This window comes from Escherichia sp. TC-EC600-tetX4 (assembly GCF_019356055.1).
Classification (GTDB): Bacteria; Pseudomonadota; Gammaproteobacteria; order Enterobacterales; family Enterobacteriaceae.
The window spans coordinates 1,610,740-1,668,410 of sequence record NZ_CP079924.1; the positions used below are offsets into that span (position 1 = coordinate 1,610,740).

53 protein-coding genes and 1 pseudogene (2 of these 54 only partly in view) are annotated in these 57,671 nt (G+C 51.5%); 31 read left to right on the plus strand and 23 right to left on the minus strand.

The genetic code is table 11. The features are described 5' to 3' along the window. The 4 genes from lpxT to yeiP all read right to left on the minus strand — a co-directional run. A protein-coding gene (gene lpxT / locus KXD89_RS07685) for a Kdo(2)-lipid A phosphotransferase (protein ID WP_000594599.1) crosses the window boundary here: on the minus strand, positions 1-329 show its beginning. The gene continues 385 nt to the left of window position 1, outside the view; 329 of the gene's 714 nt are visible here — the first part of the coding sequence; it begins with the start codon at positions 327-329; its stop codon lies beyond the left edge, outside the window. A 38-nt stretch (positions 330-367) separates the two neighbouring features. Continuing rightward, entirely contained in the window at positions 368-1,354 is a 987-nt protein-coding gene (gene yeiR, locus KXD89_RS07690) for a zinc-binding GTPase YeiR (protein ID WP_000198828.1), read from the minus strand. A gap of 117 nt (positions 1,355-1,471) precedes the next feature. Further along, a complete protein-coding gene (locus KXD89_RS07695) occupies positions 1,472-2,938 on the minus strand; it encodes a mannitol dehydrogenase family protein (RefSeq protein WP_001091940.1) in 1,467 nt (488 codons plus the stop codon). Positions 2,939-3,160: 222 nt separating this feature from the next. Continuing rightward, positions 3,161-3,733: an elongation factor P-like protein YeiP gene (gene yeiP / locus KXD89_RS07700; protein ID WP_001136827.1), complete on the minus strand. Its 573-nt coding sequence runs from the start codon at positions 3,731-3,733 to the stop codon at positions 3,161-3,163. Positions 3,734-3,887: 154 nt separating this feature from the next. Between yeiP and KXD89_RS07705 the strand changes: the two genes are divergently transcribed. Continuing rightward, a complete protein-coding gene (locus tag KXD89_RS07705; protein WP_000389030.1) occupies positions 3,888-4,142 on the plus strand; it encodes a YkgJ family cysteine cluster protein in 255 nt (84 codons plus the stop codon). Here the strand turns inward: KXD89_RS07705 and setB are convergent. Continuing rightward, on the minus strand, positions 4,139-5,320 hold the full coding sequence (gene setB / locus KXD89_RS07710) for a sugar efflux transporter SetB (RefSeq protein WP_000551980.1): 1,182 nt from the start codon (positions 5,318-5,320) through the stop codon (positions 4,139-4,141). The two genes, KXD89_RS07705 and setB, sit on opposite strands and share 4 nt — an antisense overlap. 367 nt (positions 5,321-5,687) lie before the next feature. Here setB and fruB point away from each other — a divergent pair, with 367 nt between their 5' ends. The 6 genes from fruB (at position 5,688) to KXD89_RS07740 (ending at position 13,098) form a co-directional block, all read left to right on the plus strand. Beyond that, the gene (fruB, locus tag KXD89_RS07715) at positions 5,688-6,818 is read left to right on the plus strand and encodes a fused PTS fructose transporter subunit IIA/HPr protein (RefSeq protein WP_000487246.1); all 1,131 of its coding nucleotides are present in this window, start codon (positions 5,688-5,690) and stop codon (positions 6,816-6,818) included. Further along, on the plus strand, positions 6,818-7,756 hold the full coding sequence (gene fruK / locus KXD89_RS07720) for a 1-phosphofructokinase (RefSeq protein WP_000091263.1): 939 nt from the start codon (positions 6,818-6,820) through the stop codon (positions 7,754-7,756). The genes fruB and fruK overlap by 1 nt, the downstream gene beginning before the upstream one ends. Positions 7,757-7,772: 16 nt before the next feature. Beyond that, positions 7,773-9,464, plus strand: a complete 1,692-nt coding sequence (gene fruA / locus KXD89_RS07725; protein ID WP_000854447.1) for a PTS fructose transporter subunit IIBC — start codon at positions 7,773-7,775, stop codon at positions 9,462-9,464. 422 nt (positions 9,465-9,886) lie between these two features. After that, a complete protein-coding gene (locus KXD89_RS07730) occupies positions 9,887-10,828 on the plus strand; it encodes a pseudouridine kinase (RefSeq protein WP_001208118.1) in 942 nt (313 codons plus the stop codon). After that, the gene (gene psuG, locus KXD89_RS07735; protein ID WP_001292460.1) at positions 10,816-11,754 is read left to right on the plus strand and encodes a pseudouridine-5'-phosphate glycosidase; all 939 of its coding nucleotides are present in this window, start codon (positions 10,816-10,818) and stop codon (positions 11,752-11,754) included. The genes KXD89_RS07730 and psuG overlap by 13 nt, the downstream gene beginning before the upstream one ends. A 93-nt stretch (positions 11,755-11,847) precedes the next feature. Next, positions 11,848-13,098 (plus strand): NupC/NupG family nucleoside CNT transporter, encoded by a 1,251-nt coding sequence (locus KXD89_RS07740; protein WP_000353878.1) that lies wholly within the window; start codon positions 11,848-11,850, stop codon positions 13,096-13,098. Between the two features lie 70 nt (positions 13,099-13,168). Here the strand turns inward: KXD89_RS07740 and KXD89_RS07745 are convergent, their stop codons facing one another. After that, a complete protein-coding gene (locus KXD89_RS07745) occupies positions 13,169-13,867 on the minus strand; it encodes a transcriptional regulator YeiL (RefSeq protein ID WP_000658575.1) in 699 nt (232 codons plus the stop codon). A gap of 129 nt (positions 13,868-13,996) precedes the next feature. Here KXD89_RS07745 and rihB point away from each other — a divergent pair, with 129 nt between their 5' ends. Then, positions 13,997-14,938, plus strand: coding sequence for a ribosylpyrimidine nucleosidase (gene rihB, locus KXD89_RS07750; RefSeq protein WP_000415429.1), 942 nt, complete (start codon positions 13,997-13,999; stop codon positions 14,936-14,938). A gap of 99 nt (positions 14,939-15,037) precedes the next feature. Beyond that, positions 15,038-16,288, plus strand: a complete 1,251-nt coding sequence (locus KXD89_RS07755; protein ID WP_000382966.1) for a NupC/NupG family nucleoside CNT transporter — start codon at positions 15,038-15,040, stop codon at positions 16,286-16,288. Between the two features lie 106 nt (positions 16,289-16,394). On the opposite strand, the gene KXD89_RS07760 is transcribed toward KXD89_RS07755, so the two are convergent. From KXD89_RS07760 to KXD89_RS07770, 3 genes are all read right to left on the minus strand, one after another. Then, entirely contained in the window at positions 16,395-17,483 is a 1,089-nt protein-coding gene (locus KXD89_RS07760) for a sugar kinase (RefSeq protein WP_001065016.1), read from the minus strand. A 2-nt stretch (positions 17,484-17,485) separates the two neighbouring features. Next, positions 17,486-18,343: a deoxyribonuclease IV gene (nfo, locus tag KXD89_RS07765; RefSeq protein WP_000873894.1), complete on the minus strand. Its 858-nt coding sequence runs from the start codon at positions 18,341-18,343 to the stop codon at positions 17,486-17,488. A gap of 73 nt (positions 18,344-18,416) precedes the next feature. Beyond that, entirely contained in the window at positions 18,417-19,466 is a 1,050-nt protein-coding gene (locus tag KXD89_RS07770; protein ID WP_000182053.1) for a YeiH family protein, read from the minus strand. A 98-nt stretch (positions 19,467-19,564) separates the two neighbouring features. Here KXD89_RS07770 and yieE point away from each other — a divergent pair, with 98 nt between their 5' ends. The 3 genes from yieE (at position 19,565) to cirA (ending at position 24,405) form a co-directional block, all read left to right on the plus strand. Continuing rightward, positions 19,565-20,446 carry a DNA-binding transcriptional regulator YeiE gene (gene yieE / locus KXD89_RS07775; RefSeq protein ID WP_000548294.1) on the plus strand — a complete coding sequence of 294 codons (882 nt, stop codon included), beginning with the start codon at positions 19,565-19,567 and terminating at the stop codon, positions 20,444-20,446. Between the two features lie 204 nt (positions 20,447-20,650). Then, positions 20,651-22,120, plus strand: a complete 1,470-nt coding sequence (gene lysP, locus KXD89_RS07780; protein ID WP_000253273.1) for a lysine-specific permease — start codon at positions 20,651-20,653, stop codon at positions 22,118-22,120. A gap of 293 nt (positions 22,121-22,413) precedes the next feature. Further along, the gene (cirA, locus tag KXD89_RS07785) at positions 22,414-24,405 is read left to right on the plus strand and encodes a catecholate siderophore receptor CirA (RefSeq protein WP_000489247.1); all 1,992 of its coding nucleotides are present in this window, start codon (positions 22,414-22,416) and stop codon (positions 24,403-24,405) included. 31 nt (positions 24,406-24,436) lie between these two features. Here the strand turns inward: cirA and yeiG are convergent, their stop codons facing one another. Further along, positions 24,437-25,273: an S-formylglutathione hydrolase gene (yeiG, locus tag KXD89_RS07790; protein ID WP_000425438.1), complete on the minus strand. Its 837-nt coding sequence runs from the start codon at positions 25,271-25,273 to the stop codon at positions 24,437-24,439. A gap of 257 nt (positions 25,274-25,530) precedes the next feature. On the opposite strand from yeiG, the gene folE reads away from it, so the two are divergent. From folE to mglC, 6 genes are all read left to right on the plus strand, one after another. Beyond that, on the plus strand, positions 25,531-26,199 hold the full coding sequence (folE, locus tag KXD89_RS07795; protein ID WP_001139613.1) for a GTP cyclohydrolase I FolE: 669 nt from the start codon (positions 25,531-25,533) through the stop codon (positions 26,197-26,199). A gap of 16 nt (positions 26,200-26,215) precedes the next feature. Further along, positions 26,216-27,373, plus strand: a complete 1,158-nt coding sequence (yeiB, locus tag KXD89_RS07800) for a DUF418 domain-containing protein YeiB (RefSeq protein ID WP_000440926.1) — start codon at positions 26,216-26,218, stop codon at positions 27,371-27,373. A gap of 141 nt (positions 27,374-27,514) precedes the next feature. Then, positions 27,515-28,555 (plus strand): HTH-type transcriptional regulator GalS, encoded by a 1,041-nt coding sequence (gene galS, locus KXD89_RS07805; RefSeq protein ID WP_000628648.1) that lies wholly within the window; start codon positions 27,515-27,517, stop codon positions 28,553-28,555. Positions 28,556-28,834: 279 nt separating this feature from the next. Then, complete coding sequence (gene mglB / locus KXD89_RS07810) at positions 28,835-29,833, plus strand: galactose/glucose ABC transporter substrate-binding protein MglB (protein WP_001036964.1); 999 nt, start codon at positions 28,835-28,837, stop codon at positions 29,831-29,833. A gap of 60 nt (positions 29,834-29,893) precedes the next feature. Continuing rightward, a complete protein-coding gene (gene mglA, locus KXD89_RS07815) occupies positions 29,894-31,414 on the plus strand; it encodes a galactose/methyl galactoside ABC transporter ATP-binding protein MglA (protein ID WP_000255039.1) in 1,521 nt (506 codons plus the stop codon). A 15-nt stretch (positions 31,415-31,429) separates the two neighbouring features. Continuing rightward, positions 31,430-32,440 carry a galactose/methyl galactoside ABC transporter permease MglC gene (mglC, locus tag KXD89_RS07820; protein ID WP_001275118.1) on the plus strand — a complete coding sequence of 337 codons (1,011 nt, stop codon included), beginning with the start codon at positions 31,430-31,432 and terminating at the stop codon, positions 32,438-32,440. 242 nt (positions 32,441-32,682) lie between these two features. Here the strand turns inward: mglC and preA are convergent, their stop codons facing one another. From preA to KXD89_RS07855, 7 genes are all read right to left on the minus strand, one after another. Next, complete coding sequence (gene preA / locus KXD89_RS07825) at positions 32,683-33,918, minus strand: NAD-dependent dihydropyrimidine dehydrogenase subunit PreA (protein WP_000956071.1); 1,236 nt, start codon at positions 33,916-33,918, stop codon at positions 32,683-32,685. Beyond that, positions 33,912-35,150: an NAD-dependent dihydropyrimidine dehydrogenase subunit PreT gene (preT, locus tag KXD89_RS07830; protein WP_001136389.1), complete on the minus strand. Its 1,239-nt coding sequence runs from the start codon at positions 35,148-35,150 to the stop codon at positions 33,912-33,914. Before preT ends, preA begins: the two co-directional genes overlap by 7 nt. Before the next feature lie 193 nt (positions 35,151-35,343). Continuing rightward, on the minus strand, positions 35,344-35,583 hold the full coding sequence (locus KXD89_RS07835; RefSeq protein WP_000383096.1) for a DUF2542 family protein: 240 nt from the start codon (positions 35,581-35,583) through the stop codon (positions 35,344-35,346). 2 nt (positions 35,584-35,585) lie between these two features. Next, positions 35,586-36,305, minus strand: a complete 720-nt coding sequence (gene sanA, locus KXD89_RS07840) for an outer membrane permeability protein SanA (RefSeq protein WP_000920064.1) — start codon at positions 36,303-36,305, stop codon at positions 35,586-35,588. Between the two features lie 149 nt (positions 36,306-36,454). After that, on the minus strand, positions 36,455-37,339 hold the full coding sequence (cdd, locus tag KXD89_RS07845) for a cytidine deaminase (protein WP_000553555.1): 885 nt from the start codon (positions 37,337-37,339) through the stop codon (positions 36,455-36,457). A 129-nt stretch (positions 37,340-37,468) separates the two neighbouring features. Further along, entirely contained in the window at positions 37,469-38,164 is a 696-nt protein-coding gene (locus KXD89_RS07850; protein ID WP_000968208.1) for a CidB/LrgB family autolysis modulator, read from the minus strand. After that, a complete protein-coding gene (locus KXD89_RS07855; protein ID WP_001295452.1) occupies positions 38,161-38,559 on the minus strand; it encodes a CidA/LrgA family protein in 399 nt (132 codons plus the stop codon). The genes KXD89_RS07850 and KXD89_RS07855 overlap by 4 nt, the downstream gene beginning before the upstream one ends. Positions 38,560-38,797: 238 nt before the next feature. On the opposite strand from KXD89_RS07855, the gene dusC reads away from it, so the two are divergent. Further along, positions 38,798-39,745 carry a tRNA dihydrouridine(16) synthase DusC gene (dusC, locus tag KXD89_RS07860; RefSeq protein ID WP_001264861.1) on the plus strand — a complete coding sequence of 316 codons (948 nt, stop codon included), beginning with the start codon at positions 38,798-38,800 and terminating at the stop codon, positions 39,743-39,745. 372 nt (positions 39,746-40,117) lie between these two features. Here dusC and yohP read toward each other — a convergent pair whose 3' ends face one another. Then, positions 40,118-40,201 carry a small membrane protein YohP gene (gene yohP, locus KXD89_RS22555; RefSeq protein ID WP_000691708.1) on the minus strand — a complete coding sequence of 28 codons (84 nt, stop codon included), beginning with the start codon at positions 40,199-40,201 and terminating at the stop codon, positions 40,118-40,120. A 223-nt stretch (positions 40,202-40,424) separates the two neighbouring features. Between yohP and mdtQ the strand changes: the two are divergent. Both mdtQ and KXD89_RS07875 read left to right on the plus strand, forming a co-directional pair. Then, positions 40,425-41,860 (plus strand): annotated as a pseudogene (mdtQ, locus tag KXD89_RS07870) (multidrug resistance outer membrane protein MdtQ). A gap of 52 nt (positions 41,861-41,912) precedes the next feature. Continuing rightward, entirely contained in the window at positions 41,913-42,674 is a 762-nt protein-coding gene (locus KXD89_RS07875) for an SDR family oxidoreductase (RefSeq protein WP_000079538.1), read from the plus strand. A 129-nt stretch (positions 42,675-42,803) separates the two neighbouring features. Here the strand turns inward: KXD89_RS07875 and KXD89_RS07880 are convergent, their stop codons facing one another. Beyond that, positions 42,804-43,382, minus strand: coding sequence for a DedA family protein (locus tag KXD89_RS07880; RefSeq protein WP_001296821.1), 579 nt, complete (start codon positions 43,380-43,382; stop codon positions 42,804-42,806). Between the two features lie 169 nt (positions 43,383-43,551). On the opposite strand from KXD89_RS07880, the gene KXD89_RS07885 reads away from it, so the two are divergent. Both KXD89_RS07885 and pbpG read left to right on the plus strand, forming a co-directional pair. Then, on the plus strand, positions 43,552-44,139 hold the full coding sequence (locus tag KXD89_RS07885) for a Yip1 family protein (protein WP_001295454.1): 588 nt from the start codon (positions 43,552-43,554) through the stop codon (positions 44,137-44,139). A 173-nt stretch (positions 44,140-44,312) separates the two neighbouring features. After that, positions 44,313-45,245 carry a D-alanyl-D-alanine endopeptidase gene (gene pbpG / locus KXD89_RS07890; RefSeq protein ID WP_001319943.1) on the plus strand — a complete coding sequence of 311 codons (933 nt, stop codon included), beginning with the start codon at positions 44,313-44,315 and terminating at the stop codon, positions 45,243-45,245. 37 nt (positions 45,246-45,282) lie between these two features. Here the strand turns inward: pbpG and dld are convergent, their stop codons facing one another. Next, complete coding sequence (gene dld / locus KXD89_RS07895; RefSeq protein ID WP_000097403.1) at positions 45,283-46,998, minus strand: D-lactate dehydrogenase; 1,716 nt, start codon at positions 46,996-46,998, stop codon at positions 45,283-45,285. Positions 46,999-47,193: 195 nt separating this feature from the next. Between dld and bglX the strand changes: the two genes are divergently transcribed. From bglX to yehW, 5 genes are all read left to right on the plus strand, one after another. Continuing rightward, positions 47,194-49,491, plus strand: a complete 2,298-nt coding sequence (bglX, locus tag KXD89_RS07900; protein ID WP_000871504.1) for a beta-glucosidase BglX — start codon at positions 47,194-47,196, stop codon at positions 49,489-49,491. Between the two features lie 210 nt (positions 49,492-49,701). Further along, the gene (gene osmF, locus KXD89_RS07905; protein WP_001130308.1) at positions 49,702-50,619 is read left to right on the plus strand and encodes a glycine betaine ABC transporter substrate-binding protein OsmF; all 918 of its coding nucleotides are present in this window, start codon (positions 49,702-49,704) and stop codon (positions 50,617-50,619) included. 6 nt (positions 50,620-50,625) lie between these two features. Beyond that, complete coding sequence (yehY, locus tag KXD89_RS07910) at positions 50,626-51,783, plus strand: glycine betaine ABC transporter permease YehY (protein WP_000220837.1); 1,158 nt, start codon at positions 50,626-50,628, stop codon at positions 51,781-51,783. After that, complete coding sequence (gene yehX, locus KXD89_RS07915; RefSeq protein ID WP_000569315.1) at positions 51,776-52,702, plus strand: glycine betaine ABC transporter ATP binding protein YehX; 927 nt, start codon at positions 51,776-51,778, stop codon at positions 52,700-52,702. Before yehY ends, yehX begins: the two co-directional genes overlap by 8 nt. 4 nt (positions 52,703-52,706) lie before the next feature. Then, on the plus strand, positions 52,707-53,438 hold the full coding sequence (gene yehW / locus KXD89_RS07920) for a glycine betaine ABC transporter permease YehW (protein WP_000783123.1): 732 nt from the start codon (positions 52,707-52,709) through the stop codon (positions 53,436-53,438). Here yehW and KXD89_RS07925 read toward each other — a convergent pair. After that, positions 53,419-53,526: a protein YohO gene (locus KXD89_RS07925; RefSeq protein ID WP_001216963.1), complete on the minus strand. Its 108-nt coding sequence runs from the start codon at positions 53,524-53,526 to the stop codon at positions 53,419-53,421. The genes yehW and KXD89_RS07925 overlap by 20 nt on opposite strands. 59 nt (positions 53,527-53,585) lie before the next feature. After that, positions 53,586-54,317: an HTH-type transcriptional regulator MlrA gene (mlrA, locus tag KXD89_RS07930; protein ID WP_001240401.1), complete on the minus strand. Its 732-nt coding sequence runs from the start codon at positions 54,315-54,317 to the stop codon at positions 53,586-53,588. 221 nt (positions 54,318-54,538) lie between these two features. On the opposite strand from mlrA, the gene btsS reads away from it, so the two are divergent. Genes btsS through KXD89_RS07945 form a run of 3 tightly spaced genes read left to right on the plus strand, consistent with a single transcriptional unit; the run spans position 54,539 to position 57,457 of the window. Then, the gene (gene btsS, locus KXD89_RS07935; protein WP_001295431.1) at positions 54,539-56,224 is read left to right on the plus strand and encodes a two-component regulatory system sensor histidine kinase BtsS; all 1,686 of its coding nucleotides are present in this window, start codon (positions 54,539-54,541) and stop codon (positions 56,222-56,224) included. Next, entirely contained in the window at positions 56,221-56,940 is a 720-nt protein-coding gene (gene btsR, locus KXD89_RS07940) for a two-component system response regulator BtsR (protein ID WP_000598641.1), read from the plus strand. Before btsS ends, btsR begins: the two co-directional genes overlap by 4 nt. A 46-nt stretch (positions 56,941-56,986) precedes the next feature. Further along, complete coding sequence (locus KXD89_RS07945; protein ID WP_000950409.1) at positions 56,987-57,457, plus strand: DUF1456 family protein; 471 nt, start codon at positions 56,987-56,989, stop codon at positions 57,455-57,457. 39 nt (positions 57,458-57,496) lie between these two features. On the opposite strand, the gene KXD89_RS07950 is transcribed toward KXD89_RS07945, so the two are convergent. Further along, on the minus strand, positions 57,497-57,671 hold the final stretch of the coding sequence (locus tag KXD89_RS07950) for a YehR family lipoprotein (protein ID WP_001295429.1). The gene runs 287 nt beyond the window's last position; the window shows 175 of its 462 coding nt (coding positions 288-462); the start codon falls outside the window, past its right edge — the gene reads right to left on this strand; its stop codon occupies positions 57,497-57,499.

The following is a 57,671-nucleotide window of genomic DNA, read 5'->3' on the forward strand; positions in this document are numbered from 1 at the left end:
TGACCCAGCTGGTTTAATACCACTGCAGTTAATAGCATGACCAGACCAATAATCACGATACGTCGTCTGCCAGGGGCGTTTTCTTTCAGCCAGAAACTCAGCATCAACATACCCATCGCCAGCAGTGAACAACCGTCGAAGGCGCGATTGTTGGTCAATGCAACCAGCCACAAAAAGGCCTTACTTTCGACCAGTTTCTGATTAAAGAAATAAAAAATATCCGCATCAATCGGCAACCAGAATCCATGATTAACGGGGATATACCAGGAAAGAAACAGCGCGAGGCCGACAATATTCAACAACACTATTTGCGGCAAATTTTTAATCATATTTTCTCTAATTATCTTACTGAAAAACGCAGGCAACCTTACGCGGTAGTCGCTAAACGAAGCTTCAACAGCGCGCTCTGCAAGGCATTCCAGTCAGCTTCGCTGCTGGAAATCAGCTCAATACGGCTGTCCGGTGGCGCAACGTTTTGCGTTTCAATGTGCAGGTCATCGCCCTGACGGTTGATTCGCACCAGCCCTTCGGGAATACGCAGCACGCCTTTGACGCGTTCCACCGGTGCAAGTCGCGCCCATTCCAGAATGCCAATGGTGTCGAATACCGTATCAGCGTCGAATATCCAGCCGCAGGCCTGATATCCTTGCCCGCTGTTCAGACTGCGACGCCAGCGTTGATGCTCTGGCAGGCTTAACGCTGCTAACCCTTTTTTCACGACATGCTGATGAGAATGCGCGGCGCTGGCGGGCAACTCGGCTAAATTGCGACGCGGCAAATCCAGAAGATGACCGTCAACTTTCCCATGCTCACTGTGAATTAATTGTCGATCGCCACCATTTTGCTGCCACCAACGCTGTAGCGCTTGCTCACTTTCGGGCGTCGTACGGTCGGATTTATTGGCGACAATGATGTCTGCGGCAGCCAGCTGGTCACGGAAGTTTTCATTGCTGGCGCTTTTTTCGTCCAGCAGCAAGCGCGGATCGAGAATGCACAAGGTGGCGCGCAGATCTATCCACGGTTCATAGACTGGTGCGGTTAACAGATCGAGGATCTGTTTCGGATGGCCCAGCCCGGTCGGCTCTATCAACAAGCGGTCTGGTTTTCCCTGACGCAGTAAGGTATTCAACCCTACCTGCATGGGTAAACCATTAACGCAGCACATGCAGCCGCCGGGGATCTCTTTCAGCAATGCGCCGCTATCGGCGAGCAAAGCACCATCAATTCCGACTTCCCCAAATTCATTAACCAGTACCGCCCATTTTTCGTTGGGATCTTTATGGGCTAACAGATGAAGAATCGACGTGGTTTTCCCGCTGCCGAGAAAACCGGTGATGAGGTTGGTCCTGGTCACAACGGCTCCGCAATACTCTGGTAAGTTAACTGAGCGTTAATCCTGGCTAAAAAAGGCAGAAAAGAGAAGGGGAGAGCGGACGAAGGTGAGCTTCATCCGCTTTAACCGCAGAAATCGTTAAATTTTGAGGGTGTTTAATAGCGCCTGATGTGCGCCGAATTGTACGATTTGTTGCCAGGCTTGTTCGATGGCCTGCACAAAATGCGGGTTATCTGGCAGATCATCACCGAAAACTTCACGCAGGGAAAGCAGGGCGGTTACGCGTTGTTCACTGCTGCTGCCCGCAACAAGTTCGCGAATTTTATCGCTAAGCGGATCGCGAACATCAATGGCATTTCCGGCATCATCAACGCCGCTGACGTAACGCATCCAGCCTGCAACGCCTAATGCCAGCAACGACCAGTCCGTTTCGCGCCCCTGATGTATGCGAATACCTGCCAGCATGCGTTGCGGTAATTTCTGGCTGCCATCCATCGCGATTTGCCAGGTCTTATGTTTCAGCGCCGGATTAGCAAAACGTGCAATTAACTTATCCGCATATTGTGTTAAATCGACATCTTTAATTTGCAGTGTCGGCGCTTGCTCATCCAGCATTAATGTTCTGGCGGCATGGCGAAATGCGCGATCCTGCATGCAATCACTGATATGGGCGAATCCTGAGAGGTAACCCAGATAAGCGAGAAAAGAGTGGCTGCCATTAAGCATCCGCAGTTTCATCTCTTCCCATGGCAGGACATCATTCACCATTTGTACACCTGCGACTTCCCAGGCAGGACGCCCAGCGACGAAGTTATCTTCCACCACCCACTGGATAAACGGTTCGCAGCTAATCGCGCAGGGATCATTCACCCCCAGATGCTGGCTGATTTCCACCAGTGATTCGTCGGTTGCAGCCGGAACAATGCGGTCGACCATGGTTCCCGGAAAACTGACGTGCTCTTTTATCCACCCGGCGAGTTCTGGCGAACGTTTTTCTGCCATTCCCAGCACCGCGTTTTTCACCACATGACCATTGTCGGGAATATTGTCGCAGGAGAGCACGGTAAACGGTGTAAGGCCGCGCTCACGGCGGCGTTTCAGTGCTTCGACGAGAATACCCGGTGCGGAGTGAGGTTCTTCAGGGGTTTGTAGATCGTGAATAATCCGCGGATTACTGGTGTCGAGTGCACCGGTGGCCGGGTCAATACAATAGCCTTTTTCGGTAATCGTCAGGGAAACAATTGCCACCTGTGGCTCGCAAAATTTCTCAATAATTGCCGCTAAGGAATCCAGTTTTGCATTAAGGCATTCGTGAACGGCACCGACAATTATCACCTGATTGCCGTCCGCACCTTTCTCCAGCACGGTATATAAATGGTTCTGTGCGCGGAGCTGGCTCATCAGTTGATCACCGCTGAACAAGCTGATTTCACAGATCCCCCAGTCGCCGCCCTGGGCATTCAGCACACGATCGGTCAGTAACGCCTGATGAGCGCGGTGAAAGGCTCCAAAGCCAAAATGAACGATACGTGATTGCAACTGCTGGCGATCATAGCGTGGAGCGTGTACATGATGCGGGAGCGTAACGGAGGCGATTGTATTCATAGGAGTCACGTCTTAGTAACGATTAATTAACAACGACAGTGTAAAGTTATATGACAGCAATTGAAATTGGTCTGGATTGTTAATGCGATGAAGTGTGAGGGCGATCAATCAACGAGTGAAAATTGAGGGCGTAAGGTGTTCAGGAAGCGCAAAATAGAAGATTGGTATAATAAATTAAAAAAGGGACAGCCTGAGCTATCCCTTTTCTGCATGCGGCTGAAGTTAGTCAGCACGCCCCATATAACGGCGTTCTTCGATATGGATACGAATTTTTTCGCCCGGGCTTAAGTATTCTGGTACCTGAATCACCAGACCAGTGCTCAATGTCGCCGGTTTGTTACGGGCGCTGGCAGATGCCCCTTTGATGCCTGGTGCGGTTTCAACGATTTCCAGATCAACGGTCTGCGGCAGCTCAAGCGCCAGCAGTTGACCGTCCCAGGTCAGCACCTGCATGTCCGGCATGCCGCCCTCTGGCATAAACAGCAACTCTTCTTCAATCTGATCTTTGGTGAAGGTATACGGGGTATAGTCTTCTTTATCCATAAAGACATATTCGTTGCCATCGACATAGGAGAAGTCAACGTAACGGCGGGTCAGCGTCACGGTGTCAACGATATCATCACCTTTGAAACGCTCTTCTACTTTCAGCCCGGTACGGACATCAGAAAAACGCATTTTGTACAGCGTAGCGGCACCGCGGGCAGTGGGCGACTGAATATCAATATCCTTAACCAGCAGCAGTTTGCCGTTGTAATTCAGTACCATACCTTTTTTAATTTCGTTCGCTCTTGGCATCGAAAAATTCCTGTAGTCGAAAATGTCAAAAATATCGCGACAAAGTACTCGCGACGGGCCTTTCGGGCAAGTGGTATTCGCACTTTTGCTGGTGCAAAAAAGGTGGTACTGTGCGCGCTCATCAATCCGGTGGTTAACCTTAAGAGAACAACGTATGGAATGCCGTCCGGGTTGCGGGGCGTGTTGCACTGCCCCTTCAATTTCCAGCCCTATTCCCGGTATGCCAGATGGCAAGCCCGCCAATACGCCCTGCATTCAGCTTGATGAACAGCAACGCTGTAAAATTTTCACCTCGCCACTGCGACCGAAAGTCTGTGCAGGCTTACAAGCCAGCGCTGAAATGTGCGGTAACTCGCGTCAGCAGGCCATGACCTGGCTTATCGATCTGGAAATGCTGACCGCGCCTTAAACATCTTTAATCCGCAGTAAGCAAAACAGAGTGGCGATAATCATCACCATCGCAAACCAGAACACAGCGTGATAATTCCAGATCTCGGCGACGATGCCCGCCACTGATCCTGCGATGATCCAGCCCACGCGCGAAGTGTTGGTATAGAGCGTGGTGGCTGAACCCGCCTGACCGGGCATCAGATCCTGAAAATAGAGCATCCCGATGCCGCCCAGAATGCCAATAAAAATAGCATTTAGCAGCTGCAAGCCCAACAGAATGACAGGTGAATGCGCCATCAGCATTCCTGCGTAAAAACAGACGCCACCCACGGCAGCAACGCGCATTAAGAAACGCTTACCCAGACGTTTGGCGAAATATCCGGCAATCAACATCGTCGGGATTTCCAGCCCGGCGGCGGTCCCCATCATCACACCGGCCAGTTTCTCGGGAAGATGCAGTTCGTTGATAATAAATAGCGGCATGTTGATGATGTACAGGCTGTTCGAGCCCCACATCAATGTACAAATGACAAACAGCAGCAGCGTATCGCGACGGTTACGGCGCGGCGCTTCGATCGTGCCGGTCGCCAGCGGAAGCTCTTTTCGCATCGACGGTAAAAACAGCCACACCATCACACCGCAAACAATAAACGCTACCGCTGCGCTCAGATACATTACCGTAAAGCTGAAACCCATCGCTAAGGCATAAGCCAGCGGTGGGCCAATGACCCATGCCAGTGAAACCTGAGCGCGTAAAAAAGAGCTGAACATCACCGCCTCACGTCCGGTTTTGTCGGCATGTTCACGGGCAAGGGCAAACATTTGCGGGTTAGCGGTCGAGCCAAAGCTGCTAAGAAAGACGCCAACGAATAGCAAAACAAAGTAGTTGCGATTCCAGGCAAAAAGGGTGCAGGCCAGCACGCCTAACAGGCAGCAAAAGACAATCAGCGATTTGCGATCGCCGCGCTTATCAGAGCGCCCGGCGAGAAACTGACTTACCAGAATCCCAATGACAGCGCTGCCGGTAAAGAAGAATCCCACCATCGCCGGACGGGCATGTACTTCATCGGTAAGAAAAATACTGAGTGTCGGGGTTTGCAGAGCGCCCGCAATACCGGTGAGAAAGGCAACGATTAAAAACGCCGTCGAGGTCAGGTCAAACGATTTCGCGCTGGAGACTGCGGGGGAGTTATGCATGCTGGTCGATCACTGGAAGAGGAAGACGCGGAGTTTACGCTGCTTGTCAGAAAATAAACAGACAGCGAAATCAAAAGCGCCACGAATAGTCAAAATGCCATTTCACTGTTGCTGATTGGCTGCTGACGCTGCTGAAATGAAATTGCTGATAACGGATTTTCCCATCAGCAATTAGGAAAAATGGCAAAAAATTGTGCAGCACATCAAACTTTTGCTCATAACTTTACGGCTTTCCTTGCGTGCTGAAACAGAAGTATTATGCTTTCTTGAAACGTTTCAGCGCGATCTTGTCTTTAACCCTAAGCCAGGTTGGCGCTTTTTTTCTCATAGAGGCTGAATCGTTTCAATTCAGCAAGAGAGGAGAACTATGTTCCAGTTATCCGTACAGGACATCCATCCGGGCGAAAAGGCCGGAGACAAAGAAGAGGCGATTCGCCAGGTCGCTGCGGCGCTGGTGCAGGCCGGTAATGTAGCAGAAGGCTACGTCAATGGCATGCTGGCGCGCGAACAGCAAACCTCAACGTTCCTCGGCAATGGTATTGCTATTCCACACGGCACTACCGACACCCGCGATCAGGTGCTGAAAACCGGCGTTCAGGTATTTCAGTTCCCGGAAGGCGTCACCTGGGGTGACGGTCAGGTAGCGTACGTGGCAATCGGTATTGCTGCCAGCTCGGATGAACATCTGGGCCTGCTACGCCAGCTGACCCACGTACTGAGCGATGATTCCGTTGCTGAACAACTGAAGTCAGCAACAACAGCAGAAGAACTTCGCGCATTACTGATGGGCGAAAAGCAGAGTGAGCAGCTGAAGCTCGACAACGAAATGCTGACACTGGATATCGTCGCCAGCGATCTGCTGACTCTTCAGGCGCTGAACGCTGCGCGTCTGAAAGAGGCGGGGGCAGTTGACGCCACTTTCGTCACCAAAGCCATCAATGAACAACCGCTGAATCTCGGACAGGGTATCTGGCTGAGCGATAGCGCCGAAGGCAATCTGCGTAGCGCGATTGCGGTAAGCCGTGCGGCAAATGCTTTTGATGTGGACGGCGAAACGGCAGCCATGCTGGTGAGTGTGGCGATGAATGACGATCAGCCCATCGCGGTTCTTAAGCGTCTCGCTGATTTATTGCTCGACAATAAAGCTGACCGCTTGCTGAAAGCGGATGCGGCAACGTTGCTGGCGCTGCTGACCAGCGATGATGCGCCGACCGACGACGTGTTAAGCGCGGAGTTTGTGGTGCGCAATGAACACGGCCTGCATGCTCGTCCAGGTACCATGCTGGTCAATACCATTAAACAATTTAACAGTGATATTACCGTGACAAACCTTGATGGTACCGGCAAACCGGCAAACGGACGTAGTCTGATGAAAGTTGTGGCACTTGGCGTTAAGAAAGGTCATCGCCTACGCTTTACCGCCCAGGGTGCAGATGCTGAACAGGCGCTGAAAGCAATCGGCGACGCTATCGCTGCTGGTCTTGGGGAGGGCGCATAATGAGCAGACGTGTTGCTACTATCACCCTTAATCCGGCTTATGACCTTGTTGGTTTCTGCCCGGAAATTGAACGCGGCGAAGTGAACCTGGTGAAAACCACCGGTCTGCATGCGGCGGGTAAAGGCATCAACGTGGCCAAAGTATTAAAAGACCTGGGAATTGATGTCACCGTTGGCGGCTTCCTGGGTAAAGACAATCAGGATGGTTTTCAGCAACTGTTCAGCGAGCTGGGCATTGCCAACCGTTTCCAGGTTGTACAGGGGCGCACCCGAATTAACGTTAAGCTGACGGAAAAAGACGGCGAAGTGACCGACTTCAACTTCTCGGGTTTTGAAGTCACCCCCGCCGACTGGGAACGCTTTGTGACTGATTCTCTGAGCTGGCTCGGTCAGTTCGATATGGTCTGTGTCAGCGGAAGCTTACCGTCAGGCGTCAGCCCGGAAGCGTTCACCGACTGGATGACTCGCCTGCGTAGTCAGTGTCCTTGCATTATCTTTGATAGTAGCCGTGAAGCGTTAGTAGCAGGTTTGAAAGCGGCACCGTGGCTGGTGAAACCTAACCGCCGCGAGCTGGAAATCTGGGCAGGCCGTAAACTGCCTGAAATGAAAGATGTGATTGAAGCTGCACATGCGCTACGTGAACAAGGCATCGCGCATGTTGTTATTTCACTGGGTGCCGAAGGCGCGCTTTGGGTTAATGCCTCCGGCGAATGGATCGCCAAACCACCGTCAGTCGATGTCGTAAGCACCGTTGGCGCAGGGGATTCTATGGTTGGTGGCCTGATTTATGGCTTGCTGATGCGTGAATCCAGTGAACACACACTGCGTCTGGCGACAGCTGTTGCAGCCCTGGCGGTAAGTCAAAGCAATGTGGGTATTACCGATCGTCCGCAGTTGGCCGCAATGATGGCGCGCGTCGACTTACAACCTTTTAACTGACAGCAGGAGAGGCATAATGAAAACGCTGCTGATTATTGACGCTAATCTCGGTCAGGCACGCGCCTATATGGCGAAGACCCTGCTGGGCGCGGCGGCGCGAAAAGCAAAACTGGAAATCATCGACAATCCGAACGACGCTGAAATGGCGATTGTTCTCGGTGATTCCATCCCGAACGACAGCGCGCTGAACGGTAAAAATGTCTGGCTGGGCGATATTTCCCGGGCAGTTGCGCACCCTGAGCTGTTCCTGAGTGAAGCCAAAGGCCATGCGAAACCTTACACTGCGCCGGTCGCTGCGACAGCACCAGTTGCCGCCAGCGGTCCGAAACGCGTAGTTGCGGTGACTGCTTGCCCGACTGGCGTAGCACACACCTTTATGGCGGCTGAAGCCATTGAAACCGAAGCGAAAAAACGTGGCTGGTGGGTGAAAGTTGAAACCCGTGGTTCTGTTGGCGCGGGTAATGCAATCACTCCCGAAGAAGTCGCAGCAGCGGATCTGGTGATTGTGGCGGCAGATATCGAAGTGGATCTGGCGAAATTTGCTGGTAAACCGATGTATCGTACCTCTACCGGTCTGGCGCTGAAGAAAACCGCGCAGGAACTGGATAAAGCGGTTGCTGAAGCAACGCCGTATGAACCGGCGGGCAAAGCTCAAACGGCGACCACTGAAAGTAAGAAAGAGAGTGCAGGCGCATACCGTCACTTGCTGACGGGCGTTTCTTACATGCTGCCGATGGTCGTTGCAGGTGGTCTGTGTATCGCGCTTTCTTTTGCTTTTGGTATCGAAGCGTTTAAAGAGCCGGGTACGTTGGCTGCGGCGCTGATGCAGATTGGTGGTGGTTCAGCCTTTGCGCTGATGGTGCCGGTACTGGCAGGTTATATTGCCTTTTCCATTGCCGATCGTCCGGGCCTCACTCCGGGTCTGATTGGCGGTATGCTGGCGGTCAGCACCGGTTCTGGCTTCATTGGTGGTATTATTGCGGGCTTCCTGGCTGGTTACATTGCGAAGTTAATCAGTACGCAATTGAAACTGCCACAGAGTATGGAGGCGCTGAAACCGATCCTGATCATTCCGCTAATTTCCAGTCTGGTGGTCGGTCTGGCGATGATCTACCTGATCGGTAAACCAGTTGCTGGCATTCTCGAAGGGCTGACTCACTGGCTGCAGACCATGGGGACTGCGAATGCGGTTCTGCTGGGGGCGATCCTCGGTGGCATGATGTGTACTGACATGGGCGGTCCGGTAAACAAAGCAGCGTACGCATTCGGTGTGGGTCTGCTGAGTACTCAAACCTATGGCCCGATGGCGGCGATTATGGCGGCAGGTATGGTGCCACCGCTGGCAATGGGTCTGGCAACAATGGTGGCGCGTCGCAAATTCGACAAAGCGCAGCAGGAAGGTGGCAAAGCCGCTCTGGTATTGGGACTGTGCTTCATTTCGGAAGGTGCAATTCCGTTTGCTGCTCGTGATCCGATGCGTGTGCTGCCGTGCTGTATCGTGGGTGGGGCGCTGACTGGCGCAATCTCAATGGCGATTGGTGCGAAACTGATGGCACCGCACGGTGGTCTGTTTGTTCTGCTGATCCCTGGCGCTATTACGCCGGTATTGGGTTACCTGGTAGCAATTATTGCCGGTACGCTGGTGGCGGGTTTGGCCTATGCCTTCCTGAAACGTCCGGAAGTGGACGCAGTAGCGAAAGCAGCGTAATAAAAGGTGTGTTACAGGGCAGAAATTTCCTGTCCTGTAACATTTGATGAGCGCAAAGAGAATGACCGGTTTGTGAATGTAATTTTATGAATTTAAATGGTTTTATCTTTCAGTAGAAACTTCAAACGTTCATCAAACACTCAGGTTATTTCCTCAAGGGCAGATTATTTTCTGCCCTTTTTTATTGTTCTGTTCTGTGCATCCCGTCACAAATTCCTCGCTTTTGTAATTCAGGCATTTAATCGCATTTTGTGAGCCTGCTCAAATCTGCCCATTTTGCCTCTCTGGCGGTAATTTACTTTACGTAAAACATGCATACTATGAGCACATGTTTAAATATGAACACATGTTTAAACCGTCTTTGCAGTATCTATATTCTTGTGGATTGACAGGGTTGGTAATTTTTTACCAGAGGACGTGCTATGCGCGAAAAGGATTATGTCGTAATTATAGGTTCGGCGAATATTGATGTCGCCGGATATTCACATGAATCATTAAATTATGCGGATTCAAATCCAGGTAAAATAAAATTTACGCCTGGTGGAGTAGGGCGCAATATTGCACAAAACCTGGCGTTGCTGGGTAACAAAGCCTGGCTACTGAGCGCCGTAGGCAGTGATTTTTATGGTCAATCGCTGCTAACGCAAACCAATCAATCTGGCGTTTATGTCGATAAATGCCTGATTGTGCCGGGAGAAAATACGTCGAGTTATTTATCATTACTCGATAATACCGGTGAAATGCTGGTTGCTATAAATGACATGAATATTAGCAACGCTATTACAGCTGAATATCTCGCACAGCACGGTGAATTTATTCAGAGGGCAAAGGTCATTGTCGCGGACTGTAATATCAGTGAAGAGGCACTGGCATGGATTCTGGATAATGCCGCCAACGTACCCGTATTTGTCGATCCGGTTTCGGCATGGAAATGTGTCAAAGTGCGCGACCGTCTAAATCAGATCCACACTCTCAAGCCAAACCGCCTTGAAGCGGAAACCCTGAGTGGGATTGCGCTGTCAGGGCGTGAAGATGTGGCAAAAGTTGCTGCCTGGTTCCATCAACATGGCCTGAACCGACTGGTATTGAGCATGGGCGGCGACGGCGTTTATTACAGCGATATCAGCGGTGAAAGTGGCTGGTCTGCGCCGATCAAAACCAATGTTATTAATGTTACCGGAGCGGGCGATGCCATGATGGCGGGACTTGCTTCGTGTTGGGTAGACGGAATGCCGTTTGCCGAATCTGTTCGTTTCGCACAGGGATGTTCGTCAATGGCGCTCTCCTGTGAATACACCAATAACCCCGATTTATCGATTGCCAACGTTATATCGTTAGTGGAGAACGCAGAATGTCTGAATTAAAAATTTCCCCTGAATTATTACAAATTTCCCCGGAAGTGCAGGACGCTTTAAAAAACAAAAAACCGGTTGTGGCGCTGGAATCGACCATTATTTCTCACGGGATGCCGTTCCCACAAAATGCCCAGACCGCAATTGAAGTTGAAGAAACTATTCGTAAACAGGGCGCTGTACCTGCCACGATCGCCATTATTGGCGGCGTGATGAAAGTGGGGTTAAGCAAAGAAGAAATTGAATTACTGGGTCGTGAAGGGCATAACGTGACCAAAGTTAGTCGTCGCGATTTACCTTTTGTTGTTGCCGCCGGAAAAAATGGCGCAACCACTGTGGCTTCAACGATGATTATTGCGGCGCTTGCCGGAATTAAAGTATTTGCCACCGGGGGAATTGGTGGTGTGCATCGCGGGGCGGAACATACCTTCGATATTTCTGCCGATTTGCAAGAACTGGCAAATACTAATGTCACCGTTGTTTGTGCCGGGGCGAAATCTATTCTCGATTTAGGATTAACCACTGAGTATTTAGAAACCTTCGGTGTGCCGTTAATTGGCTATCAGACTAAAGCGCTGCCTGCGTTTTTCTGCCGCACCAGCCCGTTTGACGTCAGCATTCGTCTCGACAGCGCCAGCGAAATTGCCCGTGCAATGGTGGTGAAATGGCAAAGCGGTCTGAACGGTGGCCTCGTGGTAGCGAACCCGATCCCGGAACAGTTTGCTATGCCGGAACACACTATCAATGCGGCGATCGATCAGGCGGTAGCTGAAGCTGAAGCTCAGGGAGTCATTGGTAAAGAAAGTACGCCATTCCTGCTGGCGCGCGTTGCTGAACTGACCGGCGGTGACAGCCTGAAATCCAACATCCAGCTGGTGTTCAACAACGCCATTCTGGCGAGCGAAATTGCCAAAGAATATCAGCGTCTCGCGGGTTAATTTCTGACGGGCAGAAAGCCGTCGCCCGTACTCATCAAGCATACCAAAACCTGGCGCTGACGCCGGGTTTACCGGCATGAAGGGAAAATCATTATGGATATAATGAGAAGTGTTGTGGGGATGGTGGTGTTACTGGCAATAGCATTTCTGTTGTCAGTGAATAAAAAGAGCATCAGTTTGCGCACGGTTGGAGCCGCACTGCTGCTGCAAATCGCTATTGGTGGCATCATGCTCTACTTCCCACCGGGAAAATGGGCAGTAGAACAGGCGGCATTAGGCGTTCATAAAGTGATGTCTTACAGTGATGCCGGTAGCGCCTTCATTTTTGGTTCGCTGGTTGGGCCGAAAATGGATGTCCTGTTTGACGGTGCGGGTTTTATCTTCGCCTTTCGCGTACTTCCGGCGATTATTTTCGTTACTGCGCTCATCAGTCTGCTGTACTACATTGGCGTGATGGGGCTGCTGATTCGCATCCTTGGCAGCATTTTCCAGAAAGCCCTCAACATCAGCAAAATCGAATCTTTTGTTGCGGTTACTACTATTTTCCTCGGGCAAAATGAGATCCCGGCGATCGTTAAACCGTTTATCGATCGCATGAATCGCAACGAGTTGTTTACCGCAATTTGTAGCGGGATGGCGTCCATTGCTGGTTCGATGATGATTGGTTATGCCGGAATGGGCGTACCAATTGACTACCTGTTAGCGGCATCGCTGATGGCGATCCCTGGCGGGATTTTGTTTGCACGTATTCTTAGCCCGGCAACCGAGCCTTCGCAGGTCACATTTGAAAATCTGTCGTTCAGCGAAACGCCGCCAAAAAGCTTTATCGAAGCGGCGGCGAGCGGTGCGATGACCGGGCTAAAAATCGCCGCTGGTGTGGCGACGGTGGTAATGGCGTTTGTCGCAATTATTGCGCTGATCAACGGCATTATCGGCGGAATTGGCGGCTGGTTTGGTTTCGCCAATGCCTCTCTGGAAAGTATTTTTGGCTATGTGCTGGCACCGCTGGCGTGGATCATGGGTGTGGACTGGAGTGATGCCAATCTTGCGGGTAGCCTGATTGGGCAGAAACTGGCGATTAACGAATTCGTCGCTTACCTGAGTTTCTCCCCATACCTGCAAACGGGCGGCACGCTGGAAGTGAAAACCATTGCGATTATCTCCTTTGCGCTTTGTGGTTTTGCTAACTTTGGTTCTATCGGTGTTGTCGTTGGCGCATTTTCGGCTATTTCGCCAAAACGCGCGCCGGAAATCGCCCAGCTTGGTTTACGGGCGCTGGCAGCAGCAACGCTTTCCAACCTGATGAGTGCGACTATTGCCGGGTTCTTTATTGGTCTGGCGTAATGCTCGATTTGTAGACCGGATAAAACGTATTAAGCGTTGCATCCGGCAATCGCGCTATTGAAAATAATTTTTACTGCATCATCCCGGAGAATTTATTCTCCGGGTCCATCTCCAGCGCCAGTCCTGACAACTGCTTTCTGTTTTTAATGAGATACCCTTTCTTGCTTTTAATTAATAAACCGTCGTGAATGAACTGCGCGAGAACATATAAAAGATGTCGATAAGAAACGCCTAAATACTCTGCCGCTTGCGTATGCTTTTCGTGATAAAGATCACCTTCCTGCGAGAGTAATATAAATGCTGCCAGGCGATTCACTAACGGAAATGATTGATTCTGAGTTAAAGAAACAATATTACGATAATTTTTATGACTTAAGGTGACGCAGAGTTTTCGTAAAAATAGCGTGTCGTTTAATAACAGCGGACGGTAATGTTTCATAGGGAGCGCAAGGCACCAACACTCTTCAATAGCCTGCACCGCACGCGGTTCATGGTCTTTATCGATTAACTCAATCTCGCCAATAAAACAGGGGGCGGCAAAGAAATCGATCAGCGACACGCGACCATTAGCTAGCGTGGCGTAAAGCCTGGCGCGGCCTCGCGTCAGGTAAAACAGCCAGGACGGCTGTTGCCCTTCCTGCACAATGTAGTCACGCGCTAAAAAATGAAACAGCCGCGTATCGGCTGAAACATCCGTTAAAAAGCAATCCTTAAACGCGGATTCACTCATCAATTGCTGCTTAAGATCATTATTGTGGATTTCTTTCACGATGTTTATCCGCTATGAGATTTCTCATATTTAGCATACGTACGCTGTTGTTAAGATTCAATCATCGGCCCGGTCGAATTTTCTTTGCTGTAGAAAAAATAACGCAACTGGAAACAGAGGAAATAAACAATGGAAAAGAGAAAAATTATTCTGGATTGTGATCCGGGTCATGATGATGCTATTGCTATAATGATGGCGGCGAAACATCCGGCAATAGATTTATTAGGCATCACTATTGTAGCGGGTAATCAGACGCTTGATAAAACATTAATTAATGGCCTGAATGTTTGCCAGAAACTGGAGATTAATGTTCCGGTTTATGCGGGGATGCCGCAGCCCATTATGCGTCAACAAATCGTTGCCGATAATATTCACGGTGAAACCGGACTGGATGGCCCGGTATTCGAGCCGCTGACCCGCCAGGCAGAAAGCACTCATGCGGTGAAATATATCATTGATACCCTGATGGCAAGCGATGGCGATATCACTCTGGTGCCGGTTGGTCCGCTTTCAAATATCGCGGTGGCAATGCGTATGCAACCCGCGATCCTGCCCAAAATCCGTGAAATTGTGCTAATGGGCGGCGCTTACGGTACAGGCAACTTCACGCCATCTGCCGAGTTCAACATCTTTGCCGACCCGGAAGCCGCACGCGTAGTGTTCACCTCCGGCGTTCCATTAGTGATGATGGGCCTCGATCTCACCAACCAGACCGTTTGCACCCCGGACGTGATTGCTCGGATGGAAAGGGCAGGCGGCCCCGCCGGAGAGCTGTTCAGCGACATCATGAACTTCACTCTCAAAACGCAGTTCGAAAACTACGGCCTTGCTGGCGGCCCGGTGCACGACGCCACCTGCATCGGTTATCTGATTAACCCTGATGGCATTAAAACCCAGGAGATGTACGTCGAAGTGGACGTCAACAGTGGCCCTTGCTATGGGCGTACCGTCTGCGACGAGCTGGGCGTTCTTGGCAAGCCCGCCAATACCAAAGTCGGCATCACTATTGATACAGACTGGTTCTGGGGATTAGTCGAAGAGTGCGTGCGCGGCTACATCAAAACCCATTAAGTGTTGATAACAAGCCGGGCCGGTATCGCAAGATGCAGGCCTGGCTATTTCTGATGGGCAGAAAGCCGTCGCCCAATATGACATGAAGAGATAATCACTATGGATGTCATGAGAAGTGTTCTGGGAATGGTGGTATTGCTGACGATTGCGTTTTTACTGTCAGTAAACAAGAAGAAGATCAGCCTGCGTACCGTTGGCGCGGCGTTAGTGTTACAGGTCGTGATTGGCGGCATTATGCTTTGGTTACCGCCAGGGCGTTGGGTCGCTGAAAAAGTCGCTTTTGGCGTGCATAAAGTGATGGCGTACAGCGACGCGGGTAGCGCATTTATCTTCGGTTCTCTGGTCGGACCGAAAATGGATACCTTATTTGATGGTGCAGGATTTATCTTTGGTTTCAGGGTGTTACCGGCAATTATCTTCGTCACCGCGCTGGTGAGTATTCTCTACTACATCGGTGTGATGGGGATTTTAATTCGAATTCTCGGCGGTATCTTCCAGAAAGCATTAAATATCAGCAAGATCGAGTCATTCGTCGCGGTCACCACCATTTTCCTCGGGCAAAACGAAATTCCGGCAATCGTCAAACCCTTTATCGATCGTCTGAATCGCAATGAATTATTTACAGCGATTTGTAGTGGCATGGCCTCGATTGCTGGTTCGACAATGATTGGTTACGCCGCACTGGGCGTGCCTGTGGAATATCTGCTGGCGGCATCATTAATGGCGATCCCTGGCGGGATCTTGTTTGCCCGCCTGTTAAGCCCGGCAACGGAATCTTCGCAGGTTTCCTTTAATAACCTCTCTTTCACCGAAACACCGCCAAAAAGCATTATTGAAGCCGCTGCGACAGGGGCAATGACCGGGCTGAAAATCGCCGCAGGTGTGGCAACAGTGGTGATGGCATTTGTTGCAATAATTGCGTTGATTAACGGTATTATCGGCGGCGTTGGTGGCTGGTTTGGTTTTGAACATGCCTCGCTGGAGTCCATTTTAGGTTACCTGCTGGCTCCACTGGCGTGGGTGATGGGTGTGGACTGGAGTGATGCGAATCTTGCCGGGAGTTTGATTGGACAGAAACTGGCAATAAATGAATTTGTCGCTTATCTCAATTTCTCACCCTATCTGCAAACGGCTGGCACTCTCGATGCTAAAACTGTGGCGATTATTTCCTTCGCGTTGTGCGGTTTCGCTAACTTTGGTTCTATCGGGGTGGTGGTGGGGGCGTTTTCTGCGGTTGCGCCACACCGTGCGCCGGAAATCGCCCAGCTTGGTTTACGGGCGCTGGCGGCGGCGACGCTTTCCAACTTGATGAGTGCGACCATTGCCGGGTTCTTTATTGGTTTAGCTTGAGTGTCATTGCCTGATGCGCAAGCTTATCAGGCCTACATTTACTTGCTGAAATTGCCTGATTTGTAGGCCGGATAAGACGCGTTAAGCGTCGCATCCGGCAACATTGTTACACCATTGGCACTAATGAAAGCGCGTTATCGGCAGACAGGGTAGGGTTGTTTAAGCTGCCGCTGGCGCGCGAAATTGCCGCGCAGGCTACCGCAAAACGGGCGCTGTCGCGGAAACTGTATCCTTCAAGAAAGCTATATACCAGGCCCGCCATAAAACCATCGTCAGCACCAAAACTGTCTACTGTCGTATGCGCTGGCGCGGTCAGCAAAAATTGTTCTCCATCCTTTTCGCTGCAATAAACTGACTCATCGGGCAAATAAACAAACAGTTGCTGAACACCTTGCTGATGCAATGCATTCACTGCGGTATTACGGTCAGCATCGCTGGTGATCGCCTGTCCCCATAAAATTTCCAGCTCCGGTAAAGTGGGTTTCAGGGTGTGAATATGCGCCAGCCAGTGTTTGATTTTGCCCGCTTTGAATTCTGAAACGGTATCGACAAACACCGGGATTTCATCAGCGAGGGTAAAGACCCATTCCAGCGCCTCGGCTGTCAGGTTGCAATCAGCCAGTACCACGCCCGCATGACGAAGTAAATCGCGCGACCCGTTCAGTAGTTGCGGTGTCAACTGTTCCAGCAGATGGGTATCGTTAATCGCCAGCACGGTTTGATCGTCTCGATTGGCAATTGCCAGATACGTCGATGTGCTTTGACCATGCAAACGAACGCAGCCGGAGACATTCACGCCGGCACGGCGCGTTTCTTCCAGGAGCATTTCGCCATAAAAGTCATCGCCAATCACTGAAAGCAAATGGACGTCACGGCCTAACAGCGCCAGATTGTGGGCGATGTTGCGTCCCACGCCGCCCGCTGAGCAATGAATTGTACCGGGATGAGAAGCCGATTGCGGGTAACGGATATCCGCCATCCCGCGAATATCCATATTGATTGTCCCCACCACTACGCAGTATTCCTGCTCGGTGAGAATGTAACCTTTGCCTTTAATCCGGCCTTTGCGCATTAAATCCATAATATGCGCCGCAACGCGCGAACGGCTGATTTGCAGCATGTCCGCAATTTCGTTCTGCTGAATCAGCGGGTTACGCCGTAAAATTGCAAGGATCTCCTTTTCCCGGTTATTCATCTTCAGGCTACCGCTTTTTCAGTTTGTTGCGCTTTCAGCCAGGCGATCTCTTCTGCCCAGATATCCGGGTTGATGGTTTCGAGGATCAGCGGAATGCCGTCGAAACGGTCGTCCTGCATGATCCAGCGGAACGCATCATGACCGATATTGCCTTCACCGAGGCTATGATGGCGGTCAACGCGGCTGCCAAAGGTGCTTTTCGCATCGTTAAGGTGCATCCCGCGCAGATACTTAAAGCCGACAGTACGGGCAAAATCCGCGAATGTTTTCTCGCATTCGGCTGGAGTACGCAAATCATACCCGGCAGCGAAAGCATGGCAGGTATCAATGCAGACGCCGACGCGGGATTTATCTTCCACGCCGTCGATAATCGCCGCGAGATGTTCGAATTTAAACCCTAAGTTACTGCCCTGACCGGCGGTGTTTTCTATCACCGCTGTCACACCTTGAGTTTTATCCAGCGCAATGTTGATGGATTCGGCAATACGCGCAAGGCAATCCTCTTCTGAAATCTGCATCAGATGGCTGCCAGGGTGGAAGTTGAGCAAAGAAAGCCCCAGCTGTTCGCAACGCTGCATTTCATCTATAAAGGCATCGCGCGATTTTTCCAGAGCTTCAGTGACCGGATGTCCGAGGTTAATCAGATAACTGTCGTGGGGAAGAATTTGCGCCGATGTGTAGTGATATTTTTCACAGGCGGCTTTGAATTCATCGATGGTTTGCGTCGTGAGCGGTGCGGCACGCCACTGACGTTGGTTTTTGGTGAACAAGGCAAACGCGGTTGCGTCGATTTCGGCGGCGCGAATTGCGGCATTTGCCAGACCGCCAGCAGCACTAACGTGCGCTCCAATGTATTTCATGCGAGGACTCCTGTTAAACCCGCTGGAGGAAAACGGTAATGATAGCGGGTTAACAGGAGCAAGATGTAGTGGTTTATGCGATGACGCTTTGAATCACATAGTTAATCGCACCACCACCAACAATCAGCCAGGCAAACAGTACCAGTGCCATCAGCAGAGGTTTCGCCCCAGCTTTTTTCAGCGCGCTGACGTGAGTGGTCAGACCCAGCGCCGCCATCGCCATTGCCAGCAGGAAGGTATCCAGCGTTACCAGCATGTTCACCACGCTCTGCGGTAACAGGTGGAACGAGTTAAAGATGGCAACTACGATGAACAAGATGGCAAACCACGGAATAGTGATTTTGCTTTTCTCGCCGCTGTTCGCCCCAGACAGCTGTTTAACACGCGCCGCCAGCAGGATGAGGAACGGAGCCAGCATCATCACGCGCAGCATTTTGGAAATAACTGCTGCGTTTTCCGCATCCGGGCTGATGGCATGACCTGCCGCCACCACCTGCGCCACTTCGTGCACAGTAGAACCAATGTAGATACCGAAAGTTTCCGGACTAAACCATTGAGACATCAGCGGATATATCGCCGGGTAGAGGAAAATCGCGACGGTCCCGAAGATAACAACGGTTGCAACAGCCACGGTTACTTTACTGGCTTCCGCTTTCACTACCGGCTCAGTCGCCAGTACCGCGGCAGCACCACAGATACTGCTACCGGCACCGATCAACCAGCTGGTGTGCTTATCCAGACCAAACACTTTCTGCCCCAGGAAGCAAGCCAGCAGGAAGGTACTGGACAGCGTCAACACGTCAATGATGATCCCACTGATACCGACATCGGCAATTTGCGAGAACGTCAGACGGAAGCCATAAAGAATGATACCCAGACGTAATAAATATTGCTTGGCAAACAGCACACCACCGTCACAGCTTTTCCAGATGTGCGGATAGATGGTGTTGCCTAAAACCATCCCCAACAAGATTGCGAGGGTGAGGGCACTAAACCCGGCACCCGCAACCGCGGGAATGGAACCACCCCACAGGGCGACCCCGGTGATAACTGCACTCAGGGCTAACCCCGGAATAAAATGCCACAGTGTACGATGTTGTTTCTGTAAGGTGATATTCGTCATAACCCTCTCCTTTAACCGGGCATAAGGTTACGACTAACTGGTTTAAAAATAAAATTGATTATATATTTATAATTAATCTTTATAAGTGGTAAGCGACTATGCACATCACCCTCCGGCAGTTGGAAGTTTTTGCAGAAGTATTGAAAAGTGGATCAACCACCCAGGCGTCGGTGATGCTGGCGTTGTCGCAATCAGCAGTGAGCGCAGCCTTGACCGACCTGGAAGGGCAGCTTGGCGTGCAACTGTTTGATCGCGTGGGGAAAAGACTGGTTGTTAATGAACACGGGCGGCTGCTCTATCCGCGTGCGTTGGCATTGCTTGAACAGGCGGTTGAAATCGAACAACTGTTTCGCGAAGACAACGGCGCGATTCGTATCTATGCCAGTAGTACCATCGGTAACTACATTCTGCCTGCAGTTATCGCCCGTTATCGCCATGATTATCCGCAGTTGCCGATTGAACTTAGCGTTGGGAATAGCCAGGACGTGATGCAAGCGGTGCTGGATTTCCGCGTTGATATTGGCTTTATTGAAGGACCGTGCCACAGCACTGAAATCATTTCTGAACCGTGGCTGGAAGACGAGCTGGTGGTTTTCGCCGCGCCGACTTCGCCGTTGGCCCGTGGTCCGGTCACCTTAGAACAGCTGGCCGCTGCGCCGTGGATCCTGCGTGAACGCGGTTCCGGCACGCGGGAGATTGTCGATTATCTGTTGCTGTCACATTTACCGAAGTTTGAGATGGCGATGGAATTAGGTAACTCCGAGGCAATCAAACATGCGGTGCGTCATGGGTTGGGAATTAGTTGCCTGTCGCGACGTGTGATTGAAGATCAATTGCAGGCAGGCACATTAAGTGAAGTTGCGGTCCCTCTGCCGCGCCTGATGCGTACGTTGTGGCGTATACATCATCGGCAAAAACACCTTTCCAACGCGCTACGGCGCTTTCTGGACTATTGCGATCCCGCAAATGTGCCGCGTTAAGTTGCTGTACAAGAACATGCTGGTGCTGTGTCGATTTCGTGACGCAGCGCCTTCAGCATGCATTCGCCAGAAAAGAGATTGGCTGCTTTACTTATAATCCCTGGGCGATCATGAAGGTGTCTTATAACCGTGTATTTCTGCCGGAAGGATTGCCAATCGTCTGCTACAATCGCGCCTCATTTTTAAGATGGATAGCATTTTTGTATGGTTTCCGAAACTAAAACCACAGAAGCGCCGGGCTTACGCCGTGAATTAAAGGCGCGTCACCTGACGATGATTGCCATTGGCGGTTCCATCGGTACAGGTCTTTTTGTTGCCTCTGGCGCAACGATTTCTCAGGCAGGTCCGGGCGGGGCATTGCTCTCGTATATGCTGATTGGCCTGATGGTTTACTTCCTGATGACCAGTCTCGGTGAACTGGCTGCATATATGCCGGTTTCCGGTTCGTTTGCCACTTACGGTCAGAACTATGTTGAAGAAGGCTTTGGCTTCGCGCTGGGCTGGAACTACTGGTACAACTGGGCGGTGACTATCGCCGTTGACCTGGTTGCAGCTCAGCTGGTCATGAGCTGGTGGTTCCCGGATACACCGGGCTGGATCTGGAGTGCGTTGTTCCTCGGCGTTATCTTCCTGCTGAACTACATCTCAGTTCGTGGCTTTGGTGAAGCGGAATACTGGTTCTCACTGATCAAAGTCACGACAGTTATTGTCTTTATCATCGTTGGCGTGCTGATGATTATCGGTATCTTCAAAGGCGCGCAGCCTGCGGGCTGGAGCAACTGGACAATCGGCGAAGCGCCGTTTGCTGGTGGTTTTGCGGCGATGATCGGCGTAGCTATGATTGTCGGCTTCTCTTTCCAGGGAACCGAGCTGATCGGTATTGCTGCAGGCGAGTCCGAAGATCCGGCGAAAAACATTCCACGCGCGGTACGTCAGGTGTTCTGGCGAATCCTGTTGTTCTATGTGTTCGCGATCCTGATTATCAGCCTGATTATTCCGTACACCGATCCGAGCCTGCTGCGTAACGATGTTAAAGACATCAGCGTTAGTCCGTTCACCCTGGTGTTCCAGCACGCGGGTCTGCTCTCTGCGGCGGCGGTGATGAACGCAGTTATTCTGACGGCGGTGCTGTCAGCGGGTAACTCCGGTATGTATGCGTCTACTCGTATGCTGTACACCCTGGCGTGTGACGGTAAAGCGCCGCGCATTTTCGCTAAACTGTCGCGTGGTGGCGTGCCGCGTAATGCGCTGTATGCGACGACGGTGATTGCCGGTCTGTGCTTCCTGACCTCCATGTTTGGCAACCAGACGGTATACCTGTGGCTGCTGAACACCTCCGGGATGACGGGTTTTATCGCCTGGCTGGGGATTGCCATTAGCCACTATCGCTTCCGTCGCGGTTACGTATTGCAGGGACACGACATTAACGATCTGCCGTACCGTTCAGGTTTCTTCCCACTGGGGCCGATCTTCGCATTCATTCTGTGTCTGATTATCACTTTGGGCCAGAACTACGAAGCGTTCCTGAAAGATACTATTGACTGGGGCGGCGTAGCGGCAACGTATATTGGTATCCCGCTGTTCCTGATTATTTGGTTCGGCTACAAGCTGATTAAAGGAACTCACTTCGTACGCTACAGCGAAATGAAGTTCCCGCAGAACGATAAGAAATAAGTTTCCTCCCTTCCTTGCTAAGCCCTCTCAACCGAGAGGGCTTTTTCAATTCCATTTCCCTGACAAATCATGCGGATATAAAATTTAACATTTGGATTGATAATTGTTATCGTTTGCATTATCGTTACGCCGCAATCAAAAAAGGCTGACAAATCAGAGGCTGTTCCGGCTTTCTGGGATGATCACCTGCATAAAAAATAAGTCCACCGCGATGCTGCCGTACGCAAGGGGACGTGAAGAAGATGTGAGCGATAACCCATTTTATTTTCGTAGTTACCTCATGGAGATATGGAATGTTTAGGTTGAACCCTTTCGTACGGGTCGGGCTGTGTTTGTCCGCTATTTCTTGTGCATGGCCTGTGTTAGCGGTCGATGATGATGGCGAAACGATGGTTGTCACTGCATCTTCCGTGGAACAAAATCTTAAAGATGCACCTGCCAGTATCAGCGTCATTACCCAGGAAGACCTGCAGCGAAAACCGGTACAGAATCTGAAGGATGTCCTCAAAGAAGTGCCTGGCGTACAACTGACGAACGAAGGGGATAACCGTAAGGGCGTTAGTATTCGTGGTCTGGACAGCAGCTATACCCTGATTCTCGTCGACGGTAAACGCGTGAACTCCCGCAATGCCGTCTTCCGCCACAATGATTTCGATCTGAACTGGATCCCGGTCGATTCCATCGAACGTATTGAAGTGGTCCGTGGCCCGATGTCGTCGCTGTACGGTTCCGATGCGCTCGGCGGTGTAGTGAATATCATCACCAAAAAAATCGGTCAGAAATGGTCGGGTACCGTTACCGTCGATACCACCATTCAGGAACATCGCGATCGCGGTGACACCTATAACGGTCAGTTCTTTACCAGTGGACCATTAATTGATGGTGTGCTGGGAATGAAAGCTTACGGCAGCCTGGCAAAACGTGAAAAGGATGACCCGCAAAACTCAACGACCACCGATACCGGAGAAACGCCGCGTATTGAAGGATTCTCCAGCCGCGACGGCAATGTCGAATTTGCCTGGACACCGAATCAAAATCACGATTTTACTGCCGGATACGGTTTCGACCGTCAGGATCGTGATTCCGACTCGCTGGACAAAAACCGCCTGGAACGCCAGAACTACTCCGTCAGCCATAATGGGCGTTGGGATTACGGCACCAGCGAACTGAAATACTACGGTGAGAAAGTCGAGAACAAAAACCCTGGCAACAGCAGCCCGATAACTTCCGAAAGCAATACGGTCGACGGCAAATACACGTTGCCGCTGACGGCGATTAATCAGTTTCTCACGGTTGGCGGTGAATGGCGTCACGACAAACTTAGCGATGCGGTGAACCTGACCGGGGGAACCAGCTCCAAAACGTCTGCCAGCCAGTACGCGCTGTTTGTGGAAGATGAATGGCGGATCTTCGAGCCGCTGGCGCTGACGACCGGCGTGCGTATGGACGATCACGAAACCTACGGTGAACACTGGAGTCCGCGTGCCTACCTGGTTTATAACGCCACCGACACCGTAACGGTGAAAGGGGGCTGGGCGACGGCATTTAAAGCACCTTCTCTGTTGCAACTTAGCCCTGACTGGACGAGCAATTCCTGCCGTGGCGCATGTAAGATTGTGGGTAGCCCGGATCTGAAACCAGAAACCAGCGAAAGTTGGGAGCTGGGGCTTTACTACATGGGTGAAGAAGGCTGGCTGGAAGGGGTTGAATCCAGCGTTACCGTTTTCCGTAACGATGTGAAAGATCGTATCAGCATCAGCCGTACGTCTGACGTCAACGCTGCACCGGGCTACCAAAACTTTGTTGGTTTTGAGACGGGCGCTAACGGACGGCGCATACCGGTATTTAGCTACTACAACGTTAACAAAGCTCGTATTCAGGGCGTGGAAACCGAACTGAAAATTCCGTTCAACGATGAATGGAAACTGTCGATCAACTACACCTACAACGATGGTCGTGATGTCAGCAACGGCGAAAACAAACCGCTATCCGATCTGCCGTTCCATACTGCTAACGGTACGCTGGACTGGAAACCGCTGGCGCTGGAAGACTGGTCATTCTATGTTTCTGGGCACTATACCGGGCAGAAACGCGCCGACAGCGCGACGGCTAAAACACCGGGCGGTTATACCATCTGGAATACCGGCGCGGCCTGGCAGGTGACTAAAGACGTCAAACTGCGCGCAGGCGTGCTGAACCTTGGCGACAAGGATCTCAGTCGTGACGACTACAGCTATAACGAAGACGGACGTCGTTACTTTATGGCAGTGGATTATCGCTTCTGATGAGAAGATGCCCGGCGAACCGGGCGGACTTTCACTTCAGTAAATACTGCGCATGGAAGCGCAGGTGATCCTCTATAAAAGAGGCGATGAAGTAGTAACTGTGATCATATCCCGGCTGAATACGCAGCGTCATCGGCCACGCTTTCTGGCGCGCGGCTTCTGCCAGTACCGCAGGTTGCAACTGGTCGGCAAGAAACTGATCATTATCGCCCTGATCGATAAGCGTCGGGATCGCATCCTGCGCGTTACTGGCATACATCAGTGCGCAACTGTCCCATTCCAGCCATGCATTTTTGTCCTCACCTAAATAGCTGCTAAACGCTTTGATTCCCCACGGGACGCTGCACGGATTCACAATTGGCGCAAAGGCCGAAACGCTGGTGTATTTACCCGGATTTTTCAGCGCCATAATCAGCGCACCGTGACCACCCATTGAGTGACCGCTAATGGCGCAGCGGTCGCTGACATTAAATTGCGACTGAACCAGCGCCGGTAATTCATCGCGCAGATAATCATACATCCGGTAATGCGTCGCCCACGGCGGTTGCGTGGCATTAAGATAAAAGCCTGCGCCCTGGCCTAAATCGTAGCCATCGTCGTTGGCAACCTTTTCGCCGCGCGGGCTGGTGTCTGGCATCACCAGTACAATCCCCAGTTCCGCCGCTACCCGCTGGGCACCCGCCTTGGTGGTGAAGTTCTCGTCATTGCAGGTTAATCCGGAAAGCCAGTACAGCACTGGTGGCGGAGTGTGATCACGAGGTGGAGGGAGAAAGATACTGAACGTCATCGGGCAGTTTAAGGTACTGGAGTCGTGTCGCCAGCGTTGCTGCCAGCCTTCAAAACAGCGGTGCTCTTCGAGCATTTCCATGCGTGGCTCCTTGTTGTGTTGTTTGCAATTTCTTCATCATACCGTTTATTCAATGTGCTGTGAGTAACTTTCACTTCCGTATTTGCATAACGATGTTTTAACATCTGCTGATGAAAGGCAGCGGCAATTACAATAATTATCGCTGTGAATACTGGATTATGTGCGCCGCCTCACGCACAATAATCAGGCTGTAAATCAGCTTAATAACTTTGCCCCCACGCAGGGCGGAGGCGTCACACCTGCAGGAGAAATCATAAATGCCATCACTCAGTAAAGAAGCGGCCCTGGTTCATGAAGCGTTAGTTGCGCGAGGACTGGAAACACCGCTGCGCCCGCCCGTGCATGAAATGGATAACGAAACGCGCAAAAGCCTTATTGCTGGTCATATGACCGAAATCATGCAGCTGCTGAATCTCGACCTGGCTGATGACAGTTTGATGGAAACGCCGCATCGCATCGCTAAAATGTATGTCGATGAAATTTTCTCCGGTCTGGATTACGCCAATTTCCCGAAAATCACCCTCATTGAAAACAAAATGAAGGTCGATGAAATGGTCACCGTGCGCGATATCACTCTGACCAGCACCTGTGAACACCATTTTGTTACCATCGATGGCAAAGCGACGGTGGCCTATATCCCGAAAGATTCGGTGATCGGTCTGTCAAAAATTAACCGCATTGTGCAGTTCTTTGCCCAGCGTCCGCAGGTGCAGGAACGTCTGACGCAGCAAATTCTTATTGCGCTACAAACGCTGCTGGGCACCAATAACGTGGCTGTCTCGATCGACGCGGTGCATTACTGCGTGAAGGCGCGTGGCATCCGCGATGCAACCAGTGCCACGACAACGACCTCTCTTGGTGGATTGTTCAAATCCAGTCAGAATACGCGCCACGAGTTTCTGCGCGCTGTGCGTCATCACAACTGATTAAAAGGCAGGAACCATGGAGCGCAACGTCACGCTCGATTTTGTTCGCGGCGTCGCCATTCTGGGGATCCTGCTATTAAACATCAGCGCCTTTGGGCTACCAAAGGCGGCTTATCTCAATCCCGCCTGGTACGGTGCTATTACGCCGCGGGATGCATGGACTTGGGCATTTCTTGATCTCATCGGCCAGGTGAAATTCCTCACGCTTTTTGCGCTACTGTTTGGTGCGGGCCTGCAAATGTTGCTGCCCCGTGGCAGACGCTGGATCCAGTCGCGGTTAACGCTGTTAGTCTTGTTGGGCTTTATTCACGGTTTATTGTTCTGGGACGGCGATATTTTGCTGGCTTACGGGCTGGTGGGCTTAATCTGCTGGCGGCTGGTGCGCGATGCGCCATCGGTAAAAAGCCTGTTTAATACAGGCGTCATGCTTTATCTGGTGGGGCTTGGCGTTTTGCTGTTATTGGGGCTGATTTCCGACAGCCAGACCAGCCGCGCCTGGACGCCGGATGCATCGGCTATTTTGTATGAAAAATACTGGAAGCTTCACGGCGGCGTTGAAGCGATCAGTAATCGTGCCGATGGTGTTGGCAACAGTTTACTGGCACTGGGCGCACAGTATGGCTGGCAACTGGCAGGGATGATGCTCATTGGTGCGGCGCTGATGCGCAGCGGCTGGCTGAAAGGGCAGTTCAGCTTACGTCACTATCGTCGTACTGGTTTTGTGCTGGTGGCGATTGGGGTGACCATTAACCTTCCTGCCATCGCCCTGCAATGGCAGCTGGACTGGGCGTATCGCTGGTGTGCCTTCTTACTTCAAATGCCGCGGGAACTGAGTGCGCCGTTTCAGGCGATTGGCTATGCGTCGCTGTTTTATGGCTTCTGGCCGCAATTGAGCCGCTTTAAGCTGGTGCTTGCGATCGCCTGCGTCGGACGGATGGCGCTGACCAACTATCTATTGCAAACGCTGATTTGTACCACGCTTTTTTACCACCTCGGTTTGTTTATGCATTTTGACCGCCTGGAGCTGCTGGCGTTTGTTATTCCGGTATGGCTGGCGAATATCCTCTTCTCTGTTATCTGGCTGCGTTACTTCCGCCAGGGGCCGGTGGAATGGCTCTGGCGTCAGTTAACTTTGCGTGCTGCCGGACCGGCAATATCTAAAACATCAAGATAACGATCTGGATCACATTCGTTAACAAAACGGCTGTAACCGTTTCCATTGCTGTGACTCGATTCACGAAGTCCTGTATTCAGTGCTGACAAAATAGCCGCCAGCAAGCAGTCATTTACTGCAATCTCATAACAGGTAGTGAATATGATCACCATTCGTGATGTAGCGCGTCAGGCTGGCGTCTCTGTGGCAACGGTTTCCCGGGTGCTCAATAACAGCACGCTGGTCAGTGCCGACACGCGTGAAGCAGTAATGAAAGCCGTGAGTGAGCTGGATTATCGGCCAAACGCCAATGCCCAGGCGCTGGCAACTCAGGTTAGCGACACCATTGGCGTGGTGGTGATGGACGTTTCTGATGCGTTTTTCGGCGCGCTGGTAAAAGCGGTGGATCTGGTCGCTCAGCAGCATCAGAAATACGTGCTAATCGGCAATAGCTATCATGAAGCGGAAAAAGAGCGTCACGCCATTGAGGTGTTAATTCGCCAGCGTTGTAATGCGTTGATTGTTCACTCAAAAGCATTGAGTGACGATGAACTGGCGCAATTTATGGATAACATTCCCGGTATGGTGTTAATCAACCGCGTTGTGCCGGGGTACGCCCATCGTTGCGTTTGCCTGGATAATCTCAGCGGTGCCCGAATGGCGACGCGCATGTTGCTGAATAACGGTCATCAACGTATTGGTTATCTTTCTTCCAGCCACGGCATTGAAGATGACGCCATGCGTAAAGCAGGCTGGATGAGTGCGTTGAAAGAGCAGGATATTATTCCGCCGGAAAGCTGGATTGGCGCTGGTACGCCGGACATGCCGGGCGGTGAGGCGGCGATGGTTGAACTGCTGGGGCGCAATCTACAACTTACCGCTGTATTTGCTTATAACGACAATATGGCCGCTGGCGCACTGACAGCATTAAAAGATAATGGCATTGCGATTCCGTTACATCTCTCAATCATCGGTTTCGATGATATTCCCATCGCCCGTTACACCGACCCGCAATTAACGACCGTGCGTTATCCCATTGCTTCAATGGCGAAATTAGCCACCGAACTGGCCTTGCAGGGGGCAGCAGGCAATATTGATCCTCGTGCCAGCCACTGTTTTATGCCGACGTTAGTGCGTCGCCATTCTGTCGCAACACGCCAGAATGCGGCGGCGATCACTAACTCAACAAATCAGGCGATGTAACCGCTTTCAATCTGTGAGTGATTTCACAGTATCTTAACAATGTGATAGCTATGATTGCACCGTTTTAACGTTGTAACCCGTATGTAACAGTGAATAATCACTTTTGCCGAGGTAACAGCGTCATAACAACAATTAAAGCCGTTTTCTGGAGCGTTACCGGGCATGGAAGAACGAATTTTAAAAAGTGAGCTTCGGCGTTCAGTAACACTTCATTAACTCTACTGCCCCGCCGAGCATTTATCTCAAGCACTACCCTGCATAAGAAAAACCGGAGATACCATGAATAAGAAGGTGTTAACCCTGTCTGCTGTGATGGCCAGCATGTTATTCGGTGCCGCTGCACACGCTGCTGATACTCGCATTGGTGTAACAATCTATAAGTACGACGATAACTTTATGTCTGTAGTGCGCAAGGCTATTGAGCAAGATGCGAAAGCCGCGCCAGATGTTCAGCTGCTGATGAATGATTCTCAGAATGACCAGTCCAAGCAGAACGATCAGATCGACGTATTGCTGGCGAAAGGGGTGAAGGCACTGGCAATCAACCTGGTTGACCCGGCAGCTGCGGGTACGGTGATTGAGAAAGCGCGTGGGCAAAACGTGCCGGTGGTTTTCTTCAACAAAGAACCGTCTCGTAAGGCGCTGGATAGCTACGACAAAGCCTACTACGTTGGCACTGACTCCAAAGAGTCCGGCATTATTCAAGGCGATTTGATTGCTAAACACTGGGCGGCGAATCAGGGTTGGGATCTGAACAAAGACGGTCAGATTCAGTTCGTACTGCTGAAAGGTGAACCGGGCCATCCGGATGCAGAAGCACGTACCACTTACGTGATTAAAGAATTGAACGATAAAGGCATCAAAACTGAACAGTTACAGTTAGATACCGCAATGTGGGACACCGCTCAGGCGAAAGATAAGATGGACGCCTGGCTGTCTGGCCCGAACGCCAACAAAATCGAAGTGGTTATCGCCAACAACGATGCGATGGCAATGGGCGCGGTTGAAGCGCTGAAAGCACACAACAAGTCCAGCATTCCGGTGTTTGGCGTCGATGCGCTGCCAGAAGCGCTGGCGCTGGTGAAATCCGGTGCACTGGCGGGCACCGTACTGAACGATGCTAACAACCAGGCGAAAGCGACCTTTGATCTGGCGAAAAACCTGGCCGATGGTAAAGGTGCGGCTGATGGCACCAACTGGAAAATCGACAACAAAGTGGTCCGCGTACCTTATGTTGGCGTAGATAAAGACAACCTGGCTGAATTCAGCAAGAAATAAGACTGATTGGGCGCAGTCTATTACTGCGCCCTTATTGTATGGCCAACAAGGTAAAATTATATGGTCAGCTCAACGACTCCGTCCTCCGGGGAATACTTGTTGGAAATGAGCGGTATCAACAAGTCCTTTCCTGGTGTTAAGGCACTTGATAACGTTAATTTAAAAGTCCGGCCACATTCTATCCATGCATTAATGGGGGAAAACGGTGCAGGAAAATCGACATTATTAAAATGCCTGTTTGGTATTTATCAAAAAGACTCCGGCACCATTTTATTCCAGGGTAAAGAGATCGATTTCCATTCTGCAAAAGAAGCCCTGGAAAATGGTATTTCGATGGTACACCAGGAGTTAAACCTGGTATTACAACGTTCGGTGATGGATAACATGTGGCTGGGGCGATATCCCACCAAAGGCATGTTTGTCGATCAGGACAAAATGTACCGCGAAACCAAAGCGATTTTTGACGAACTGGATATTGATATCGATCCGCGTGCGCGCGTCGGCACATTATCCGTTTCGCAAATGCAGATGATCGAAATCGCCAAAGCGTTTTCCTATAACGCGAAAATTGTGATTATGGATGAACCGACTTCTTCGTTAACCGAAAAAGAGGTCAATCATCTGTTCACTATTATTCGTAAATTAAAAGAGCGCGGCTGCGGTATTGTTTATATCTCGCATAAAATGGAAGAAATCTTCCAGTTATGTGATGAAGTTACCGTATTGCGCGACGGTCAGTGGATCGCCACCGAACCGCTGGCAGGACTGACGATGGACAAGATCATCGCCATGATGGTTGGGCGTTCTCTTAACCAGCGTTTCCCTGACAAAGAAAACAAACCGGGCGAAGTCATCCTCGAGGTACGTAACCTGACGTCACTGCGCCAGCCGTCGATTCGCGATGTCTCGTTTGATCTGCATAAAGGGGAGATCCTCGGTATTGCCGGTCTGGTGGGGGCGAAACGTACCGATATTGTTGAGACGTTATTTGGTATTCGCGAGAAATCGGCTGGCACCATAACGTTGCACGGCAAACAGATCAATAACCATAATGCCAACGAAGCCATAAACCATGGATTTGCACTGGTAACTGAGGAGCGCCGCTCAACGGGAATTTATGCCTATCTGGATATTGGTTTTAACTCGTTAATTTCCAATATTCGCAACTACAAAAATAAAGTTGGTTTACTGGATAACTCGCGGATGAAAAGCGATACCCAGTGGGTGATTGATTCGATGCGGGTAAAAACGCCGGGTCATCGGACGCAAATTGGTTCGCTCTCCGGTGGTAATCAGCAAAAGGTGATTATTGGTCGCTGGCTACTAACGCAACCAGAAATATTAATGCTCGATGAACCGACGCGCGGTATTGATGTCGGGGCGAAGTTTGAAATTTATCAGTTAATTGCCGAACTGGCGAAGAAAGGCAAGGGGATTATTATTATCTCCTCTGAAATGCCTGAGTTGTTAGGGATAACAGACCGTATTCTGGTCATGAGCAATGGTCTCGTTTCCGGAATTGTCGATACAAAAACAACAACGCAAAACGAAATTCTGCGTCTTGCGTCTTTGCACCTTTAAGATTAGGGGCTTCCCATGAGTGCGTTAAATAAGAAAAGTTTTCTTACTTACCTGAAAGAGGGCGGTATTTACGTCGTTCTTTTAGTTTTGCTGGCGATTATTATTTTCCAGGACCCAACATTTTTAAGTCTGTTGAACTTAAGTAATATTCTCACCCAGTCATCGGTGCGTATTATTATCGCGCTCGGTGTGGCAGGGTTAATTGTCACCCAGGGGACCGATCTTTCTGCTGGTCGTCAGGTAGGGCTGGCGGCAGTGGTGGCTGCGACATTATTGCAGTCCATGGATAACGCCAACAAAGTGTTCCCGGAAATGGCGACGATGCCGATTGCGCTGGTTATTCTGATTGTCTGTGCCATTGGTGCGGTGATCGGTTTGATCAACGGTCTGATTATCGCTTATCTCAACGTGACGCCGTTCATTACCACGCTCGGCACGATGATCATCGTCTATGGCATCAACTCGCTCTATTACGACTTTGTCGGGGCGTCGCCAATTTCTGGTTTTGACAGTGGCTTCTCTACCTTTGCTCAGGGCTTTGTCGCGCTGGGGAGTTTCCGTCTCTCTTACATCACCTTCTACGCGTTGATTGCGGTGGCGTTCGTCTGGGTGTTGTGGAACAAAACCCGCTTCGGTAAGAACATTTTTGCCATTGGCGGTAACCCGGAAGCGGCAAAAGTATCTGGTGTCAACGTCGGCCTGAACCTGCTGATGATCTACGCGTTGTCTGGCGTGTTCTATGCCTTTGGCGGGATGTTAGAAGCCGGACGTATCGGCTCTGCCACCAACAACCTCGGCTTTATGTATGAGCTGGATGCTATCGCGGCGTGCGTGGTAGGCGGTGTATCGTTCAGCGGCGGTGTGGGGACGGTGATTGGCGTGGTGACCGGGGTAATTATTTTTACCGTCATCAACTATGGCCTGACGTATATCGGCGTAAACCCATACTGGCAGTACATCATCAAAGGGGCGATTATTATCTTCGCCGTAGCGCTGGATTCACTGAAATACGCGCGTAAGAAATGATGTGAATGTGGTCCGCATTCGGTCATAAACGCACATAACATCATGATCTGTGTGGTTTTGTAGGCCGGATAAGGCGTTCACGCCGCATCCGGCAACAGGAGCCAAATGCCGGATGCAACGCTGGCGCGTTTTATCCGGCCTACAATAAGCTCAACATACTGATTTGTATGGTTTTGTAGGCCGGATAAGGCGTTCAAGCCGCATCCGGCGACAGGAACCAAATGCCGGATGCGTCTCTGGTTTTACAACGTTACCGGGTGTTCTTTCTCGCCTTTCTTAAACTTCACTTCCCCGAGCTCAATACAACCCACCGGGCAGACGTGACCACAAAGCAGACAACCCACACATTTCTCGGTATTACAATGCGGTGTGCGGGTTTTCTCGCTCCATTCCATCGCCTGGTGACCGCCGTCGTAACAGGAAATATAACAGCGTCCACAGCCAACACATTTATCAAGATTGATACGGGGATAGACAATATAACTGCGGTCTAAATCTTCCGCCGGGACAATATTGTTATTCGCCAGACCTACCATCTCCTGCAGCGAATCAAATCCCTGATCGGCGAGATAATGCGACAACCCGCTTGCCATATCTTCCACTATCCGATACCCGTACTGCATGATGCCGGTGGTCACCTGTAACGTTGCTGCGCCGAGCAATAAAAACTCAGCCGCATCCTCCCAGGTTTCAATGCCGCCGATACCGCTGATTGGGAAATCGCGCAGTTCTGGATGGGTGCGCATTTGCTGAATGAAGCGCAGGGCGATCGGTTTTACCGCTTTACCGGAATATCCGGAAATACTCGATTTTCCGTTAACGATCGGCATACCGATTTTCTGATTAAGATCGATATTGGTGATGGATTTAACGGTGTTAATCGCCGCAATGCCATCTGCGCCGCCGCGCTTCGCCGCCAGCGCCACTTCGCACATATCACCGATATTCGGCGTCATCTTCGCCAGCATTGGCAGCGTGGAACCCCGTTTCACTGCCCGACAATATTTTTCTACCAGCTCCGGGCTTTGCCCGACATCGCTACCCATCGCATGAGAAGTCATTTGCGGACAGGAGAAGTTACACTCGATCATATCCGCGCCAGCTTCTTGCACCAGGCGCGCCAGCTCCTCCCATTGCTGCTCATTTTCCCCCATGATCGAAGCGATCAATACTTTGTCCGGGTAATCTTCCTTCAGCCGACGCAGGGCGGCCAGATTCTCTTCCAACGGATGTTCAGCAATCTGCTCCATATTTTTGAAGCCGATAAAACCGGTATCTTCTTTCACCAGATGATCAAAACGCGGCGAGACTTCGTTGGCGATAAAAAAGCCGATCGTTTTAAACACCACACCGCCCCAACCTGTGTCGTAGGCTTTGGCACACATCTCATAGCAGTTGCCTACCGGCGAAGAAGAGAGGCAGAACGGGTTGGGAAACTTCACGCCGCAAAAAGTAATCGAAAGATCTTTCGTTAACATGAGCAAGCTCCCTCTAAATAGTGATGAATCGCCTCGGCGGCTTCTTTCCCGGTTTTCACGGCATAGACCACGGTTTTGTCACCCTCAACAATATCGCCAGCAGCAAAGACTTGCGGGTCGCGGGTCTGGTAATTTTGTGTTTTGATGGTGTTACGCTGCGGCTCTAACTCCGCAAAGGCATCTAGTCTGGCATGCTGACCGACGGCGAGAATAATTTTATCTGCCGCCATCGTCAGTTCGCCCGATAACCGTACATGCTTAAACGTGACTTTATTGCCTTCCACGGCTACTGGCGTGAATCCATCGATGATCGAAACGCCCAGCTCCCGGGCGCTGGTAAACTCTTTTTCGCTTGCCGGAAACTCATCTAACTCTTCACGCGCTACGCAAGTTACCGCCTGACAGCCGAGAACTTTCAGCGTGCTGGCTACGTCCATCGCGACATCACCGCCGCCGATAATTAATGCGCTTTGTGGAATGCTGATATCGCCTTGCGCCTGTCGTGCACGTTGCAAGAAGTCGACGGCAATCTCAACGTCACTATGCTCAAACAGCGGTAGCCCGGAACCGCTTGATAACCCCACGGTGACCAGTACCGCGCGGTTTTCTGCTTTCAGCTGCTCAAGGGTGAGTGTGTTACCGACTTCGTTGTTGCACTTAATGGTCACGCCCATTTTTTCAATACGGGCGATCTCTGCATCCAGCACTGATTGCGGTAACCGGAATTGCGGAATACCGTTACGCAACCAGCCACCGGGGTGCGCTTCTTTCTCATAAATCGTGACGTCATAACCCTGGTTTGTCAGTGTCACACTGGCCTGCAATCCGGCAGGACCTGCGCCAATAATCGCGACTTTGCCGAGCGTTTTAGTACCGGGCTGATAAATTTCCATTCCGGTTTGTTGTTCAAAATCAGTAACAAAACGCTGTAAGCGGCCGATATCAATGGGAGCATCAACACCGGCACGGGTACAACCGCTTTGGCATAATTTCTCCGTCGGGCACACTCTGGCACAAACGGCACCGAGGGCATTATTTTCGCGAATTGTCTCGGCAGCGCCTTTAAAATTACGAAAGTAGATTGAGCGAATAAATTTCCCCGGATCGGTCTGTGCCGGGCAAGCCTGACTACAGGGAGCGTCGTGACATAATAAACAGCGAGAGGCTTCTTTAATCGCCAGTAAAGACGTAAAAGCCGGAGTGAGTTCATCCAGATAATTTTGTTGCGGCATGTGATCTTCCTTAATGCTATAGGTAATTAAGGCGAGCGTTTAGTAAATAATAATGTACTGATATTAAGGCTAAGCGTGCGGGGGAATTTAAACTGTGAAAAGATTCACAAATAGCTGCGGTTAGGAATGTGATATCCGCAGCTTATCAGGTGAAGTAATAATTATTCTCAATAATTAACTGGAGAGGGGAATATTAACGATAGAAAATAAGATAAACAATCATGCCGATAGATAAAATTCCGAAGCCGATATATGCCACCATATAAGCGAAAAAGAGTCCGGGATTTTTTGCTCGCCAGACATACACCGGTTCCGGTGCATTTTTAACCCGTTTATCAATCGCGCCTGCGCGCCAGCCTTTCCATGCTTCGCGGAAACAAAATATCGGGATAAGGAAAAAAACGGCAACGACAAAAAACTGCTGTACATCCATAACTACTTTCCTTGTTTCTTTTGTAATTCAAGTAACTGTTCGGGTGTGACGGCGGGATACCCCTGCGCATCTTCCGGTACCTGGTGCATAGCCGGAATAGGGACCAGCGGCCCTAAAAAACGCGGTTCACGTTTAAAAATATAAAGGTCAGCCAGCGCACCGAAACGGGCGGCAAATTCACGAATACGTACTGACAGCATATCTTTCGGTGACGGTACGGCATAACACTGAGCCTGAATCCCCATATGCAGCGCAATAAATAATGCTCGCTCACAGTGGAAACGTTGGGTGATAATAATGAAATCATTAGTATCGAAAACTTTGCGTGTACGCACGATGGAATCCAGCGTACGAAAGCCTGCGTAATCGAGAACAATATCTGATGGGTCGACACCAGCAGCGATTAAATCTTTGCGCATGGTCATCGGCTCATTATAACTTTGCAATGCGTTATCGCCGCTCAGTAATAGATAATTTACCTTACCGCTGTTATAGGCATTAATCGCTCCTTGAATGCGGTAGCGATAATACTGATTAATTACGCCAGTACGATAATATTTTGCTGTTCCGAGCACCACACCGACCTGGCGGTAGGGGAGATCCTGCAATTCGTCGTAGATATAAGGCGCGGTTTTCCAGCTCATCCAGCGATCGAGGCCGAGCACAGTCAACAGCAGCAAGCCGATCAGGACTAACAGGCTGAGGAACACGCGCTTTAACATGCAGGAGACTCGATCTAAGGAAAATTTCCATCAGGCTACTTTACCCGCTGGTTTTGCGCAAGAAACGGCAAACTGTTTGCCGGGAATTTCGACACCAGGAGAGGGCTGGCAAGCCGGACAAGGCGTTCACGCCGCATCCGGCACCAGGCTTAAGCGAGAAGCACTCGGTCGATACTGTGACAGCCGAGAGCTTTCAGCGTTGCGGAGGTGGCATCCCACTGAATCAACGGCGCATCGGCTTTTTCTGCCAGAACCGCGCGCTGGATATCCGGGTAATCATAACCCTTGAGATTCAACAGAATTAACGCTCCCTGCAACGGTGGCAGAGTCGGGTTGAATGCGGCGTTTTCAGCGTAGCTGCCACTGAAAATACGACCGTCTTTACATTCCAGCGCGACACCGCTTGGCGACTTACTGTAAGGCATGTGCGAACGGTTTGCCGCCGCAATCGCTGCCTGAGAAAGCGCATCACCCGTCAGCGCATAGCCGTGATCCTGTTCGTCCATCAGCAGCGTTTTAATCTCCAGATCTTTCGGCCCAAAGGCATCTGGCAGATAGTCACGCAGCGCGTGTGCCTCGCGGCCCGGCAGATGAATACGCAGATCCAGACCGCTGTTCAGTTCATTCATAAACTGACGGCAGTGACCACAAGGCGTGTAGTTAACGGTGATGGCTGCAAGCGCTTTTTCACCACTCAACCAGGCGTGGCTGATCGCGCTTTGTTCGGCATGAACGGTTTGCTGCATTGTCGCACCAATAAATTCCATATTGGCACCGAAATACCAGGTTCCGCTCACACCGCGCGCAATTGCGCCAACATTAAAATTCGACAATGGCGTACGCGCACAGGCCGCCGCCAGCGGAAGTAGTGCGAATGCCAGCGCGTCTTCGTCCAGCCCCGTTGCGCTCTTCAGCGATGAGACTTGCTCCCCGGTCAACAAAGCGGGGAAGTACTTGTCTGCCAGAATAGGTTCCAGTGCAGATTGCAAGTTATCCGCAAGTTGGGCAAAAGCGGTTTGAAAACGTGGATGCATGGCGTTGCCTCATAATCATGTAATGGGATAACAGTTTACGAACCCGTTGTGGCTTTATATGTGATCTGAATCTCATTAATTATGCAACGCGTGAAACATACATCAAAAATGCGCGACGCATCGCAAATTTTAGCCCATTACTGCCAGAATAATCGGGAAAAGGAACGGTGCGATCAGCGAAGTAATTATCCCGCATAACACCAGCGCTAGCGAACTAAATGCACCTTCCTGATAATCCAGCTCGGCGCAGCGCGCCGTACCGAGGGCGTGCGAGGCAGTCCCCATTGCCAGACCGCGCGCAGCTTTGGTACGAATACGCATCGCATTAAGCAATGTATGGCCAAATACCGCGCCGAGGATGCCGACGAAAATCACGCAAACTGCGCTGATTGCCGGAATACCGCCAATACTGCCGCCAACCGCCATTGCAATAGGCGTGGTGACTGATTTCGGCAGGATTGACGCGGCGATTTCCGGTGAAGCGCCCATCAACAATGCCACGGAAGTCCCCGTCACCATCGCAACCACGCTGCCGATAAAACAGATGGTGATGATCGATTTCCAGCGCGCGCGGATCTGGTGTAGCTGCTCATATAAAGGATAGGCCAGCGCGACGACCGCCGGTTGCAGCAGATCGTTTAGCACTTCGCTACCTTTAAAGTAGCTGTCGTAAGAGATGCCAGTCAGCATTAAAAAAGGAATGATCACCACCATTGCTACCAGCAACGGGTTAAGCAAGGGAAACTTATACCGTGCCGCCAGTTTGCGGGCGGCAAAAAAGACAATCAATGTCAGCGGTAATGACCACCAGATATTCGCCATCATTCTTCTGATCCTTTCTGACCTACGACTTTACGTTCACCGTGTACCAGTTGCGAACTCCAGCTCACCACCAGAAAAACCACCAGCGTACTGACTGCACAGGAAACCACTACCGGGCCAAACTGTGCGCGGAGCAAATCAAAATATTGCATGACGCCTACGCCAATCGGCACAAACAATAGCGCCATATAGCGAATCAGTACGTAGCACCCCGGATTGACCCATTTTGCCGGAAGAATTTGCAAGGCCAGCAGGACAAACAGGATCAGCATCCCGATGATGCTGCCCGGAATGGTTACCGGTAGCAGGGAAGCAATGAAAATGCCTGCATACAGGCAGGCATAAATCAGGACGAAAGCGCGTAAATATTGCCAGATAATGTTCAGTGTCTTACTCATAATCAACACCCCAGATGAGATGGATTCATCATACAATTAATTCGTAAAACGTGCTACCGATCACATTAAGAAATCAGCGCTTATTTTTTCGCTCCCCGGCATTACGCAATGCGCAGCGAACTCAGGCATACATCAAGCATAGAGAGGGATTGCAGTTTGCAGCAATCCCTCTTTGCAGACCTTTAATCCGCTGACCATAGGCGCTAACATAGCGCCTCATTTTTTTGCGGGTGATGATATGCGTGTGTTACTGGCACCGATGGAGGGAGTGCTTGACTCTCTGGTGCGTGAATTGCTGACCGAAGTTAACGACTACGATCTGTGCATCACCGAGTTTGTCCGCGTGGTGGATCAACTGCTGCCGGTAAAAGTCTTTCATCGCATTTGCCCTGAGCTACAAAACGCCAGCCGGACACCATCTGGTACGCTGGTGCGCGTGCAGTTGTTAGGTCAGTTCCCACAATGGCTGGCAGAGAACGCCGCCCGTGCGGTGGAGTTAGGTTCCTGGGGCGTGGATCTCAATTGCGGCTGCCCGTCGAAAACGGTTAACGGTAGCGGCGGCGGGGCGACGTTACTCAAAGATCCTGAACTCATCTACCAGGGTGCAAAAGCGATGCGTGAAGCTGTACCGGCGCATTTGCCCGTCAGCGTGAAAGTGCGTCTGGGCTGGGACAGCGGTGAGAAGAAATTTGAAATCGCCGATGCGGTTCAACAGGCTGGCGCTACGGAGCTGGTGGTGCATGGGCGGACGAAAGAGCAGGGTTACCGCGCGGAGCATATTGACTGGCAGGCGATTGGCGATATTCGCCAGCGGCTGAATATTCCGGTGATTGCCAACGGTGAAATCTGGGACTGGCAGAGCGCGCAACAATGCATGGCGATCAGCGGCTGCGACGCAGTGATGATTGGTCGCGGGGCGCTCAATATTCCCAACCTGAGCCGGGTGGTAAAATATAACGAACCGCGAATGCCGTGGCCGGAGGTGGTTGCTTTGCTGCAAAAATATACCCGTCTGGAAAAGCAGGGCGATACCGGGTTATATCACGTTGCGCGGATTAAACAGTGGTTGAGTTATTTGCGTAAAGAATACGATGAAGCAACGGAATTATTTCAGCATGTTCGGGTGTTGAATAATTCCCCTGATATTGCAAGGGCTATTCAGGCAATTGATATCGAGAAACTCTAAAAAACCATAGTGATGTTTTTTGACAATGTGTTAGCTCTTTATCAATAGGCCGCACGGTTGTTTGGTGGCGTCAAAATTGCCGAGGCGTTCCCTGAAGGCCGGGGCAGCCCACATGGATGTGGGCTGAGGGCGCGTTTTACAGGGATGTTACCTCGCGCCCGACCCGGTAGCCGTAAGGGATAAGCCGAGGGCACCGCGCAGCGGCGATTTTGTTCGCCAGAGCCCGGGGGTGCAGGGGGCGGCGGCGATTGGCCGCCCCCTGCGCGCTCCTTGCGCCAGTGATTATATGAAGCAATGCACATGACAGGAGCGCAACAGGATGAGAGACTGAAATATTCTCGTTATTTTCGGACCTGATGACATTAATTAATTTTAAAATATCATCTTAAATACGCCAGTCACCACCAGTAGCCCAATCAGGAAAATAATCAATACAGCCCAGAGTATAATTTTCATTGGCGTTCCTTTATTTGTGAGTGCTGAATAAGTATAGGAAAAAACGAAGCCCTTTGCCGTTATCCATAAACGATTAAGATAAATCGGAAGATATCATTCACTTAGTGTATATTTTTCTGGATATGTCGTTTTATTGCCACTGATGTATTGCCACGCGAAACTAAAAAATATATCGCAACACACGGTAATCTCCGCGCACCTTTTCTTACCTGATTATTCCCCCATGAATCGTGATTCCTTTTATCCAGCCATCGCCTGTTTTCCGCTGTTACTGATGCTGGCCGGGTGTGCGCCTATGCATGAAACCCGCCAGGCGTTAAGCCAGCAAACGCCCGCTGCACAAGTTGACACCGCATTACCCACGGCGCTGAAAATGGTTGGCCAGACAGCCAATGGTGGCTGGAGTATCACGATAATCAACTCACTTCCTTAATTAACAATGCACTACAGAACGCACCGGATATGCAGGTGGCTGAACAGCGCATTCAGCTAGCTGAAGCCCAGGCGAAGGCAGTTGCCACTCAGGATGGTCCGCAGATCGACTTTTCGGCGGATATGGAGCGGCAAAAAATGTCGGCAGAAGGCTTAATGGGGCCGTTTGCTCTGAACGATCCGGCCGCAGGTACGACCGGCCCGTGGTACACCAACGGTACTTTTGGCTTAACGGCGGGCTGGCATCTCGATATCTGGGGAAAGAATCGGGCGGAGGTTACTGCCCGCCTGGGTACGGTTAAAGCACGGGCGGCGGAACGCGAGCAAACCCGCCAATTGCTGGCTGGCAGCGTAGCCCGCCTGTACTGGGAGTGGCAAACCCAGGCGGCGTTAAACACGGTCTTGCAGCAAATAGAAAAAGAGCAGAACACCATTATCGCGACCGATCGCCAGCTATATCAGAACGGGATTACTTCTTCAGTTGAAGGTGTGGAAACCGATATTAATGCCAGCAAAACCCGGCAGCAGCTCAACGATGTCGCGGGGAAAATGAAAATTATTGAGGCACGGTTAAGCGCACTTACAAATAACCAGACAAAGTCATTGAAGCTTAAACCGGTCGCGTTGCCGAAAGTGGCAAGCCAGCTTCCTGATGAACTGGGGTACTCCTTACTGGCCCGGCGGGCAGATTTGCAGGCGGCGCACTGGTACGTTGAGTCATCGCTAAGCACCATTGATGCGGCAAAAGCGGCATTTTATCCTGACATCAACCTGATGGCCTTCCTGCAACAGGATGCGTTGCACTTAAGCGATCTGTTCCGTCATTCCGCGCAGCAAATGGGCGTTACGGCAGGCCTGACGCTACCCATTTTCGATAGTGGTCGTCTTAACGCCAATCTCGATATCGCAAAAGCCGAAAGCAACTTGTCTATCGCCAGCTACAACAAAGCGGTGGTTGAAGCGGTGAATGACGTGGCGCGGGCAGCCAGTCAGGTTCAGACACTGGCGGAGAAAAACCAGCATCAGGCGCAAATTGAGCGCGATGCCTTGCGTGTGGTAGGTCTTGCGCAGGCGCGCTTTAACGCGGGCATCATTGCTGGTTCCCGCGTCAGCGAAGCCAGAATCCCCGCGCTGCGTGAGCGGGCCAATGGCCTGTTATTGCAAGGGCAGTGGCTGGATGCCTCCATTCAACTCACTGGTGCGTTGGGCGGGGGGTACAAACGCTGATGATATGCGCCTTCTATACTTAACGTTTATTCAGCGTTAAGTGGAGAACTCGATGGCACAGGTTGCGATTATTACCGCCTCCGATTCGGGGATCGGCAAAGAGTGCGCGTTATTACTGGCGCAGCAGGGGTTTGATATTGGTATTACCTGGCACTCAGATGAAGAAGGGGCAAAAGATACCGCGCGTGAGGTAGTTAGCCACGGCGTACGTGCGGAGATCGTGCAGCTGGATCTCGGCAATCTACCAGAAGGGGCACTGGCGCTGGAGAAACTCATTCAACGGCTGGGGCGCATTGATGTGCTGGTGAATAATGCGGGTGCAATGACCAAAGCGCCGTTTCTTGATATGGCTTTTGATGAGTGGCGCAAGATTTTTACCGTTGATGTCGATGGTGCATTCTTATGCTCGCAAATTGCGGCTCGTCAGATGGTGAAACAAGGGCAGGGCGGTCGCATCATCAACATTACGTCGGTACATGAACATACGCCGCTGCCGGATGCCAGCGCCTACACAGCCGCTAAACATGCGCTCGGTGGGTTAACCAAAGCGATGGCGCTGGAGCTGGTCAGGCATAAGATTTTGGTGAACGCAGTCGCGCCTGGGGCGATCGCCACGCCAATGAATGGCATGGATGACAGCGACGTGAAGCCCGACGCGGAGCCTTCGATTCCCTTGCGGCGTTTTGGCGCAACGCATGAGATTGCCAGCCTGGTGGTGTGGCTTTGTTCGGAGGGCGCAAATTACACCACCGGGCAGTCGTTGATAGTGGATGGCGGCTTTATGTTGGCGAATCCACAGTTCAACCCAGAATAGCGCAGTGAGGTGCGTGGATATTTCATTGGGTAATATTTTGGTCGGCATGAAAAGACGCACAAGCGTCGTATCAGGCATGGTACTCCGGATGTCGGATGCGGCGCGAACGCCTTATCCAGGGCAATGGTTTTACGCCTGATGATCCGGCTTTTTCTTCCCGCGTCGTTTCAGCCACCAGCGCACGCCCACCACCAGAACCACGACCAGAATCAACCAGACCCAGTGCTTCAAATGCTGGTCGAGATTGTGCAACCACGGCGCAATCACCTGACCACCAGCGTAACCAATAGTGGTAAAAATCAACGCCCAGGCAAATGCGCCGAGAATATTCAGCGGCAGAAAGATTTTCGGCGGCAGCTGGCTGGCACCAATCAGCGTCGGGCCAATCACCCGAAAGCCATACATAAAGCGCGTACCAATGACAAACAGATACGGATGGCGTTGGATAAGTTTCTGCGCCCGCTCAATTTTATCCTGATGTTTCGAGAAACGGCGTAACAGCTTGCCGCCAAACCGCCGCCCGCACAGATAGAGCACCTGGTCGCCAATCATGCCGCCAAGCGCCACAGAAAGTACCACCAGCGGGAACTTTAATAGCCCCTGATGCGCCGCAACGCCTCCCAGCAAAGTCACGGTTTCACCTTCCGCCAGGCTACCGATCACCAGCGCGGCATAACCATATTGTGAGATAAGTGTATTGAGATCCATAGGCCAGTCTGTCTCCCTTTGGTTGCCAGTAAGCATACACCCTGTGAATCATTCACGCTGAAAAAGGACGTTCATCAGACAGTGAAAATTACATGGGCGAACAAAAAATAATCACAAGCTGACTTATACTTGAACTGTCAGGTTCATGAACTCACAACAAGGGGGCGGTATGAGCCATGTCTGGGGACTGTTTTCCCATCCCGATCGTGAAATGCAGGTGATTAATCGCGAAAACGAAACGATTTCTCACCATTACACCCACCACGTTTTGCTGATGGCGGCGATTCCGGTGATTTGCGCCTTCATTGGCACTACACAGATTGGCTGGAATTTTGGCGATGGCACTATCCTGAAGTTATCCTGGTTTACCGGACTGGCGCTGGCTGTCTTGTTTTACGGCGTTATGCTGGCTGGGGTCGCGGTGATGGGGCGGGTCATCTGGTGGATGGCGCGTAATTATCCGCAGCGTCCGTCACTTGCGCACTGCATGGTCTTCGCGGGCTACGTTGCAACTCCGCTGTTTTTAAGCGGTCTGGTGGCGCTTTATCCACTGGTCTGGTTGTGTGCGCTGGTCGGCACGGTGGCGCTGTTTTACACCGGCTACCTGCTTTACCTTGGTATTCCGAGCTTCCTGAATATCAACAAAGAGGAAGGCCTTAGCTTCTCTAGTTCGACGCTGGCGATTGGCGTGCTGGTACTGGAAGTGCTGCTCGCCCTAACCGTTATACTATGGGGCTACGGTTATCGTTTGTTCTAGAAAGTTCTTTGACGTTGCATTGCTGGCGTAAATGTCAGCAATGCAGCATTTCCTCACGATTCTCCTTTGACGATCGCACTTTTTGCTCGTTATGATGGCGTCGCTAGCCTCAGTAAATCCTTACTCCGGCGGTGCGCAACCCGTGCGCGTGAACCACTATCTGAATGCTCATCATGCCGAAATTTCGAGTTTCTTTATTTAGCCTGGCCCTGATGCTGGCTGTGCCTTTTGCACCGCAGGCCGTTGCGAAAACGGCAGCCGCTACCACCGCTTCACAACCGGAAATTGCCTCCGGTAGCGCGATGATTGTTGATCTGAATACCAACAAAGTGATCTATTCGAACCACCCGGATCTGGTGCGTCCGATTGCGTCTATCAGCAAATTAATGACCGCGATGGTTGTGCTGGATGCACGACTGCCGCTGGATGAAAAACTAAAAGTGGATATCAGCCAGACGCCGGAGATGAAAGGGGTCTATTCGCGCGTACGACTGAATAGCGAAATCAGCCGTAAAGATATGCTGTTGCTGGCGCTGATGTCTTCAGAAAACCGCGCGGCGGCAAGCCTTGCGCACCATTATCCCGGTGGTTACAAAGCCTTTATTAAGGCAATGAATGCGAAAGCGAAATCGCTCGGAATGAACAACACGCGCTTTGTTGAACCTACCGGATTGTCGGTGCATAACGTTTCAACTGCCCGTGACTTAACCAAACTGCTCATTGCCAGCAAACAATATCCGTTGATCGGGCAGTTAAGTACTACCCGGGAAGATATGGCAACCTTCTCTAATCCGACGTATACGCTGCCGTTCCGCAATACTAATCATCTGGTGTATCGCGATAACTGGAATATTCAGTTAACCAAAACCGGCTTTACCAATGCGGCGGGCCATTGTCTGGTGATGCGTACGGTTATCAATAATAAACCGGTGGCGCTGGTAGTGATGGACGCGTTTGGCAAATATACCCATTTTGCCGATGCCAGCCGCCTGCGTACCTGGATTGAAACCGGTAAAGTGATGCCTGTGCCGGCAGCAGCGTTGAGCTATAAAAAACAAAAAGCCGCCCAAATGGCGGCGGCGGGGCAGACGGCACAGAACGATTAAGTGAATTCGGATGGCGATACTCTGCCATCCGTAATTTTTACTCCACTTCCTGCCAGTTTTTCCGTTTACTGGTTTTACCGATCCCCGGATTCATGCTGTTGGTCGGATCGTTCTCGCGATAGAACTTCTGCAACGTCTCCGGTGCTTTATACAAATGACCGACGTTATGCTCGGCAGGGTACTGCGCGCCGCGCTGCTGTAGCAGTTCCAGCATCTGTTCTTTTAACGCATGCACATCCACGCCTTTTTTCACTATGTAATCCTGATGGAAGACATAGCACATAAAATGGCCGTAATAGAGCTTGTGCACCAGCTGGCTGTCGATCTCCGGCGGTAAATGCTCATACCACTCGGTGTCGTTACGCCGCAGAGCGATATCCAACGCCAGAATGTCTTCGACTTCATCGGAATGCACCGCCTGATAACGAATTGCTGCGCCCGCAGCGGCGAAACGGTGTAAAAACGCTTTGCTGCCTTCCTCCGGCGTACAGACAAAGAAATCGCCTTCGGCCTGTTTGAAATAATCCACCAGCCACGATTTGGCTTCGCCCACGCCATCGCCCGCCATTTTTAACAGCAGATGATGCTCGTATTTATCGCGCCAGTTTTTCATGCGCGGCGGTAAATGGCTGGGGAACAGGTGACCGAATTTTTGCATCGCACGGTCAGTAAAATGCGGACGGAAGAATTTCACTTTCTCCAGCATCGCATCGGTGCGTCCCTTGAGATTAAAGAAGAACGGCATCTTGTCGGTGCCTAACTTATCAATCATCAGGAAGGTGTCTTTGCCGTATTTTTCCGCAATATCGTAGATATCCCGGTGCATATATTCCCCGGCAACCGGCAGATTTTCGAAGTTAGCCAGAATATGACGGCGGATTTCGGTCAGCACTTCCGGCTGGTTGGTGCCGATATAAAACACCTGCTGATTTTTTTCCGCTTCGAAGGTATCAAGACGTACTGCAAAGACCGCCAGCTTCCCGGCGCAACCAGAAGATTCAAATAACCGATCAGGATCGGCGTTATAACGTGCGGGCGTGTCGGCTTCAATATCACGAACGCGGTGGACATAGTCATAATCGTGGGCGTGACGACCATCGTGACGCACATCGTCATCTTTGATGCGATCATCATCCAGCTTGCTAAGGATCTGCTCCGGCGTTTCGCCCAGATCAATCCCCAGATGGTTCACCAGCGTCAGTTTGCCGTCTTCATTTATACGCGCGAATAACGACATTTCGGTATACGCCGGGCCACGTTGCACCAGCGAGCCGCCGGAGTTGTTACAAATACCGCCGATGACCGATGCGCCTATACACGATGATCCAATCACTGAGTGCGGTTCGCGTCCCAGCGGTTTGAGGGCTTTTTCCAGCGAATAGAGCGTGGTGCCCGGATAGGCCAGCACCTGTTCGCCCTTGCCAAGAACGTGCAGCTTGTCGAGACGCAGGGTGCTGATGATAACGACATCGCGATCATAATCGTTACCGTTTGGCGTCGATCCTTCGGTCAGGCCTGTATTGGCGGCCTGCATCAGAATAATTTTGTCGGCGGTGACGCAGGCTTTCAGCACCCGCCACAATTCTAGTAGTGAGCCAGGGAAAACGACAGCCAGCGCGTCGCCCTGACCAGAACGGAAGCCCTTGCGATAGCGGGCCGTTTTTGCGGGATCGGTGAGCAGGTGTGAAGAACCCACCAGACGAGCAAGTTCATTCAAAAAGGCTTTATTATCAGTTGTTGTCATGGAAGACATTTTCCACTCCTTGTGGTGGCGAAAAAATATCACAAACTAGAATAGCGCCTTGTATAACAATTCAGCGAGTGAATATTTTGAAAATTCAGACAATAAACTGAGCATTCTTTTTCTCTCTCCATCATGCTTATGGCAAACTACGGTTTTTGCACCATTTTCGCTGCCACGTCGGGCAACAAAGGAAGAAAAATCCATATGAAATGGCTATGTTCAGTAGGAATCGCGGTGAGTCTGGCCCTGCAGCCAGCACTGGCGGATGATTTATTCGGCAACCATCCATTAACGCCCGAAGCGCGGGATGCGTTCGTCACCGAACTGCTTAAGAAAATGACAGTTGATGAGAAAATTGGTCAGCTGCGCTTAATCAGCGTCGGCCCGGATAACCCGAAAGAGGCGATCCGCGAGATGATCAAAGACGGTCAGGTTGGGGCGATTTTCAACACCGTAACCCGTCAGGATATCCGCGCCATGCAGGATCAGGTGATGGAATTAAGCCGCCTGAAAATTCCTCTTTTCTTTGCTTACGACGTGCTGCACGGTCAGCGCACGGTGTTCCCGATTAGCCTCGGTCTGGCCTCGTCTTTTAACCTCGATGCAGTGAAAACGGTCGGACGTGTCTCTGCTTATGAAGCGGCAGATGATGGCCTGAATATGACCTGGGCACCGATGGTCGATGTCTCGCGCGATCCGCGCTGGGGACGTGCTTCCGAAGGTTTTGGCGAAGATACGTATCTCACCTCAACAATGGGTAAAACCATGGTGGAAGCGATGCAGGGTAAAAGCCCGGCAGATCGCTACTCGGTGATGACCAGCGTCAAACACTTTGCCGCATACGGCGCGGTAGAAGGCGGTAAAGAGTACAACACCGTCGATATGAGTCCGCAGCGCCTGTTTAATGATTATATGCCGCCGTACAAAGCGGGGCTGGACGCAGGCAGCGGCGCGGTGATGGTGGCGCTGAACTCGCTGAACGGCACGCCAGCCACCTCCGATTCCTGGCTGCTGAAAGATGTTCTGCGCGACCAGTGGGGCTTTAAAGGCATCACCGTTTCCGATCACGGTGCAATCAAAGAGCTGATTAAACATGGCACGGCGGCAGACCCGGAAGATGCGGTGCGCGTGGCGCTGAAATCCGGAATCAACATGAGCATGAGCGACGAGTACTACTCGAAGTATCTGCCTGGGTTGATTAAATCCGGCAAAGTGACGATGGCAGAGCTGGACGATGCTGCCCGCCATGTACTGAACGTTAAATATGATATGGGGTTGTTTAACGACCCATACAGCCATTTGGGGCCGAAAGAGTCTGACCCGGTGGATACCAATGCCGAAAGCCGCCTGCACCGTAAAGAAGCGCGTGAAGTGGCGCGCGAAAGCTTGGTGTTGCTGAAAAACCGTCTCGAAACGTTACCGCTGAAAAAATCGGCCACCATTGCGGTGGTTGGGCCACTGGCGGACAGTAAACGTGACGTGATGGGCAGCTGGTCCGCAGCCGGTGTTGCCGATCAATCCGTGACCGTACTGACCGGGATTAAAAATGCCGTCGGTGAAAACGGTAAAGTGCTGTATGCCAAAGGGGCGAACGTTACCAGTGACAAAGGCATTATCGATTTCCTGAATCAGTATGAAGAAGCGGTCAAAGTCGATCCGCGTTCGCCGCAAGAGATGATTGATGAAGCGGTGCAGACGGCGAAACAATCTGATGTGGTGGTGGCTGTAGTCGGTGAAGCACAGGGGATGGCGCACGAAGCCTCCAGCCGGACCGATATCACTATTCCGCAAAGCCAACGTGACTTGATTGCGGCGCTGAAAGCCACCGGTAAACCGCTGGTGCTGGTGCTGATGAACGGGCGTCCGCTGGCGCTGGTGAAAGAAGATCAGCAGGCTGATGCGATTCTGGAAACCTGGTTTGCGGGGACTGAAGGCGGTAATGCAATTGCCGATGTATTGTTTGGCGATTACAACCCGTCCGGCAAGCTGCCAATGTCCTTCCCGCGTTCTGTCGGGCAGATCCCGGTGTACTACAGCCATCTGAATACCGGTCGCCCGTATAATGCCGACAAGCCGAACAAATACACTTCGCGTTATTTTGATGAAGCTAACGGGGCGTTGTATCCGTTCGGCTATGGGCTGAGCTACACCACTTTCACCGTCTCTGATGTGAAACTTTCTGCGCCGACCATGAAGCGTGACGGCAAAGTGACTGCCAGCGTGCAGGTGACGAACACCGGTAAGCGCGAGGGTGCCACGGTAGTGCAGATGTACTTGCAGGATGTGACGGCTTCCATGAGTCGCCCTGTGAAACAGCTGAAAGGCTTTGAGAAAATCACCCTGAAACCGGGCGAAACTCAGACTGTCAGCTTCCCGATCGATATTGAGGCGCTGAAGTTCTGGAATCAACAGATGAAATATGACGCCGAGCCTGGCAAGTTCAATGTCTTTATCGGCACTGATTCCGCACGCGTTAAGAAAGGCGAGTTTGAGTTGCTGTAATGCTTTAGTAAGGGCGCGACGTTTGCGCCCTTTGTAGGCCGGATAAGGCGCTCGCGCCGCATCCGGCAGGAAACGCCGGACCGAATATGCCTCTTAAGTATTTATCTGATTCTGCAACTGAATCCTTCCGCTCAAGCTAACCCCGCCATTATCAACTATGCTTTTCTCTTAATTCGCTGAAAACAACAGTAAAAGAATGAGGAAAGCATCATGCCACTCTTAAAGCTCTGGGCAGGTTCACTGGTTATGTTGGCAGCCGTGAGCCTGCCGCTACAGGCGGCTTCCCCCGTTAAAGTCGGTTCAAAAATCGATACCGAAGGTGCGCTACTCGGCAATATCATTTTGCAGGTGCTGGAAAGCCACGGCGTACCGACGGTGAATAAAGTGCAACTCGGAACGACTCCTGTGGTGCGCGGGGCGATTACTTCCGGTGAACTGGATATCTATCCGGAATATACCGGCAATGGCGCTTTCTTCTTTAAAGATGAAAACGATGCAGCGTGGAAAAACGCGCAGCAAGGTTACGAGAAAGTCAAAAAGCTCGATTCGGAGCACAACAAGTTAATCTGGCTGACGCCCGCGCCTGCAAATAACACCTGGACTATCGCCGTGCGTCAGGATGTGGCAGAGAAAAATAAACTCACTTCGCTTGCCGACCTGAGTCGTTATCTGCAAGAGGGCGGCACCTTCAAACTGGCAGCCTCGGCAGAGTTTATCGAACGCGCCGATGCGTTACCCGCGTTTGAAAAAGCCTATGGCTTTAAGCTCGGTCAGGATCAGTTGCTGTCACTGGCTGGTGGCGACACGGCGGTGACGATCAAAGCCGCTGCCCAGCAAACCTCTGGCGTTAATGCTGCAATGGCTTACGGCACTGACGGCCCGGTAGCGGCGCTGGGGCTGCAAACCTTAAGCGATCCGCAAGGTGTGCAACCTATCTACGCGCCTGCACCAGTGGTGCGTGAGTCGGTGTTGAGGGAGTATCCGCAAATGGCACAGTGGCTACAGCCAGTCTTCGCCAGCCTCGATGCAAAAACATTGCAGCAACTGAATGCCAGCATTGCTGTGGAAGGACTGGATGCCAAAAAAGTGGCTGCCGACTACCTGAAACAAAAAGGGTGGACGAAGTAATTTCCCGTGACTTATTTCCGTATTAATCCTGTTCTGGCGCTGCTGCTGTTGCTGACGGCAATCGCAGCGGCGCTGCCGTTTATCAGTTACGCGCCTAATCGTTTAGTTTCGGGTGAGGGGCGTCATCTCTGGCAGCTGTGGCCGCAAACGATCTGGATGCTGGTGGGCGTTGGTTGCGCCTGGCTGACGGCCTGTTTTATTCCCGGTAAAAAAGGCAGCATTTGTGCACTCATTCTGGCGCAATTCGTCTTCGTATTGCTGGTGTGGGGAGCTGGAAAGGCGGCGACCCAACTGGCGCAAAATGGCAGTGCGCTGGCGCGTACCAGCCTCGGCAGTGGTTTCTGGCTGGCTGCGGCGCTGGCATTGCTGGCCTGTAGCGATGCCATCCGCCGAATCTCCACGCATCCGCTGTGGCGCTGGTTGTTGCATATGCAGATTGCCATTATTCCGCTGTGGTTGCTGTACTCCGGCACGCTTAACGATCTCTCACTAATGAAAGAATACGCCAACCGTCAGGATGTGTTTGACGACGCGCTGGCACAACATCTGACGTTGCTGTTTGGTGCGGTGCTGCCTGCGTTAGTGATTGGTGTGCCGTTGGGCATCTGGTGCTACTTTTCCACTGCTCGGCAGGGGGCAATTTTTTCTCTGCTCAATGTGATTCAGACCGTGCCTTCGGTGGCGCTCTTTGGCCTGTTGATTGCGCCGCTTGCCGCGCTGGTTACGGCCTTTCCGTGGCTGGGGACGCTCGGCATAGCAGGAACCGGAATGACACCCGCACTGATTGCGCTGGTGCTCTATGCCTTGCTGCCGCTGGTGCGCGGCGTGGTAGTCGGTTTGAACCAGATCCCGCGCGATGTGCTGGAAAGCGCCAGAGCGATGGGGATGAGCGGGGCGCAGCGTTTCCTGCATGTTCAGTTACCGCTGGCGTTACCGGTATTTCTGCGCAGCCTGCGGGTGGTGATGGTGCAAACTGTAGGTATGGCGGTGATTGCGGCGTTAATCGGCGCAGGCGGTTTTGGTGCGCTGGTTTTCCAGGGGCTGCTAAGCAGCGCCATTGATTTAGTGTTGCTGGGGGTGATCCCGGTAATTGTTCTGGCGGTGCTTACCGACGCGCTGTTCGATTTGCTTATCGCACTGCTGAAGGTGAAACGTAATGATTGAATTTAGCCATGTCAGCAAACTGTTCGGCGCACAAAAAGCCGTTAACGATCTCAATCTCAATTTTCAGGAAGGGAGTTTTTCGGTGCTGATTGGCACATCTGGCTCCGGCAAATCCACCACCCTGAAAATGATTAACCGCCTGGTGGAGCATGACAGCGGAGAGATCCGCTTTGCCGGAGAAGAAATTCGCTCGCTGCCAGTACTGGAGTTGCGCCGCCGGATGGGCTATGCCATTCAATCTATTGGCCTGTTCCCCCACTGGAGCGTGGCGCAAAACATCGCTACCGTGCCGCAATTACAAAAATGGTCGCGGGCGCGGATTGACGATCGTATCGACGAATTAATGGCGCTACTGGGGCTGGAGTCAAATTTGCGTGAGCGTTATCCGCATCAGCTTTCCGGTGGTCAGCAGCAACGTGTGGGAGTGGCGCGTGCACTGGCTGCCGATCCGCAAGTCTTACTAATGGATGAACCTTTTGGCGCACTGGACCCGGTAACGCGCGGCGCGTTGCAACAAGAGATGACGCGCATTCACCGTTTGCTGGGGCGTACCATTGTGCTGGTCACTCATGATATTGATGAGGCGCTACGGCTGGCAGAACATCTGGTATTGATGGATCACGGTGAAGTAGTGCAGCAGGGCAATCCGCTGACGATGCTGACTCGTCCGGCGAATGATTTTGTCCGCCAGTTTTTTGGACGTAGTGAACTGGGTGTGCGCCTGCTTTCGTTACGTAGTGTGGCGGATTACGTGCGTCGCGAAGAACGAGCAGATGGTGAGGCACTGGCAGAAGAGATGACGCTACGCGATGCGCTCTCTCTGTTTGTTGCGCGGGGATGCGAGGTGCTGCCGGTGGTGAACATGCAGGGCCAGCCTTGCGGCACGCTGCATTTTCAGGATCTGCTGGTGGAGGCGTAAGCGTATGAAGATGTTGCGCGATCCGCTGTTCTGGCTCATTGCTCTGTTTGTGGCGCTGATTTTCTGGCTGCCTTACAGCCAGCCGCTGTTTGCTGCCTTGTTCCCACAACTGCCACGACCCGTTTATCAGCAAGAAAGTTTTGCAGCTCTGGCACTGGCTCATTTCTGGCTGGTGGGAATTTCGAGTTTGTTTGCGGTGATCATTGGCACTGGTGCCGGAATTGCTGTCACTCGCCCGTGGGGCGCGGAATTTCGCCCACTGGTGGAAACTATTGCCGCCGTTGGACAGACTTTTCCGCCCGTCGCAGTGCTGGCGATCGCCGTTCCGGTGATCGGCTTTGGTCTGCAACCAGCGATTATCGCCTTGATCCTTTACGGTGTGCTGCCCGTCCTGCAGGCGACACTTGCCGGGCTGGGAGCGATTGATGCCAGCGTGACAGAAGTTGCGAAAGGTATGGGAATGAGTCGTGGTCAGCGAGTGCGTAAGGTCGAGCTACCGCTGGCGGCTCCGGTGATTCTGGCGGGCGTGCGAACTTCGGTGATTATCAACATTGGTACGGCGACGATCGCCTCAACGGTAGGGGCCAGCACGCTGGGTACGCCCATCATCATCGGGCTTAGCGGATTTAATACCGCGTATGTGATCCAGGGGGCGTTACTGGTGGCACTGGCGGCGATCATCGCAGACCGCCTGTTTGAAAGGCTGGTGCAGGCGCTTAGCCAGCACGCAAAATAAAGGTATAACCTGCGAGCATGACGCCACCAATTCCGCCTAACGCCATAAACAGGAACAGGGCGATGACCCCAATTTTAGCTATGCGCATAATGCACTCCTTATGTTAACGAAAGGATTGTACAGTAAAGCGCATTTGTTAACGAATCATTAAATGCCGAGTGGGAAAATATCATGGCCTTGTTCTTGCCAACTGGTGAGTTGCTGCTGTTGGGCGGAGGTTCGATTTTCACCGCACCACACCAGCAATGTACGGCCTTCGAATAGTTCAGGGCGTAGTTGATTGAGCGAGTGGGCGAGGACATCAATGCGCCATCCTTGTTGACTGGCAATCCAGCCCTCCAGCCACAGACGGGTGGTATCCTGAATATTCCAGCCAACCACCAGCGCATCTTTACCCTGTTTTTTACGTGCCGAAGCCAGACAAATGGCGATGTAGTTGATCAGTACGCCGTCGAGGATCGCCAGCAGCGCCTGGAGAGTCGGTTGTTGGCACTGAAGCCGTCGGCGCAGAGGAATAAACAGATGTGTGGTGAGTGTCTGGGCGGGGTAATCCTGACCGCGCTCTTTGATCCACGTTCGCAGGCTATGTAGATTGCCGCTTTGCAGGTAAGTCAGTAATGTTTCTTGCTGATCGCGCCAGCCGTTCTGCACATCAACATTTTCATTACTGAGCAGCATTTTAACTTTGCTGACCTGCACGCCGTTGTCGATCCAGCGTTTGATCTCGCGGATCCGGTCAATATCGGCATCGTTGAACAGCCGATGACCGCCGTCTGTCCGTTGCGGTTTCAGCAATCCGTAACGCCTCTGCCACGCGCGTAACGTGACAGGATTAATATCACAAAGCAACGCCACTTCACCAATTGTGTAAAGCGCCATCGTCTCACCCTTGCTCGCGAGGTCCCGGTTTAACTTTAGACGCAGTTTTGCGAACCAGGTAGTTTTGCCCGTTTTTTGTGCATCTATAGGGTGATTTTATTTTTGCCAGGCGATTTTGAGTGATCGTACTCACGAATTCTCATTTTTCTGCAAGAGTTCAAAGAAAGTTAAACGCAGGCAATGTATGTTACGCGTTTTAAAGGGAAGTGTGGTTTGCGGGTATGTACGATTTTAATCTGGTGTTGCTGCTGCTTCAGCAGATGTGCGTTTTTTTAGTCATTGCATGGTTAATGAGTAAAACGCCATTATTCATACCGTTAATGCAGGTCACGGTTCGTCTGCCGCATAAATTTCTCTGCTACATCGTCTTTTCCATCTTCTGCATCATGGGCACCTGGTTTGGGTTGCACATTGACGATTCTATTGCCAATACCCGTGCGATAGGCGCGGTAATGGGCGGCTTACTCGGCGGTCCGGTCGTCGGTGGGCTGGTTGGGCTGACCGGCGGCTTACATCGATATTCGATGGGGGGCATGACCGCGTTAAGTTGCATGATCTCGACCATCGTTGAAGGATTACTCGGTGGCCTGGTACACAGCATCCTGATCCGCCGCGGGCGCACTGATAAAGTCTTTAACCCCATTACCGCCGGTGCCGTCACGTTCGTCGCTGAAATGGTGCAAATGCTGATCATCCTTGCGATCGCCCGACCTTATGAAGATGCGGTGCGTCTGGTGAGTAATATTGCTGCGCCAATGATGGTCACCAATACCGTCGGCGCGGCGCTGTTTATGCGTATATTGCTCGATAAACGCGCGATGTTTGAAAAATACACTTCGGCTTTTTCTGCCACTGCGCTGAAAGTGGCAGCCTCGACGGAAGGCATTTTGCGCCAGGGGTTTAACGAAGTGAACAGCATGAAAGTGGCTCAGGTGCTGTATCAGGAACTGGATATTGGTGCAGTCGCGATTACCGATCGAGAGAAATTGCTGGCCTTTACCGGAATTGGTGACGACCACCATTTACCCGGCAAACCGATTTCTTCAACTTATACTTTAAAAGCGATTGAAACCGGTGAAGTGGTCTACGCTGATGGCAACGAAGTACCTTACCGTTGCTCTTTGCATCCGCAATGCAAACTGGGGTCGACGCTGGTAATTCCGTTGCGTGGTGAAAATCAGCGGGTGATGGGCACCATCAAATTGTATGAAGCCAAAAACCGTTTATTCAGTTCAATCAACCGCACGTTGGGTGAGGGGATTGCGCAATTGCTTTCGGCGCAGATCCTTGCCGGGCAATATGAGCGGCAAAAAGCGATGCTCACCCAGTCAGAGATCAAACTGCTTCACGCCCAGGTGAATCCCCATTTTTTGTTTAATGCGCTTAACACCATTAAAGCGGTGATCCGCCGCGACAGCGAACAGGCCAGCCAGCTGGTGCAGTATCTTTCCACTTTTTTCCGCAAAAACTTAAAGCGGCCTTCGGAGTTTGTTACTCTCGCCGACGAAATTGAACATGTGAATGCTTATCTGCAAATTGAAAAGGCGCGCTTCCAGTCGCGGTTGCAGGTCAACATTGCTATTCCGCAAGAATTATCCCAGCAGCAATTGCCCGCGTTTACCCTGCAACCGATAGTGGAAAACGCCATTAAACATGGGACATCACAACTGCTGGATACAGGGCGAGTGGCAATCAGCGCCCGACGTGAGGGGCAACATTTGATGCTGGAGATCGAAGACAATGCCGGTTTGTATCAACCGGTAACCAATGCCAGTGGGCTGGGGATGAATCTGGTGGATAAGCGTTTACGTGAACGGTTTGGCGATGACTATGGAATAAGCGTCGCCTGTGAGCCTGATAGTTACACCCGAATAACGTTACGACTACCATGGAGGGACGAGGCATGATTAAAGTCTTAATTGTCGATGATGAACCGTTAGCACGGGAGAACCTGCGTGTATTTTTGCAGGAGCAGAGCGATATTGAAATCGTTGGAGAGTGTTCAAACGCCGTGGAAGGGATCGGCGCGGTGCATAAACTGCGCCCGGATGTGCTGTTTCTCGATATCCAGATGCCGCGCATCAGTGGTCTGGAAATGGTGGGGATGCTTGACCCGGAACATCGCCCGTATATTGTTTTTCTCACTGCGTTTGACGAATACGCAATTAAAGCCTTTGAAGAACATGCCTTTGATTATCTGCTGAAGCCAATTGATGAAGCGCGACTGGAGAAAACGCTGGCGCGATTGCGTCAGGAGCGCAGCAAGCAGGATGTTTCGCTGTTACCGGAAAATCAACAGGCGCTGAAATTTATCCCTTGTACGGGGCATAGTCGGATTTATTTGCTGCAAATGAAAGATGTGGCATTTGTCAGCAGTCGGATGAGCGGTGTCTACGTTACCAGCCACGAAGGGAAAGAGGGCTTTACCGAATTGACATTACGTACCCTGGAAAGTCGTACACCACTACTGCGCTGCCATCGTCAGTATCTGGTTAACCTCGCGCATTTACAGGAGATTCGTCTGGAAGATAACGGCCAGGCCGAGTTGATTTTGCGTAATGGCTTAACCGTGCCGGTCAGCCGCCGTTATCTGAAAAGCTTAAAAGAGGCGATTGGCCTGTAAAAGACTGCTAAAATGGCTTTTTGCCTCATCAACACCTGAAGGCCTCATGCTAAGTAACGATATTCTGCGCAGCGTGCGCTACATTTTGAAAGCCAATAATAATGACCTGGTGCGTATTCTGGCGCTGGGTAATGTCGAAGCCACCGCGGAACAGATCGCCGTCTGGCTACGTAAAGAAGACGAAGAGGGTTTTCAGCGTTGTCCGGACATTGTTTTGTCGTCATTCCTCAATGGCCTGATTTATGAAAAACGCGGCAAGGATGAGTCTGCTCCGGCACTGGAGCCGGAACGTCGCATTAATAACAACATCGTGCTGAAAAAATTACGCATCGCGTTTTCGCTGAAAACCGATGACATTCTGGCTATCCTCACCGAACAGCAGTTCCGCGTTTCGATGCCGGAAATTACAGCGATGATGCGCGCACCGGATCATAAAAACTTCCGCGAATGCGGCGATCAATTTTTACGTTATTTTCTGCGTGGACTGGCAGCGCGCCAGCATGTGAAAAAAGGCTAAAAAATTGGCGGTCATGTTTAGAGCATGACCGCCAACCGATTATTTCACTTCTTTAAAACCAGCGGCTTTCATCACCAGTTCCATTTGCGCCATAGTGATACCTTTTTTGGCATCTTCAGCAGAAACGTTGATTCCTGAAATACCCTGCAGGGCTTTAAAATCCACTTTTTCCATATCGATAGTCACGTTTTCCTGCGCGTAGGTATCGGTATAG

What these genes read in the sequence shown, in the direction of transcription:
- KXD89_RS07730 (WP_001208118.1), top strand. Translation starts at nt 9,887, where the DNA reads ATGCGCGAAAAGGATTATGTCGTAATTATAGGTTCGGCGAATATTGAT.
- psuG (WP_001292460.1), top strand. Translation starts at nt 10,816, where the DNA reads ATGTCTGAATTAAAAATTTCCCCTGAATTATTACAAATTTCCCCGGAA.
- yeiG (WP_000425438.1), bottom strand. Translation starts at nt 25,273, where the DNA reads ATGGAAATGCTCGAAGAGCACCGCTGTTTTGAAGGCTGGCAGCAACGC.
- yohP (WP_000691708.1), bottom strand. Translation starts at nt 40,201, where the DNA reads ATGAAAATTATACTCTGGGCTGTATTGATTATTTTCCTGATTGGGCTA.
- setB (WP_000551980.1), bottom strand. Translation starts at nt 5,320, where the DNA reads ATGCATAACTCCCCCGCAGTCTCCAGCGCGAAATCGTTTGACCTGACC.
- mglA (WP_000255039.1), top strand. Translation starts at nt 29,894, where the DNA reads ATGGTCAGCTCAACGACTCCGTCCTCCGGGGAATACTTGTTGGAAATG.
- yieE (WP_000548294.1), top strand. Translation starts at nt 19,565, where the DNA reads ATGCACATCACCCTCCGGCAGTTGGAAGTTTTTGCAGAAGTATTGAAA.
- btsR (WP_000598641.1), top strand. Translation starts at nt 56,221, where the DNA reads ATGATTAAAGTCTTAATTGTCGATGATGAACCGTTAGCACGGGAGAAC.
- cdd (WP_000553555.1), bottom strand. Translation starts at nt 37,339, where the DNA reads ATGCATCCACGTTTTCAAACCGCTTTTGCCCAACTTGCGGATAACTTG.
- pbpG (WP_001319943.1), top strand. Translation starts at nt 44,313, where the DNA reads ATGCCGAAATTTCGAGTTTCTTTATTTAGCCTGGCCCTGATGCTGGCT.
- yeiP (WP_001136827.1), bottom strand. Translation starts at nt 3,733, where the DNA reads ATGCCAAGAGCGAACGAAATTAAAAAAGGTATGGTACTGAATTACAAC.
- nfo (WP_000873894.1), bottom strand. Translation starts at nt 18,343, where the DNA reads ATGAAATACATTGGAGCGCACGTTAGTGCTGCTGGCGGTCTGGCAAAT.
- KXD89_RS07875 (WP_000079538.1), top strand. Translation starts at nt 41,913, where the DNA reads ATGGCACAGGTTGCGATTATTACCGCCTCCGATTCGGGGATCGGCAAA.
- cirA (WP_000489247.1), top strand. Translation starts at nt 22,414, where the DNA reads ATGTTTAGGTTGAACCCTTTCGTACGGGTCGGGCTGTGTTTGTCCGCT.
- KXD89_RS07695 (WP_001091940.1), bottom strand. Translation starts at nt 2,938, where the DNA reads ATGAATACAATCGCCTCCGTTACGCTCCCGCATCATGTACACGCTCCA.
- btsS (WP_001295431.1), top strand. Translation starts at nt 54,539, where the DNA reads ATGTACGATTTTAATCTGGTGTTGCTGCTGCTTCAGCAGATGTGCGTT.
- KXD89_RS07740 (WP_000353878.1), top strand. Translation starts at nt 11,848, where the DNA reads ATGGATATAATGAGAAGTGTTGTGGGGATGGTGGTGTTACTGGCAATA.
- yehX (WP_000569315.1), top strand. Translation starts at nt 51,776, where the DNA reads ATGATTGAATTTAGCCATGTCAGCAAACTGTTCGGCGCACAAAAAGCC.
- dld (WP_000097403.1), bottom strand. Translation starts at nt 46,998, where the DNA reads ATGTCTTCCATGACAACAACTGATAATAAAGCCTTTTTGAATGAACTT.
- KXD89_RS07755 (WP_000382966.1), top strand. Translation starts at nt 15,038, where the DNA reads ATGGATGTCATGAGAAGTGTTCTGGGAATGGTGGTATTGCTGACGATT.
- yeiB (WP_000440926.1), top strand. Translation starts at nt 26,216, where the DNA reads ATGGAGCGCAACGTCACGCTCGATTTTGTTCGCGGCGTCGCCATTCTG.
- sanA (WP_000920064.1), bottom strand. Translation starts at nt 36,305, where the DNA reads ATGTTAAAGCGCGTGTTCCTCAGCCTGTTAGTCCTGATCGGCTTGCTG.
- fruA (WP_000854447.1), top strand. Translation starts at nt 7,773, where the DNA reads ATGAAAACGCTGCTGATTATTGACGCTAATCTCGGTCAGGCACGCGCC.
- fruB (WP_000487246.1), top strand. Translation starts at nt 5,688, where the DNA reads ATGTTCCAGTTATCCGTACAGGACATCCATCCGGGCGAAAAGGCCGGA.
- dusC (WP_001264861.1), top strand. Translation starts at nt 38,798, where the DNA reads ATGCGTGTGTTACTGGCACCGATGGAGGGAGTGCTTGACTCTCTGGTG.
- KXD89_RS07880 (WP_001296821.1), bottom strand. Translation starts at nt 43,382, where the DNA reads ATGGATCTCAATACACTTATCTCACAATATGGTTATGCCGCGCTGGTG.
- fruK (WP_000091263.1), top strand. Translation starts at nt 6,818, where the DNA reads ATGAGCAGACGTGTTGCTACTATCACCCTTAATCCGGCTTATGACCTT.
- KXD89_RS07705 (WP_000389030.1), top strand. Translation starts at nt 3,888, where the DNA reads ATGGAATGCCGTCCGGGTTGCGGGGCGTGTTGCACTGCCCCTTCAATT.
- preA (WP_000956071.1), bottom strand. Translation starts at nt 33,918, where the DNA reads ATGTTAACGAAAGATCTTTCGATTACTTTTTGCGGCGTGAAGTTTCCC.
- rihB (WP_000415429.1), top strand. Translation starts at nt 13,997, where the DNA reads ATGGAAAAGAGAAAAATTATTCTGGATTGTGATCCGGGTCATGATGAT.
- KXD89_RS07855 (WP_001295452.1), bottom strand. Translation starts at nt 38,559, where the DNA reads ATGAGTAAGACACTGAACATTATCTGGCAATATTTACGCGCTTTCGTC.
- KXD89_RS07885 (WP_001295454.1), top strand. Translation starts at nt 43,552, where the DNA reads ATGAGCCATGTCTGGGGACTGTTTTCCCATCCCGATCGTGAAATGCAG.
- mglC (WP_001275118.1), top strand. Translation starts at nt 31,430, where the DNA reads ATGAGTGCGTTAAATAAGAAAAGTTTTCTTACTTACCTGAAAGAGGGC.
- osmF (WP_001130308.1), top strand. Translation starts at nt 49,702, where the DNA reads ATGCCACTCTTAAAGCTCTGGGCAGGTTCACTGGTTATGTTGGCAGCC.
- KXD89_RS07925 (WP_001216963.1), bottom strand. Translation starts at nt 53,526, where the DNA reads ATGCGCATAGCTAAAATTGGGGTCATCGCCCTGTTCCTGTTTATGGCG.
- KXD89_RS07770 (WP_000182053.1), bottom strand. Translation starts at nt 19,466, where the DNA reads ATGACGAATATCACCTTACAGAAACAACATCGTACACTGTGGCATTTT.
- mglB (WP_001036964.1), top strand. Translation starts at nt 28,835, where the DNA reads ATGAATAAGAAGGTGTTAACCCTGTCTGCTGTGATGGCCAGCATGTTA.
- galS (WP_000628648.1), top strand. Translation starts at nt 27,515, where the DNA reads ATGATCACCATTCGTGATGTAGCGCGTCAGGCTGGCGTCTCTGTGGCA.
- folE (WP_001139613.1), top strand. Translation starts at nt 25,531, where the DNA reads ATGCCATCACTCAGTAAAGAAGCGGCCCTGGTTCATGAAGCGTTAGTT.
- bglX (WP_000871504.1), top strand. Translation starts at nt 47,194, where the DNA reads ATGAAATGGCTATGTTCAGTAGGAATCGCGGTGAGTCTGGCCCTGCAG.
- KXD89_RS07835 (WP_000383096.1), bottom strand. Translation starts at nt 35,583, where the DNA reads ATGGATGTACAGCAGTTTTTTGTCGTTGCCGTTTTTTTCCTTATCCCG.
- yehW (WP_000783123.1), top strand. Translation starts at nt 52,707, where the DNA reads ATGAAGATGTTGCGCGATCCGCTGTTCTGGCTCATTGCTCTGTTTGTG.
- mlrA (WP_001240401.1), bottom strand. Translation starts at nt 54,317, where the DNA reads ATGGCGCTTTACACAATTGGTGAAGTGGCGTTGCTTTGTGATATTAAT.
- KXD89_RS07850 (WP_000968208.1), bottom strand. Translation starts at nt 38,164, where the DNA reads ATGATGGCGAATATCTGGTGGTCATTACCGCTGACATTGATTGTCTTT.
- preT (WP_001136389.1), bottom strand. Translation starts at nt 35,150, where the DNA reads ATGCCGCAACAAAATTATCTGGATGAACTCACTCCGGCTTTTACGTCT.
- lysP (WP_000253273.1), top strand. Translation starts at nt 20,651, where the DNA reads ATGGTTTCCGAAACTAAAACCACAGAAGCGCCGGGCTTACGCCGTGAA.
- KXD89_RS07945 (WP_000950409.1), top strand. Translation starts at nt 56,987, where the DNA reads ATGCTAAGTAACGATATTCTGCGCAGCGTGCGCTACATTTTGAAAGCC.
- KXD89_RS07760 (WP_001065016.1), bottom strand. Translation starts at nt 17,483, where the DNA reads ATGAATAACCGGGAAAAGGAGATCCTTGCAATTTTACGGCGTAACCCG.